Annotated in this window: 51 protein-coding genes, 2 tRNA genes and 1 pseudogene; 22 read left to right on the forward strand and 32 right to left on the reverse strand. The window is 71.8% G+C overall.

Going from position 1 to position 56,623, the window contains the following annotated elements; all coding sequences use genetic code 11:
* Window positions 1–139: 139 nt before the first annotated feature.
* From AB0924_RS10800 to AB0924_RS10830, 7 genes are all read right to left on the reverse strand, one after another.
* Window positions 140–415 carry a DUF1876 domain-containing protein gene (locus AB0924_RS10800; protein ID WP_358928702.1) on the reverse strand — a complete coding sequence of 92 codons (276 nt, stop codon included), beginning with the start codon at window positions 413–415 and terminating at the stop codon, window positions 140–142.
* A gap of 63 nt (window positions 416–478) precedes the next feature.
* Window positions 479–904, reverse strand: coding sequence for a PPOX class F420-dependent oxidoreductase (locus AB0924_RS10805; RefSeq protein WP_358928700.1), 426 nt, complete (start codon window positions 902–904; stop codon window positions 479–481).
* A gap of 55 nt (window positions 905–959) precedes the next feature.
* Complete coding sequence (locus AB0924_RS10810) at window positions 960–1,862, reverse strand: NAD(P)-dependent oxidoreductase (protein WP_366911177.1); 903 nt, start codon at window positions 1,860–1,862, stop codon at window positions 960–962.
* A 109-nt stretch (window positions 1,863–1,971) separates the two neighbouring features.
* Window positions 1,972–2,817: a DMT family transporter gene (locus tag AB0924_RS10815; protein ID WP_358928696.1), complete on the reverse strand. Its 846-nt coding sequence runs from the start codon at window positions 2,815–2,817 to the stop codon at window positions 1,972–1,974.
* Window positions 2,814–3,326, reverse strand: a complete 513-nt coding sequence (locus tag AB0924_RS10820) for a YbaK/EbsC family protein (protein ID WP_366911178.1) — start codon at window positions 3,324–3,326, stop codon at window positions 2,814–2,816. The genes AB0924_RS10815 and AB0924_RS10820 overlap by 4 nt, the downstream gene beginning before the upstream one ends.
* Before the next feature lie 149 nt (window positions 3,327–3,475).
* Window positions 3,476–5,689, reverse strand: a complete 2,214-nt coding sequence (locus tag AB0924_RS10825; RefSeq protein ID WP_366911179.1) for an MMPL family transporter — start codon at window positions 5,687–5,689, stop codon at window positions 3,476–3,478.
* A 123-nt stretch (window positions 5,690–5,812) separates the two neighbouring features.
* Window positions 5,813–6,412, reverse strand: coding sequence for a TetR/AcrR family transcriptional regulator (locus AB0924_RS10830; protein WP_358928690.1), 600 nt, complete (start codon window positions 6,410–6,412; stop codon window positions 5,813–5,815).
* Window positions 6,413–6,632: 220 nt separating this feature from the next.
* On the opposite strand from AB0924_RS10830, the gene AB0924_RS10835 reads away from it, so the two are divergent.
* Entirely contained in the window at window positions 6,633–9,974 is a 3,342-nt protein-coding gene (locus AB0924_RS10835; RefSeq protein ID WP_366911180.1) for a S41 family peptidase, read from the forward strand.
* A gap of 231 nt (window positions 9,975–10,205) precedes the next feature.
* Here AB0924_RS10835 and AB0924_RS10840 read toward each other — a convergent pair whose 3' ends face one another.
* The 4 genes from AB0924_RS10840 to AB0924_RS10855 form a co-directional block, all read right to left on the reverse strand.
* Complete coding sequence (locus AB0924_RS10840; protein ID WP_358928686.1) at window positions 10,206–10,460, reverse strand: hypothetical protein; 255 nt, start codon at window positions 10,458–10,460, stop codon at window positions 10,206–10,208.
* Window positions 10,461–10,547: 87 nt separating this feature from the next.
* Window positions 10,548–11,432, reverse strand: coding sequence for an SDR family oxidoreductase (locus AB0924_RS10845; RefSeq protein WP_358928684.1), 885 nt, complete (start codon window positions 11,430–11,432; stop codon window positions 10,548–10,550).
* Complete coding sequence (locus AB0924_RS10850) at window positions 11,429–12,385, reverse strand: alpha/beta hydrolase (protein ID WP_366911181.1); 957 nt, start codon at window positions 12,383–12,385, stop codon at window positions 11,429–11,431. The genes AB0924_RS10845 and AB0924_RS10850 overlap by 4 nt, the downstream gene beginning before the upstream one ends.
* Complete coding sequence (locus tag AB0924_RS10855) at window positions 12,382–13,911, reverse strand: NAD(P)/FAD-dependent oxidoreductase (RefSeq protein ID WP_358928680.1); 1,530 nt, start codon at window positions 13,909–13,911, stop codon at window positions 12,382–12,384. The genes AB0924_RS10850 and AB0924_RS10855 overlap by 4 nt, the downstream gene beginning before the upstream one ends.
* Window positions 13,912–14,100: 189 nt before the next feature.
* On the opposite strand from AB0924_RS10855, the gene AB0924_RS10860 reads away from it, so the two are divergent.
* Window positions 14,101–14,721: a MerR family transcriptional regulator gene (locus tag AB0924_RS10860; RefSeq protein WP_358929012.1), complete on the forward strand. Its 621-nt coding sequence runs from the start codon at window positions 14,101–14,103 to the stop codon at window positions 14,719–14,721.
* An 18-nt stretch (window positions 14,722–14,739) separates the two neighbouring features.
* Here AB0924_RS10860 and AB0924_RS10865 read toward each other — a convergent pair whose 3' ends face one another.
* Window positions 14,740–15,543, reverse strand: a complete 804-nt coding sequence (locus tag AB0924_RS10865) for an exodeoxyribonuclease III (protein WP_358928678.1) — start codon at window positions 15,541–15,543, stop codon at window positions 14,740–14,742.
* Between the two features lie 67 nt (window positions 15,544–15,610).
* Between AB0924_RS10865 and AB0924_RS10870 the strand changes: the two genes are divergently transcribed.
* Complete coding sequence (locus tag AB0924_RS10870; protein ID WP_366911182.1) at window positions 15,611–16,087, forward strand: GNAT family N-acetyltransferase; 477 nt, start codon at window positions 15,611–15,613, stop codon at window positions 16,085–16,087.
* 49 nt (window positions 16,088–16,136) lie between these two features.
* Here AB0924_RS10870 and AB0924_RS10875 read toward each other — a convergent pair.
* The 7 genes from AB0924_RS10875 to galU all read right to left on the reverse strand — a co-directional run bounded on the left by AB0924_RS10875 (window position 16,137) and on the right by galU (window position 21,773).
* Window positions 16,137–16,210 (reverse strand) — tRNA-Ala (locus AB0924_RS10875).
* A gap of 93 nt (window positions 16,211–16,303) precedes the next feature.
* Entirely contained in the window at window positions 16,304–17,572 is a 1,269-nt protein-coding gene (glpR, locus tag AB0924_RS10880; RefSeq protein WP_358928674.1) for a gephyrin-like molybdotransferase receptor GlpR, read from the reverse strand.
* Between the two features lie 185 nt (window positions 17,573–17,757).
* Complete coding sequence (locus AB0924_RS10885) at window positions 17,758–18,384, reverse strand: GNAT family protein (RefSeq protein WP_358928672.1); 627 nt, start codon at window positions 18,382–18,384, stop codon at window positions 17,758–17,760.
* Window positions 18,385–18,404: 20 nt separating this feature from the next.
* On the reverse strand, window positions 18,405–18,920 hold the full coding sequence (locus AB0924_RS10890; protein ID WP_358928670.1) for a MogA/MoaB family molybdenum cofactor biosynthesis protein: 516 nt from the start codon (window positions 18,918–18,920) through the stop codon (window positions 18,405–18,407).
* Window positions 18,917–19,429: a cyclic pyranopterin monophosphate synthase MoaC gene (gene moaC, locus AB0924_RS10895; protein ID WP_250399457.1), complete on the reverse strand. Its 513-nt coding sequence runs from the start codon at window positions 19,427–19,429 to the stop codon at window positions 18,917–18,919. Before moaC ends, AB0924_RS10890 begins: the two co-directional genes overlap by 4 nt.
* A gap of 113 nt (window positions 19,430–19,542) precedes the next feature.
* Window positions 19,543–20,865, reverse strand: coding sequence for a gephyrin-like molybdotransferase Glp (gene glp / locus AB0924_RS10900; RefSeq protein ID WP_358928667.1), 1,323 nt, complete (start codon window positions 20,863–20,865; stop codon window positions 19,543–19,545).
* Window positions 20,862–21,773 (reverse strand): UTP--glucose-1-phosphate uridylyltransferase GalU, encoded by a 912-nt coding sequence (gene galU / locus AB0924_RS10905; protein WP_358928665.1) that lies wholly within the window; start codon window positions 21,771–21,773, stop codon window positions 20,862–20,864. Before galU ends, glp begins: the two co-directional genes overlap by 4 nt.
* Window positions 21,774–21,868: 95 nt before the next feature.
* On the opposite strand from galU, the gene AB0924_RS10910 reads away from it, so the two are divergent.
* Entirely contained in the window at window positions 21,869–22,489 is a 621-nt protein-coding gene (locus AB0924_RS10910) for a 5-formyltetrahydrofolate cyclo-ligase (RefSeq protein ID WP_366911183.1), read from the forward strand.
* Between the two features lie 71 nt (window positions 22,490–22,560).
* Here the strand turns inward: AB0924_RS10910 and AB0924_RS10915 are convergent, their stop codons facing one another.
* Window positions 22,561–25,380 (reverse strand): penicillin acylase family protein, encoded by a 2,820-nt coding sequence (locus AB0924_RS10915; protein WP_366911184.1) that lies wholly within the window; start codon window positions 25,378–25,380, stop codon window positions 22,561–22,563.
* Window positions 25,381–25,582: 202 nt separating this feature from the next.
* Here AB0924_RS10915 and AB0924_RS10920 point away from each other — a divergent pair, with 202 nt between their 5' ends.
* The 6 genes from AB0924_RS10920 (at window position 25,583) to mscL (ending at window position 31,378) form a co-directional block, all read left to right on the forward strand.
* The gene (locus tag AB0924_RS10920) at window positions 25,583–27,094 is read left to right on the forward strand and encodes a potassium/proton antiporter (RefSeq protein ID WP_366911225.1); all 1,512 of its coding nucleotides are present in this window, start codon (window positions 25,583–25,585) and stop codon (window positions 27,092–27,094) included.
* A 280-nt stretch (window positions 27,095–27,374) separates the two neighbouring features.
* The gene (locus AB0924_RS10925; protein ID WP_366911185.1) at window positions 27,375–28,673 is read left to right on the forward strand and encodes an MFS transporter; all 1,299 of its coding nucleotides are present in this window, start codon (window positions 27,375–27,377) and stop codon (window positions 28,671–28,673) included.
* A 67-nt stretch (window positions 28,674–28,740) separates the two neighbouring features.
* The gene (locus tag AB0924_RS10930) at window positions 28,741–29,058 is read left to right on the forward strand and encodes an FmdB family zinc ribbon protein (RefSeq protein WP_358928657.1); all 318 of its coding nucleotides are present in this window, start codon (window positions 28,741–28,743) and stop codon (window positions 29,056–29,058) included.
* Window positions 29,059–29,157: 99 nt separating this feature from the next.
* The gene (locus AB0924_RS10935) at window positions 29,158–29,991 is read left to right on the forward strand and encodes an S-methyl-5'-thioadenosine phosphorylase (RefSeq protein ID WP_358928655.1); all 834 of its coding nucleotides are present in this window, start codon (window positions 29,158–29,160) and stop codon (window positions 29,989–29,991) included.
* Window positions 29,992–30,157: 166 nt separating this feature from the next.
* A complete protein-coding gene (locus tag AB0924_RS10940; RefSeq protein WP_358928653.1) occupies window positions 30,158–30,763 on the forward strand; it encodes a hypothetical protein in 606 nt (201 codons plus the stop codon).
* 138 nt (window positions 30,764–30,901) lie between these two features.
* Window positions 30,902–31,378 (forward strand): large conductance mechanosensitive channel protein MscL, encoded by a 477-nt coding sequence (mscL, locus tag AB0924_RS10945; protein ID WP_358928651.1) that lies wholly within the window; start codon window positions 30,902–30,904, stop codon window positions 31,376–31,378.
* A 79-nt stretch (window positions 31,379–31,457) separates the two neighbouring features.
* Here the strand turns inward: mscL and AB0924_RS10950 are convergent, their stop codons facing one another.
* Window positions 31,458–31,655, reverse strand: a complete 198-nt coding sequence (locus tag AB0924_RS10950; RefSeq protein WP_358928649.1) for a hypothetical protein — start codon at window positions 31,653–31,655, stop codon at window positions 31,458–31,460.
* Window positions 31,656–31,746: 91 nt separating this feature from the next.
* Here AB0924_RS10950 and AB0924_RS10955 point away from each other — a divergent pair, with 91 nt between their 5' ends.
* From AB0924_RS10955 to AB0924_RS10970, 4 genes are all read left to right on the forward strand, one after another.
* On the forward strand, window positions 31,747–32,985 hold the full coding sequence (locus AB0924_RS10955) for a low temperature requirement protein A (RefSeq protein WP_366911186.1): 1,239 nt from the start codon (window positions 31,747–31,749) through the stop codon (window positions 32,983–32,985).
* A gap of 64 nt (window positions 32,986–33,049) precedes the next feature.
* The gene (locus AB0924_RS10960; RefSeq protein ID WP_366911187.1) at window positions 33,050–34,093 is read left to right on the forward strand and encodes a P1 family peptidase; all 1,044 of its coding nucleotides are present in this window, start codon (window positions 33,050–33,052) and stop codon (window positions 34,091–34,093) included.
* Between the two features lie 177 nt (window positions 34,094–34,270).
* Window positions 34,271–35,491 carry an Ig-like domain-containing protein gene (locus AB0924_RS10965; protein WP_366911188.1) on the forward strand — a complete coding sequence of 407 codons (1,221 nt, stop codon included), beginning with the start codon at window positions 34,271–34,273 and terminating at the stop codon, window positions 35,489–35,491.
* A gap of 157 nt (window positions 35,492–35,648) precedes the next feature.
* Window positions 35,649–36,395, forward strand: coding sequence for a DUF6227 family protein (locus AB0924_RS10970; RefSeq protein WP_358928641.1), 747 nt, complete (start codon window positions 35,649–35,651; stop codon window positions 36,393–36,395).
* Between the two features lie 83 nt (window positions 36,396–36,478).
* Here AB0924_RS10970 and AB0924_RS10975 read toward each other — a convergent pair whose 3' ends face one another.
* From AB0924_RS10975 to AB0924_RS10995, 5 genes are all read right to left on the reverse strand, one after another.
* Window positions 36,479–36,760, reverse strand: coding sequence for a hypothetical protein (locus AB0924_RS10975; protein WP_358928639.1), 282 nt, complete (start codon window positions 36,758–36,760; stop codon window positions 36,479–36,481).
* A gap of 111 nt (window positions 36,761–36,871) precedes the next feature.
* Entirely contained in the window at window positions 36,872–38,986 is a 2,115-nt protein-coding gene (locus AB0924_RS10980) for a fructose-specific PTS transporter subunit EIIC (protein ID WP_366911189.1), read from the reverse strand.
* Between the two features lie 241 nt (window positions 38,987–39,227).
* A complete protein-coding gene (pfkB, locus tag AB0924_RS10985; protein WP_358928635.1) occupies window positions 39,228–40,175 on the reverse strand; it encodes a 1-phosphofructokinase in 948 nt (315 codons plus the stop codon).
* A complete protein-coding gene (locus tag AB0924_RS10990) occupies window positions 40,172–40,933 on the reverse strand; it encodes a DeoR/GlpR family DNA-binding transcription regulator (protein WP_358928633.1) in 762 nt (253 codons plus the stop codon). The genes pfkB and AB0924_RS10990 overlap by 4 nt, the downstream gene beginning before the upstream one ends.
* Window positions 40,934–41,144: 211 nt before the next feature.
* The gene (locus AB0924_RS10995) at window positions 41,145–42,668 is read right to left on the reverse strand and encodes an MFS transporter (RefSeq protein ID WP_358928631.1); all 1,524 of its coding nucleotides are present in this window, start codon (window positions 42,666–42,668) and stop codon (window positions 41,145–41,147) included.
* Between the two features lie 62 nt (window positions 42,669–42,730).
* On the opposite strand from AB0924_RS10995, the gene AB0924_RS11000 reads away from it, so the two are divergent.
* Window positions 42,731–43,705 (forward strand): YafY family protein, encoded by a 975-nt coding sequence (locus tag AB0924_RS11000; RefSeq protein ID WP_366911190.1) that lies wholly within the window; start codon window positions 42,731–42,733, stop codon window positions 43,703–43,705.
* A 102-nt stretch (window positions 43,706–43,807) separates the two neighbouring features.
* Here AB0924_RS11000 and AB0924_RS11005 read toward each other — a convergent pair whose 3' ends face one another.
* Window positions 43,808–44,515, reverse strand: a complete 708-nt coding sequence (locus AB0924_RS11005; protein ID WP_366911226.1) for a TetR family transcriptional regulator — start codon at window positions 44,513–44,515, stop codon at window positions 43,808–43,810.
* A 473-nt stretch (window positions 44,516–44,988) separates the two neighbouring features.
* Window positions 44,989–45,987 carry a sigma-70 family RNA polymerase sigma factor gene (locus tag AB0924_RS11010; protein WP_358928627.1) on the reverse strand — a complete coding sequence of 333 codons (999 nt, stop codon included), beginning with the start codon at window positions 45,985–45,987 and terminating at the stop codon, window positions 44,989–44,991.
* Between the two features lie 206 nt (window positions 45,988–46,193).
* Here AB0924_RS11010 and AB0924_RS11015 point away from each other — a divergent pair, with 206 nt between their 5' ends.
* Complete coding sequence (locus AB0924_RS11015; RefSeq protein WP_358928625.1) at window positions 46,194–46,730, forward strand: N-acetyltransferase family protein; 537 nt, start codon at window positions 46,194–46,196, stop codon at window positions 46,728–46,730.
* A gap of 19 nt (window positions 46,731–46,749) precedes the next feature.
* Here the strand turns inward: AB0924_RS11015 and AB0924_RS11020 are convergent, their stop codons facing one another.
* Window positions 46,750–47,562 (reverse strand): class III extradiol ring-cleavage dioxygenase, encoded by an 813-nt coding sequence (locus tag AB0924_RS11020; RefSeq protein ID WP_366911191.1) that lies wholly within the window; start codon window positions 47,560–47,562, stop codon window positions 46,750–46,752.
* Window positions 47,563–47,697: 135 nt separating this feature from the next.
* On the opposite strand from AB0924_RS11020, the gene AB0924_RS11025 reads away from it, so the two are divergent.
* Window positions 47,698–48,207: a MarR family transcriptional regulator gene (locus tag AB0924_RS11025; RefSeq protein ID WP_359548420.1), complete on the forward strand. Its 510-nt coding sequence runs from the start codon at window positions 47,698–47,700 to the stop codon at window positions 48,205–48,207.
* 40 nt (window positions 48,208–48,247) lie between these two features.
* Here AB0924_RS11025 and AB0924_RS11030 read toward each other — a convergent pair whose 3' ends face one another.
* Complete coding sequence (locus AB0924_RS11030) at window positions 48,248–49,786, reverse strand: MFS transporter (RefSeq protein ID WP_358928618.1); 1,539 nt, start codon at window positions 49,784–49,786, stop codon at window positions 48,248–48,250.
* Window positions 49,787–50,015: 229 nt separating this feature from the next.
* Window positions 50,016–50,660: a TetR/AcrR family transcriptional regulator gene (locus tag AB0924_RS11035; RefSeq protein WP_358928616.1), complete on the reverse strand. Its 645-nt coding sequence runs from the start codon at window positions 50,658–50,660 to the stop codon at window positions 50,016–50,018.
* 259 nt (window positions 50,661–50,919) lie between these two features.
* On the opposite strand from AB0924_RS11035, the gene AB0924_RS11040 reads away from it, so the two are divergent.
* From AB0924_RS11040 to AB0924_RS11060, 5 genes are all read left to right on the forward strand, one after another.
* On the forward strand, window positions 50,920–52,197 hold the full coding sequence (locus AB0924_RS11040; protein WP_358928614.1) for a M6 family metalloprotease domain-containing protein: 1,278 nt from the start codon (window positions 50,920–50,922) through the stop codon (window positions 52,195–52,197).
* Between the two features lie 79 nt (window positions 52,198–52,276).
* Entirely contained in the window at window positions 52,277–53,908 is a 1,632-nt protein-coding gene (locus AB0924_RS11045) for an IclR family transcriptional regulator C-terminal domain-containing protein (RefSeq protein ID WP_358928612.1), read from the forward strand.
* A 45-nt stretch (window positions 53,909–53,953) separates the two neighbouring features.
* Window positions 53,954–54,026: transfer RNA gene (locus tag AB0924_RS11050), tRNA-Arg, on the forward strand.
* 545 nt (window positions 54,027–54,571) lie between these two features.
* The gene (locus AB0924_RS11055; RefSeq protein WP_358928610.1) at window positions 54,572–55,069 is read left to right on the forward strand and encodes a hypothetical protein; all 498 of its coding nucleotides are present in this window, start codon (window positions 54,572–54,574) and stop codon (window positions 55,067–55,069) included.
* Between the two features lie 395 nt (window positions 55,070–55,464).
* Complete coding sequence (locus AB0924_RS11060; RefSeq protein WP_358928608.1) at window positions 55,465–56,007, forward strand: DUF6882 domain-containing protein; 543 nt, start codon at window positions 55,465–55,467, stop codon at window positions 56,005–56,007.
* Between the two features lie 332 nt (window positions 56,008–56,339).
* On the opposite strand, the pseudogene AB0924_RS11065 reads toward AB0924_RS11060, so the two are convergent.
* Window positions 56,340–56,433 (reverse strand): annotated as a pseudogene (locus AB0924_RS11065) (oxidoreductase); the annotation flags it as partial.
* Window positions 56,434–56,623 lie beyond the last annotated feature (190 nt).

The raw sequence follows: 56,623 nt of genomic DNA on the forward strand, positions 1-56,623 counted from the left end.
ACCGACCCGGAGACCGGCGTCGCCTTCGGCTACGTCACCAACGGCTTCCGCAAGAGCGTGACGGCGGACCCGAGGGCGCAGGCACTGGTCCGGGCGGTGCGCGCGGGGCTGGCGGCGCTCGGGTAAGCGGCCGCCCGCGTCACACGTGGATCGGGTGCGAGGTCCGCCCGGACTCCGCGTCGATCTCGCCGTGCGCCTTGGTCAGCAACTGCATCGCCAGTTCGTTCAAAGCGCGGGCGCCCGCGATCTCCTCGCCCACCCGGGGCTGGTTGGAGTCGACGTTGTGCCGGCTGGCGTGGCCGTGCGCCCGTACCTCGCTGCCGTCGGGCAGGCGTACCAGAGCGGCCGCCCGGGTGTGCGTGTCGTCCTCCTGGAACTCCAGCTCGATGTGCCATCCCACCGTGGTCTTCGTCATGTCGGCCACCTCCGGAACCAGTGATTCCCGCTGGTTCCAGGGTGCTCCCACACGGGCGGAACGTCACGTGGAGGCCTGGTCGCTGTCCCTGAACTCGCCCCAGCCGTGCCAGCGCTCGACCTCGACGTACGCGCTGACCCGGGGCCGGGACCGCTCCGGGTAGGGCTTGCCGGTGTAGTGCTCGGACAGCCGGTCGATGTCGGCCAGGTCCTCGTCGTCCCGCAGTTCGGCGACCCGCCCGATCAGCGTGACGTGGGTGTACCAGTCGCCGTCGGCGAGGACGGTGAGGCTGATGCGCGGATCGCGGCGCAGGTGGCGCAGCCTGACCCGGCCCTCGTCCAGGTTGATCAGCACCCGGCCGTCCTCCTGCCACAGGTACCAGGTGGCCGTGGTGACGGGCGCCCCGTCGGAACGCAGGGTGGCCATGACGCAGGGGTTGGGGCGGCGCAGCAGTTCCTGGGCCTCGGGCGGCAGCGGGGGTTTCGACACGGTGCTCTCCTCGGTCTCGCTCGGTCTCGCTCTGTCCCGGTGCTGAATCCGGTTCTCAGCCCGCGGGCTTGTCGCCGGAGCTCTCGTCGAAGCTGGCGAAGTAGGCGGCGGCCATGTCCTCGTCGGCGTGGCCCTGGGCGGCGGCGCGGGCGAACCGCTCGGCGGTCGCGGCGGCGACGTCGAGCCGTACTCCGCCCTGCTCGCCGGCCTCGACGATGAGCCGGGCGTCCTTCTCCGCCGTGCCCACGGCGAAGGAGGCGGGCGTCAGCTTGCCGTCCAGCACCAGGCCGGCCTTGGCACGCAGGTACCCCATGTCGAGCGGCCCGCCCTCGATCAGGGCGAAGAAGTCCTGCGGGTCCACGTCGAGCGCCTTGGCGAGGGCCAGCGCCTCGCCGGCCGCCGCGGTGACCGCGAGGACCCAGCTGTTGGTGACCAGCTTCAGCCGGCTGGCGCTGCCCGCGGCCCCGTCGTCTCCGGTCCACACGGTCCGGACGCCGACCGCGCCGAAGACGGGCGCGAGCGTCTCCCGGCCCTCCTCCGGCCCGGCGGCCAGCACGGTGAGCTGACCGGCCTCGGCGGGCTGGCGGGTGCCGAGGACGGGGGCGTCGTAGAACACCAGCCCGTGCTCTGCGGCGAATCCGGCCAGATCGGCGACGAGTCCGGTGCCGACGGTGGTGCACTGCGCCCAGACGGCGCCGGAGCGCAGCGCCGGTGCCGCCTCGCGCATGACGTCCAGGGCGGTGTTGCCGTCGTAGAGCATGGTCAGGACGACGTCGGCGCCCTCGACGGCCTCGGCGGGCGTGCCGGTGACCCGGATCCCGTCGGAGGCCAGCGGCTCGGCCTTCTCCCTGGTGCGGTTCCAGGCCCGGACGCCGAGTCCGGCGCGGGCGATGTTGCGGGCCATCGCGGCACCCATGATGCCGGTGCCCAGAACGGCGACGGTCGGCTTGTCGGTCATGGACGGCTCCCTGTCGTGCGGTTCGTGACCCCGGGGTTCTTGTCCTCGTGGTCCCACGTCATCTTCCCCGGGTCACCGCTTCGTGCCGTTCCTTTCCGCCCGGGCCGCCCTACCCGGCGTGCAGCATCAGTCCGATGCCGACGACCAGCAGGCCCGCCGCCGCGATCCGGGGCGCGCCGAACCGTTCCTTGAAGAACACCGCGCCGATGGCCGCGCCGACGATGATCGAGGACTCGCGCAGCGCCGCGATGGGCGCCAGCTCCGCCCGGGTCTGCGCCCACAGCACGAGGGCGTACGCGGACACGGACAGCGCGGCGCCGAACAGGCCGAGGGCCGCGTACGGGCGGAGCTGCCGGACGATGTCGCCCCGTACGCGCGCGTACATGTACGCCGGGATGGCGAGCCCCTGGACGGCCATGAGCCAGGCGATGTAGCCGAGGGGCGTCCCGGAGGCGCGTACGCCCAGGCCGTCGATCACCGTGTACGCGGCGATCGTCAGGCCGGTCGCCAGGGCGGCGCCGATCGCGGCCCAGTCGGGCCGGTGCCCGCGCAGCCCCCACAGGCTGACGCCCGTGAGCCCGACGCAGGACACGGCGATCCCGGCCGCCGCCCACGGTCCGGGGACCTCGTGCGCGAACACCGCCGCCAGCACGGTCACCACGAGCGGTGCGGTGCCGCGGGCGATCGGGTAGGCCTGGCCGAAGTCGCCGAGCCGGAAAGAGGTCATCAGCAGGGCGTAGTAGGCGATGTGCACGGCCGCCGAGAAGAGCAGGTACGGCCAGGCGGCCCCGGCCGGGAACGGCGCGAACAGCGCCATGACGAGCCCGATCAGCAGGCCGCCGCCGGAGATCAGGGTGAACCCGACCAGCTTGTCGGTGATCCGGTGGGCGATGGCGTTCCAGCTCGCGTGCGTGACCGCGGCACACAGCACCGCCGCGGTGACCAGGGGCGTCACGCGGTCCGCTCGCGCACGTCCACCAGGTCGGCGCCCGCGTGGGCGACGAGCGCCTTCGGCTCGATCGGGAAGACGGTGTGCGGATTCCCGGCCGCCGCCCACACCACGTCGTGCGCGAGCAGCGAGCGGTCGGCGAGGACCCGGGTCCGGGTGCGGTGCCCGAAGGGCGGTACGCCGCCGATGGCGTATCCGGTGGTCTCACGGACCAGGCCGGCGCCGGCCCGGGTGACCTGCCGGGCCCCCAGTTCCTCGCGCACCCGTTCCAGGTCCACGCGTGAGGCCCCGTCCATCAGCACCAGGACCGGCACCCCGTCCGCGGCGAAGATCAGTGACTTGCAGATCTGGCTCAGCTCGCACCCGACCGCCGCGGCGGCCTCCGCGGCGGTACGGGTGCCCTCGGGGAAGCGGCGGGCACGGGCGAGTACCTCGTCGAGGCCGAGGGCGCGCAGGGCCTCGGCGAAACGCGGGTGAGCCCCGGATTCTCCGGCGTCAGTGGCGGCTGTCGTCATGACCGGCACGCTAGCGGTGCCTGTACGGGGCACGCGAACGGGTTACCGCCGGGCCGGTCGCCCGGCCCGGCGGCGGACAGGAAGAAGCCGGTGAGGGCAGCCCCGTCCCCACGGATCCCTCACCGGCTGGTCTTCACACAAGCGGTACGTCAGGCGCGTACCAGCTCCTTCTCCTCGTCGGGGTCCCGGCGGTCCGCGTCGGTGCGCAGTCCGTCGCCCTCGACGTCCACGTTGGGCAGCGCCCGGTCCAGCCACCTCGGCAGCCACCAGGCCCGCTTGCCGAGCAGCGCGAGCACCGCCGGAACGATGGCCATGCGGACGATGAACGCGTCGAAGAAGACGGCGACGGCGAGACCGAAGCCGATCATCTTCACCATCGACTCGCTGGAGCCGATGAAGCCGGAGAAGACGGCGATCATGATGACGGCGGCGGCCGTGACCACGCGCGCCCCGTGCTTGAACCCGGTGACGACGGCCTGCTGGGGCTTCTCCCCGTGGACGTACGCCTCGCGCATCCGGGTCACGAGGAACACCTCGTAGTCCATGGCCAGTCCGAAGACCACGCCGACCATGAAGATCGGCATCATCGACATGACCGGGCCGGTCTCCTCCACGTTCATCAGGCCCGACAGCCAGCCCCACTGGAAGACCGCGACCACGGCGCCGAGGGCGGCCATCACGCTGAGCAGGAAGCCGAGGGCCGCCTTCAGCGGGACCAGGATCGAGCGGAAGACCACGATCAGCAGCAGGAACGCGAGGCCGACCACAAGGGCGAGGTACGGCAGCAGGGCGTCGTTCAGCTTCTGCGAGACGTCGATGTTCATCGCCGTGGAGCCGGTGACCAGCACCTTCGCGTCGGTCGCGGAGGTGATGTCCGCGCCCTTGTCACGGATGGCGTGCACCAGATCCTCGGTGGTCGCCGACGACGGCTTGGAGTCCGGGACGACGGTGATCGTCGCGGTGTCGCCCGCCTTGTTGGGGGTGGCCGGGGTGACCGTGACGACGTCCTTCAGGCCCTTGATCTCGTCGCCGACCTTGGTGAAGGCCGCCTTGGGGTGGTCGCTGTCCTTGGCGTCGACCACGACCATCAAGGGGCCGTTGAAGCCGGGGCCGAAGCCCTCGGAGAGGAGGTCGTAGGCGCGGCGCTGGGTGGTGGAGACCGGCTGGGAGCCGTCGTCGGGCAGGCCCAGTTCCAGCGAGGCGGCCGGGATGGCCGCCGCGCCGAGGCCGATCACACCGAGCAGCAGCACGGCGACCGGGCGCCGTACGACGAAGCTCGCCCAGCGGGTGCCCATGTTCGGGCGGCCCGGCTTCTTCGGAGTGCGGCCCCCGCCGAGCAGCTTGCTCTTCTCGCCGGCCGGCTTGATCCTGCGGCCCGCGTAGCCGAGCAGTGCCGGGATCAGGGTGAGCGCGATCAGGACCGCGACGGCGACCGTGCCGGCGGCGGCGACGCCCATCTTGGTCAGCATCGGGATGTTGACCACGGAGAGGCCGACGAGGGCGATGACGACGGTCAGTCCGGCGAAGACCACCGCCGAGCCCGCCGTGCCGACGGCCCGGCCGGCCGCCTCCTCGCGCCCGCGGCCCTCGGCCAGTTCGGCGCGGTAGCGGGAGACGATGAACAGGGCGTAGTCGATGCCGACGGCGAGGCCGATCATCGAGGCCAGGGTGGAGGTGGTCGAGCCCAGGTCCAGGGCATTGGCCAGCGCGGCGATCGTGGAGACGCCGATGCCGACGCCGATGATCGCGGTCAGCAGCGGGAATCCGGCCGCGAGCAGCGAGCCGAAGGTGATGACGAGGACGACCGCGGCGATCGCGATGCCGATGACCTCGCTGGAGCCGGTCTCGGGAGTCGCGGTCAGCGCGTCACCGCCGATCTCGACCGTCAGCCCGGCGTCCCGCGCGTCCTGCCCGGCGTCCTTGAGGGCGTCCTTGGCGGAGTCCTCCAGCTCCATGCCGGAGACCTTGTACTTCACCGAGGCGTAGGCGATGGTGCCGTCCTTGCTGACGGCGTGCCCGGCGTACGGGTCGGCGACGGAGGCCACCTCGGAGCCGCTCTGCAGCTCCTTCACCGTCTTGCGGACGGTGGCCTTGTTCGCCTTGTCCGTCATCTTCTCACCGTCCGGCGCCTTGAAGACGACCCGCGCGGTGGCGCCGTCGGCGCTCATCCCGGGGTAGCGCTGTTCCAGCAGGTCGAAGGCCTTCTGGGCCTCCGTACCGGGGATGGAGAAGGAGGTGCTGCCGGCGGGCGGCGCGGAGGCGGCGCCCACCCCGGCGAGGGTGAGCAGCGCGACCCATATGAGGGCGACGAAGTGCCGTCGCCGGAAGGCGAGCCGGCCGAGTTTGTAGAGGAACGTGGCCACGAGGGCGTACTCCCGGTCAGGTCGTTGGGTTCAGCTGGGCAGGGGCGATCAGCCCGACGACGTGAGCGGTGACGTCAGAAGATGGGCTTGCTGGGGAGAGCGATCAGGGGATGATCAGCGTGATCAGGAGGTGGTGACGCCGAGGGCGGGGAGGACCACGGCGTCGATGTACGAGGTGAGGAAGGCCCGGGTGGGCGGCTGGTCGTCGAGCAGCGCCCGGGTGGCGAAGCCGCCGACCATCATGTGCAGCAGGAAGTCGAGCGCGGGACAGTCGGGGCGGATCTCGCCCCGGTCGATCGCACGCTGGATCACCTGGTGGAAGCCGGAGATCTCCGGCTCCACGAGCTGGGCCCGGAAGGCCTCGCGCAGATCCGGGTTGTTGTGCATCGCCATGGCGACGCCCCGCATGAGCGCCGAGTTCTGCTCGATGGTGCAGTCGTCCTCGAGCAGCACCAGCGCGTGCAGGTCGCCCCGGAGCGTGCCCGTGTCGGTCTCACCGATCCGGTCGGGCTTGCCGTGCCGGATGGCCTTGACGACCAGTTCGGCCTTGCCGCCCCACTGGCGGTAGAGCGTGGCCTTGCTGGACCGGGTGCGGGCGGCGACGGCGTCCATGGTGAGGGCGTCGTAACCGACTTCGCGGAGCAGGTCGAGCACGGCCTCGTACAACTCGGCCTCGCGTTCGGGCGTGATCCGACTGCGACGCACGGCGACGGTCTCAGTCATGTCTCTCACCTTCCCGATGCGGCTGCCCGCTTGGAACGACACGGTTTCGTACACGACGAATGTACCCCGCCCGCAAGCGAAACGAAACGGTTTCGTTCGTGTCCTGGGTCACGCCTGTCGGATTTCCATAAGGGGCCGCCCGGGCCGGCTCCGGCTCCACTCCGGCCCGCTCCGGCCCGCTCCGGTTGCTGGGCCCCCTCGCCCGGAAAAGCATGGGGAGGTGAGCTATCTGCGCCTGCCCCACCTCAACGGCGACCTGCTGTGCTTCGTGGCCGAGGACGACCTCTGGCTGGCCCCCCTGGACTCCCCGGGCCGGGCCTGGCGGCTGACCGTGGACCGAGCCAAGACCGGGCACCCCCGCTTCTCGCCCGACGGCCGCCACATCGCCTACGCCACCTGGCGCAACCTCGCACCCGAGATCCACCTCGTCGGCGTCGACGGCGGACCGGCGCGGCAGCTCACGTACTGGGGCAGCGCCGACACCCGGGTGTGCGGCTGGACCCCCGACGGCTACATCCTCGCCGTCACCTCCCACGGCGAGCCCTTCTCCTACTTCACCTGGGCCTACAAGCTGACCACGGACGGCGCGCCCGGCCGCAAACTGCCCTGGGGACCGGTCTCCGACATCCAGGCCGCCGACATCGACGGCGAGCGCAGAAGCCTGCTGCTCACCGGCACCCCGCCGCACGAACCCGCTTCCTGGAAGCGGTACCGGGGCGGCGCCATGGGCCGGCTCTGGCTGCACGGACAGCGGCTGCTGCCGGACATCGGCGGGCATCTGCACTCGCCCATGTTCGTCGGCGGCCGGATCGCCTTCCTCTCCGACCACGAGGGCGTCGGCAACCTCTACTCCTGCGCGTACGACGGTTCCGACCTGCGCCGCCACTCCGACCACGACGCCTTCTACGCCCGGCACGCCTCGAGCGACGGCACCCGGGTGGTCTACCAGTGCGCGGGCGAGCTGTGGCTCGTGGAGGACTTCGCCCCGGACGCCGTACCGCGCAGGCTGGACGTCCGGCTCGGCGGCCCGCGCGCGGGGCGCCGCCGACACCAGGTGCCGGCCGCCCAGCACGTGGACGGCATCTCCGTGGACGAGACCGGGCGGGCCAGCGCGGTCGTCGTCCGGGGCAGCCTGTACTGGCTCACCCACCGGGACGGCCCGTCCCGCACGATCACGGACACGCCCGGGGTCCGGGTCCGGCTGCCGGAGATGCTCGGCTCCACCGGGCAGGTGGCGTACGTGACGGACGCCGAGGGCGAGGACGCCGTCGAGATCGCCCGGCTCCCCCGTGCCTCCGGCGACCGCGCCACACGCCGGCTGGGCCAGGGCGAACTGGGGCGGGTCCTGGAGATGGTGTCCGACCCGCTGGGCGAACGGCTGGCCATCGCCTCCCACGACGGACGGCTGCTGCTGATCGACGTCACGGACGAAGAGGCGCCCGAGGGAGCGGCAGGGACCGCCGAAGAGGGCCCGGCGGGGGCCGGGGACGACTCCGGGGACTCCGGCGACTCCGGCGGCGGGGCCGCCGCGGTCCCGGACGGCCGGGTCACCGAGCTGATCCGGTCCGCCAACGGGCCCGTACGCGACCTCGCCTTCTCCCCCGACGGCTCCTGGATCACCTGGTCCCACCCGGGGATCGGCCGCTCGCTGCGGCAGATCAAGCTGGCCCGCATCAAGGACCGGCACATCGTGGACGTCACCAACGGCCGCTTCGAGGACGAGAACCCCGTCTTCACCCGCGACGGCCGCTACCTCGCCTTCCTGTCCTGGCGCGGCTTCGACCCGGTGTACGACGTCCACACCGGCGACCTGTCCTTCCCGCTGGGCTGCCGCCCGTACCTGGTCCCGCTCTCCTCGGCGACCCCCTCACCGTTCGCCCTGAACCCCGAGGGCCGACCGGCCGCCGGGGGGCTCGACCCGCTCGAGGACGAGGGCGGCGGCGAGGGCGGCGCGGTGACCGTGGAGGTGGAGGGCCTGGAGAACCGTGTGACCCCGTTCCCGGTCGTCGCCTCCAAGTACTCCGCGCTGTACCCGGTGGCCGGCGGGGGCCTGGTGTGGCTGCGCTGGCCCATCTCCGGGGCGCTCGGCGAGACCTTCGCCAACCCGGCGGACATCAGCGGCCGGCCGACGCTCGAGTACTTCAACATCGCCAAGGCCAAGAAGTCCGAACTGGTCGACCACCTGGACTGGTTCGCGGTGAGCGGGGACGCGACCCGGCTGGTGGTGGTCGACGAGGGCGACCTGCGGGCGGTGCCGTCGACCGAGCCCGGCGACGTCGACACGACCGTCTGGATCGACCTGCGCCGCATCGTGCATCACGCCGATCCACCCGCCGAATGGCGCCAGGCCTACGACGAGGCCGGCCGTCTCATCCGCGCCTACTTCTGGGATCCCGGGATGTGCGGCATCGACTGGGACGGGGTGCTCGACCAGTACCGGCCGCTGGTCGAACAGGTCGCCTCCCCCGACGACTTCGCCGACCTGCTGCGGGAGGTCCTCGGCGAGCTGGGCACCTCGCACGCCTACGTCACCGCCGCCCGCCGCAACGAGGGCCCGCCCCACTACCAGCGCTGGCAGGGCCTGCTCGGCGCCAACCTGGTCGAACGGGACGGCGGTTGGGCGGTCAAGCGGATCCTGCCCGGCGACTCCTCCGACTCCAAGGCCCGCTCGCCGCTGGCCGGCACGGGCATCCGGGAGGGCGCCGTACTGACCCACGTGGACGGCCGCCCCGTCGATCCGGTGACCGGTCCGTACCCGCTGCTCGCGGGCTCGGGCGGGACGACGACGGAGCTGACGTTCACCTCGCCGCCGGGCGAGCCGGGGCGGTCCCGGCGGGTCGCCATCGTGCCGCTCATCGACGAGCGGCCGCTGCGCTACCAGGACTGGGTGGCCAAACGCCGCGAGGTCGTCCGGGAGTTGAGCGGCGGCCGGTGCGGGTATCTGCACATCCCCGACATGGGCGGCTCCGGCTGGGCCCAGTTCAACCGGGACCTGCGCATGGAGGTGTCCCGGCCCGCGCTGATCGTGGACGTGCGCGGCAACGCGGGCGGTCACATCAGCGAACTCGTCATCGAGACCCTGAGCCGTACGATCCTCGGCTGGGACCTGACCCGCAACGCGCAGCCGGTGTCGTACCCCTCGAACGCGCCCCGGGGCCCGATCGTGGCCCTCGCCGACGAGGCGACCTCATCCGACGGCGACATGATCACCGCCGCCTTCAAGCTGCTCAAGCTGGGTCCGGTCGTCGGCCAGCGCACCTGGGGCGGCGTGGTCGGCATGACCGGCCGGCACCGGCTCGGCGACGGCACGGTGATCACGGTCCCGATGAACGCGGCCTGGTTCTACGCCTACGGCTGGTCCGTGGAGAACCACGGCGTGACCCCGGACCTGGAGATCCTGCGCACGCCGCTCGACTGGGCCGAGGGCCGCCACGCCCAACTCGACGACGCGATTCAACTGGCCCTGGAACTCCTCCAGACCAACCCCGCAGCAGAACCCCCCGACTACTCCGCCGTCCCCAACACCCCCCGCCCCACCCTCCCCCCAAGACCCACCACCTAGGAGACCCACCACCTAGGGGCGCGGGGAACTGCGCAAGCTTTCAGGGGCGCGGGGAACTGCGCAATCTTCTAAGGGGCGCGGGGAACTGCGCGACAAGCCCCCACCCACCCGCACCGCACAACGCACCCCCGACACCCCGCCCCGACGCCCCACCCCCGAACACAGCAAGGTGCCCCCCGAAAGAATCGGGGGGCACCCCAAGCTGCCAATCCGGCCGAAGCCGGCGCAGCGTTACGCGTCGTAGTCGGCGTCGAAGCGGTCATCCATCTCCCGCTCCGACTCCTCGCTGTCGCGCATGTTCTGACGGCCCCGCTCAGGCTGCTGGTGGCCACGCTGACCCTGCTGCTGCCCGTGCTGCTGCCCGTGCTGGCCCTGCTGCGGGCCGCGCTGACCCTGGCCGGCCTTCTCCCGGGCCTGGCCGACCTTCTCGCGGGCCTGGTCCTGCCGGACGTTGGTCTTCTCGCTGAACTGGTCCTTCATACCCATGTGGGTTCACTCCCGAAGTGGGTGGGGGTTCGGCCCCCGCTGGGGCCTCGACCAGATTCACACGGCCCAACACGCTGCGCATGTCGATCAGTTACGCTGCGTAGCGCGGGCCGCCTCATCGGCCTCCCCACCTGCGCCGACGAGTCCCGAGCGCATCCCCTGGAGCCGTGGCGCGAACCGCCGCATCTCCCGCTGGCCCACCGTGCCGATGAGCGCGGGCAGATAGCCGCGCACACCCTGCATACCGCGCAGCCACCACTGCCCGTACACATGCGCCGAACGCCGCTCGATGCCGGCGACGATCCGGTCCACCGCCGGGCCCAGCGGGTACGTCTTGTTCGACGGCCACGGCAGCCGCTGCCGCAGTTCCCGCATCACGTCGTCCTGGTCGGCGCCGCGCACCATGTCGGTGTCGGTCCAGGACAGGTACCCGACGCCCACCCGGACGCCCTGGTGGCCGACCTCGGCCCGCAGACTGTGCGCGTACGCCTCCACACCCGACTTGGAGGCGCAGTACGCCGACATCATCGGCGCCGGGGTGATCGCGGCGAGTGAGGCGATCTGCAGCAGATAGCCCCGGCTCTCGACCAGCACCGGCAGGAACGCGCGGGCCGTGACCGCCGAACCGATCAGGTTCACCTCGATCACCCGCCGCCAGGCCTCCGGATCGGAGTCGATGAAGGGCCCCCCGGTCGCCACACCGGCGTTGGCGACGACGATGTCGACCTTGCCGAAGCGCGCCTTCACCTCCTGCGCCACCCGGCTCATCGCCTCGTGGTCGGTGACGTCGGCGTACCAGTGCGCGCTCTCGCTGTGCAGCCGCCCGGAGACCTCCTTGAGCGCGTCCTCCTCCAGGCCGACCAGCGCGACCCTGGCACCGCGTGCGGAGAGCTTGCGGGCGAGCAACTCGCCGACGCCGCGCGCCGCTCCGGTGACGACGGCGACCTGTCCTTCGAGGCTGACCCTGCTCATGCGCCCTCCTTGATCTGCTGCACGACGGTGGAACGGGAGACGGGGGCGTCCCCCGTGACGTAGGTGGTGACGAGCTCCCGGATTCTCCCGGTCACCCGCTCCGGGGCCTCGACGGGAGACATGTGGCCGACGCCGGGGAGCTCGGTGAGACCGAGACACCGGGGCAGCGCGGCGACCAGCGCGTGGGCGTGCGCCACGGGCGTCAGCCGGTCGGCGGCGCCGTGCAGCACCTCGGTGGGCACGCGCAACTCCCGCACCCCGTGGTCGAGGTCGAGCGCCGCGAGCATGCCCGCCCAGGCGTGACGCACGGTGCGCGGGCAGGCGTGCACGATCCGCGCGCACGCCTCCACCATGTGCGGGGCCGAACCGGCGCCCATGGTGCCGTACTTGAGGACCCGCATCGCCAGCGGCGTGACCGGCCCGAGCGGGGCGCGCGAGCTGAGCACGCGCCCGGTGAGCCAGGGGCGTGCCCGCCCGGCGCGCAGCGGCACCACACGCGCCTCGGCGACCAGCCGGGAGCTGCCGGTGCTGCACAGCAGGACGGCCGCGGCGTGTTCACGGAAGCGGGGACGCGCGGAGGCGGCCATGACCGTCATCCCGCCCATGGAGTGGCCGACGACCAGTGCCTTCTCCCCGGGCGCGAGGGTCTCGGCGAGCACCGCCTCGAGGTCGTCGGCGAGCGCCTCGGTGGTGCAGGCGCGGCTCGCCGGACTGCGCCCGTGCCCCCGCTGGTCGTAGGCGATCACCCGGTGGTCGGCCGCCAGCTCCCGGATCTGCGCCGCCCAGAACGCGGTCGAACAGGTCCAGCCGTGGGAGAGGACGACGGGGGGCGCGTCCTCGGGGCCGTGCACCTCGGCGTGCAGCCGGGCACCGTCGGCGGAGACCACGGTGAGGACGCGGTCCGGCACCGGCGGGGCGTAGGGGCCGGAGGCCATCGCGGTGATCCGGCTCATACGGCGGCCTCGCTCTGCCGTCCCGCCACCGGACCGGCCTCGGCGGCCCGGGCGCCGGGCTGCCGGACGACCTCGTACTCCGCCAGGTCCACCCGCCGGGTCGCGCGCCGGAACTCCGCCGTCGTGCCGGGCCAGATGGTGGTGTTGCGGCCGCTCGGGTCGAGGTACCAGCTCGTGCAGCCGCCGGTGTTCCACACGGTCCGCTTCATGCGCTCCTGGACCTTGTGGTTCCAGGCGTCGACGGCGGCGGGCCGTGCGTCCAGGGCGGCGCGGCCTCCGAGCACGTCGAGCTGGCGCAGGTAGTCCGCCATGTAGTTGAGCTGGGACTCGATCATGAGGATCATCGACGAGTTGCCGAGGCCGGTGTTGGGCCCGATGATCGTCATCCAGTTCGGGAACCCGGCGGCCGAGGCGCCGCGCAGCGCCTGCATCCCGCCCTTCCAGGTCTCGGCGAGCGTGACGCCCTCCGCTCCGACCACCCGCTCGGCGATGGGCATGTCCGTGACGTGGAAGCCCGTGCCGAAGATGATCGCGTCGACCTCCGCCTCGCTGCCGTCGGCCGCGACGACGGTGGAGCCGCGGATCTCGCTGAGCCCGCTCGCGACGACGTCCACATTGGGCCGGGCCAGCGCCGGGTAGTACTCGCTGGACAGCAGGATCCGCTTGCAGCCGATGCGGTAGTCGGGGGTGAGCTTGGCGCGCAGCGCCGGGTCCTTCACCGCGCGGGCCATGTTGCGCTTGGCGAGCCGCTCGATCAGCCCGAGTTCGTCGGGGTGCTTGGTGAACGCCTGCACCTGGAGTTCCCGGATGCCCCACAGCATCCCGCGCCTGAGCCTGGTGGTGAACGGCAGCGCCTGGTGCAGCCGGCGTTCGGCCGCGCTGATGGCGCGGTCCATGCGCGGCATCACCCACGGCGGGGTGCGCTGGAAGAGGGTCAGCCGTCCGACCTGGCGCTGGATGGCGGGCACGATCTGGATGGCGGAGGCGCCGGTGCCGACCATGGCGACCCGCTTGCCGCGCAGGTCGTAGTCGTGGTCCCAGCGGGCCGAGTGGAACACCTTGCCGGGGAAGGACTCGAGCCCCGGGATCTCGGGCACCTTCGGGTCGGACAGCGGCCCGGTGGCGGAGACGACCACGTCGGCGGTGAGCGTGCCCCGCGCGGTCTCGATCTCCCACCGCAGCCGCTCGCCGTCCCAGCGCATCAGCTTCACCTCGGCGCCGAAACGGATGTGCGGGCGCAGCCCGAAGACGTCGGCGACGTGCTCCAGATAGGCGCGGATGTGCTCCTGCCCGGAGAAGGTGCGCGGCCAGTCGGGGTTGGGCGCGAAGGAGAAGGAGTACAGATGGGAGGGCACGTCACAGGCGCACCCGGGGTAGCTGTTGTCCCGCCAGGTGCCGCCGACGCTGTCGGCCCGCTCCAGGACGACGAAGTCGGTGATCCCCTCGCGGCGCAGCCGCACCGCGGCCCCCAGTCCGCCGAACCCGGACCCGATCACCGCCACCCGTACATGCTCGTGCTCGGCCATCCCGAAGCCTCCACGCATCGCCTTGGACTCTGCCAGTGAACACTGGCGCAATGGGACTGTAGAGCAGCGGCGTACCGAGCGGTAGGGGGTGAGAAAGGGAAAGTTACCGGCGGTACAACATAGGCTGCGACCGTGACGGACGACGGCGGACACGAGGTCGAGCAGGGCGGCGGGGCACGCGAGTACCGCATGGAGGAACTGGCCCGTCTGGCCGGCATCACCGTGCGCACCCTGCGCTTCTACCGCGAACGCAAGCTGATCCCGCCACCCCGCCGCGAGGGCCGCATCGCCTGGTACGACGACCACCACCTGGCCCGCCTGCGCACCATCGCGGCGCTCCTGGAGCGCGGCCACACCCTCACCGGCATCGCGGAACTCGCGGAGGCCCTCGACCAGGGCCGCGACGTCGCCGACGTCCTCGGCGTGGGCACCCCCACCGAGGAGGAGCCGGTCCGCCTCACTCCCGAGGAACTCGCCGCCCGCTTCGAGGGCGAGGTCACCCCGGAGAACCTGGCCGCCGCCATGGACCTGGGCTATCTGGGCACCGACGGCGACGAGATCGTCCACATCAGCCGCCGCCTGCTGGACGTCTCCTCCGCCCTGGTCCGCGAGGGCATACCCCTGGCGGAGGTCCTGGCGGCCGGAAAACGCGTCCGCGAGCACGCCGACGCCCTCGCCACCCTCTTCACCGACATGATCCTCCGCCACGCCCCCGAGGAAGACCTCCACCGCCTGCGCCCCCTGGCCCGCAGCGTCGTGGAGGCGGAACTCTCCCTGGCCCTGGACCGGAGGATCAGCAAACGGGGCTGAGCGGGCCGCCAGAGGCCCCTAGAGGTCGTAGACGACGGTCACCGGCGCATGGTCGCTCCACCGCTCGGCGTGCGTGGCCGCGCGCTCGACGAACCCCTTGACCGCCCGGTCCGCGAGCCCCGGCGTGGCCAGGTGGTAGTCGATCCGCCATCCCGTGTCGTTCTCGAAGGCCCGCCCCCGGTACGACCACCACGAGTACGGGCCCTCCACGTCCGGGTGCAGGGCGCGTACGACGTCCACGTAGCCGCCGTCCTCGGCGGTGAGGACCCGGGTGAGCCAGTCCCGCTCCTCGGGGAGGAAGCCGGAGTTCTTGGTGTTGCCGCGCCAGTTCTTCAGGTCGGCCCGCTGGTGGGCGATGTTCCAGTCGCCGCAGACCACCACGTGGCGCCCGTCGGCGGCGGCCCGCTCCCGCAGCCCCTTGAGGTGGACCAGGAACTCGTCCATGAAGCGGAACTTCTCGTCCTGGCGCTCGGTGCCGACCTCGCCGGAGGGGAGGTAGAGGGAGGCGACGGTGACGCCGGGCAGGTCGGCCTCCACGTACCGTCCGCTGCCGTCGAACTCGGCCGAGCCGAAGCCGATGCGGACGCGGTCGGGTTCGCGGCGCGTGTACAGCGAGACGCCCGCGCGCCCCTTCGCGGCGGCCGGGGCGTGCACGACGTGCCAGCCGTCGGGCTGCCGGACCTCCTCGGGCAGCTGGTGCGGCTCGGCGCGCACCTCCTGCAGACAGACGACGTCCGCGGAGGTCAGGGCGAGCCACTCCACGAAGCCCTTCTTGGCGGCGGCCCGCAGTCCGTTCACGTTCACCGAGGTCACAGTCAGCACCAGGGCACGATACCGGCACACTGGTCGAGGTCAGTTTTTCCCTATGCATAGAAGTACGATGCCCAGCATGAATATACGCCGCGTTCGTTTCGACCACCCCGACGCCGTCAAGCTCAACGACGTCGTCCAGGAGGAGTACCACCTGCGCTATGGCGACGGCGGCGACGCCACGGTGCTCGACGCCACCGACTTCGACCCGCCCCGGGGCGCGTACCTGATCGTGTACGACGAGCGCGACCGGCCGGTCGCCACCGGCGGCTGGCGCAGCCAGGACAGCAACGGCGAGGGCAACGAGGACGGCGACGCCGAGCTCAAGCGCATGTTCGTCGTCGATGAGATGCGCGGTCTCGGCCTCGCCCGCCGCATTCTCGCGGCCCTGGAGGAGGACGCCCGCATGGCCGGCCGCGTCCGCATGGTCCTGGAGACCGGCACCAAGCAGCCGGAGGCCATCGCCCTGTACGCGTCGAGCGGTTACGAGCCCTGCGCCAAGTTCGGCTACTACCGCCACCACGAGGAGAGCCTCTGCTACGCGAAGCGGCTGTGAACACGATGAAGCCCCAGTCGGCTTTCGCCGACTGGGGCTTCATGATGCGTGGACCTGAGGGGATTTGAACCCCTGGCCCCCTCGATGCGAACGAGGTGCGCTACCGGACTGCGCCACAGGCCCTTGCAACGAGTGAAACTCTAGCATCCCCGTCGGGGTGCTTGGAAATCCGTTCCCTGACTGGTCAGGGGCGGACTTCCGGGGCCGTGACCACTGTCACTCGTTGGCCGCGCGCGGACGGTCGCCGTCCTCGTACTGGTCGAAGAGCGGGGTGCGTCCGCGTTCGCGCGTCCGGCGTGCGGAAGCCGTGCCGGAGGCCGCCCCGCGCGAGCGGGACCGGGCGGGCGGGACGGAGTCACCACGGCCGTCGGCCGGCTCGCGCTCGGCGGCCGCCCGGTCCGCCTCGGCGTCCGGTGCGTGGCCGTCCTGCTCCGGCACCAGGGGGCCCGAGCGCGCCGAGCTCCAGGTGTCGGGCGCGCCGAGGTCGACGTCGGCGGCTGCCCGGGGCGCCACCGGTGCGGTCACGTAGGTGGGCAGCGGCACCGGTACCGGGTCCCAGCTGTCCCCGTGGCCGGGCCGGCGCTGCCGCTCGCGCTGCTGGTCGACCCATTCGGCGTGGTCGGTCTGCTCGACGAGGGCCCGGCGGTCGGCGGCGAGCACGGACATGCCGGTGTCGGTTCCGGTCACCGGCTCCTCCTCCGGTTCGCCGGCGGCCGGGTCCGCGTCCAGGGGCGCGCGCCGGCGCGGCTGGCGCTCACGCAGGCTGCGGGCGGCGTCCTCGGCGCGGCGGCGGTCCATCTGGTACGCGAAGCGGCTGTGCTCCTGCGTACGCAGGTACGCGATGTAGCCGCTGAGCATGAGGGCGGGCACGCCGGGCGCCCAGAGGAAGGCGAGGCCGCCGACGGCGGCGACGATGGCACCGGCGGTGAAGGCGATGAAGAGCATCACGGTGGTGCGCCGACGGCGCGCGAGCACCTTCGAGCGCCGGGCACGCGCCGCGGCCGCCTGTGCCGCGGCCGTGTTCCGCGGGGCGGGCACCCGTGCCTGTGCGGGCACGGGGACGGAGCCGGTCGCAGACGCGGACTTCGGCGCGGGCGACGATTTGGGCGTGGCGGAGGGCGACTTGGGCGCCGGGGTGCCGGGCCGGTCGCGCTCGGGTTCCTCCCGGTCCGTCTGCTCCGGTTCGACGTCGGCGCGTACCTGACGGCGGGTCGGAGGCATGGCGAAGGACCGGACGTCCACCGAGTCGGTGACGGCGTCCGGGTCACCGGCGTCCGGCTCCCCCTCCTCGGCGGAGCGCGCCCGCAGGTCCTTGGCGTACCGGCGCTCCATACCCGCCCGTCCGGACAGCAGCCGGATGGCGGTGCTGAAGCGTTCCGTCGGACGGGCCTCGTTCAGCTCGTCCTGCCTACGGAGCCACATCGGCACCAAGTAGGCGGCCCAGGCCCCGACGATGACTGCGTAGATGAGGCCGCTGCTGCTCACGTCTCACACGGTAGAGGGGTTTGCGTGGGGCCATCCGCCAATTGGGCCGGTGTGTCGCACGATCTGGCTGATATTTCGAGCTTTTTTTGCGACCGGTGCGACCAGTGGACCGTGGGAAGTCGCGAATTGAATGTCTTGAGGCGACCTCCGGGCGATCAATTTCGAACATATATTCAATTTCAGGGTCAGGCGGGATTCCTCGGGGTGTTCTCCTGCCGTCCCCGCTCGGATCGTGCCCGCTGCCAGCGCGCGAGCAGGCCGTCGGGCACCTCCTCCACCGTGAGCGCGTAGACGAGGTGGTCGCGCCAGGCCCCGTCGATGTGCAGATAACGCGGCCGCAGCCCCTCCTCGCGGAATCCGAGTTTCTCCACGACCCGGCGGCTGGGCCGGTTCTCGGGGCGAATGCAGACCTCGACGCGGTGCAGACCGACGGTGCGGAAACAGTGGTCGACCGCGAGCGCGACCGCCGTAGGCATCACCCCGCGTCCGGCCACCCCCTCGTCCACCCAGTAGCCGACGTGACCCGAGCACATCGACCCCCAGGTGATCCCGGCGACCGTCAGCTGCCCGACGAGCTGCCCCTGGTACTCGATGACGAACGGCAGCATCCGGCCCGCGTTGGCCTCGGACCTGAGGTGCCGGACCATCTGCCGGTAGGTCGGCCGGTGGGTGATCGGACCGCTGGGGGTGGGCGGCGGGATGGTCGCCTCCCAGGGGCGCAGCCAGTCGCGGTTGCGCCGGTTGACCTCGCGCCAGACCCGCTGGTCGCGCAGCTTTATCGGCCGGAGGACGACATCGCCGTCCGCCAGCACGACGGGCCAGGACGGGCTGTTCAGCTCGCACCCCCACTGCCGGCACCGGGTCTGGGGTGGTCACCGCCGCGGATCTGGTCGACGGCGTGGACCAGCAGCGGCTCCAGGACGGCGAGCCCGTCCCGCACCCCGCCGCTGGAACCCGGCAGATTGACGATCAGCGTCCCCAGCGCCACCCCGGCCAGTCCGCGGGAGAGCGCGGCGGTGGGCACCTTCTCCCGTCCGAACGCCCGAATGGCCTCGGCGATGCCCGGCACCTCGCGGTCGATCACCTGCCGGGTCGCCTCGGGCGTGCGGTCGGTGGGCGAGATACCGGTGCCGCCGGTGGTGACGACCACGTCGTAACCGGCCGCCACGGCCTCCCGCAGCGCCGCCGCCACCGGGTCCCCGTCGGGCACGACCCGCGGCCCGTCGACGGCGAAGCCGAGGCCCGCAAGGCCTTCGGTGATCAGGGGGCCGCCCTTGTCCTCGTAGACCCCGGCGGCGGCGCGGTTGGAGGCGGTGACGACCAGCGCGCGGTACGGCCCGGCGCTCATGCCCGGCTCCAGTCGCCCGACTTGCCGCCCGTCTTCTCCTCGACCCGTACGTCCGTGATGACCGCTCCCTTGTCGACCGCCTTGACCATGTCGATCACGGTGAGCGCGGCGACCGTCACCGCGGTGAGGGCCTCCATCTCGACGCCCGTGCGGTCCGTCGTCCTGACGGTGGCCTCGATCCGCACGGCGTCGTCCGCGACCGACAGGTCCAGTTTCACACCGGACACCGACAACGGGTGGCACAGCGGGATCAGGTCCGGGGTGCGCTTGGCGCCCATGATGCCCGCGATGCGCGCGGTGGCCAGGGCGTCGCCCTTGGGGACGCCCTCGCCGCGCAGCAGCTCGACCACCCGGGGTGACACCAGGACCCGGCCGCTCGCGCGCGCGGTGCGGGCGGTCACGTCCTTGCCGGACACGTCGACCATGCGGGCCGCGCCCGCCGCGTCGATGTGCGTCAGTCGGTCCTGTGCGGCGGCTCCGGGGGTGTCCCCCCGGGAAGGCTCAGTCATGCTGTGTGGCGCTCCCGGTCCGGGCCCGTCGCGGTGCGGTGCACGGGCCTGCTGTGCGCGACACGGTACCGCCAAGCCGGGCCGGGCACCGGGCCAGGACCCCCGGGGGGCGCTCAGCCGAGCAGCACGACCTCCACCTCGGTGCCCGGCTCGACGGACTCCACGTCCTCGGGGACGACGATCAGCGCGTCGGCATGCGCCAGCGCCGCGACCAGATGGGAGCCGGCGCCGCCCACCGGGCGCACCGTGCCGTCGGCGTAGCTGCCGCGCAGGAACTGCCGTCGCCCCTTGGGCGAGCGCAGCGGCCCGTCCGCGGTCAGGGTGGCCCTGACACGGGGCCGGTGGACGTCCTTGAGACCCATCAGGGTGCGGATGGCGGGCCGGACGAACAGCTCGAAGGAGACGTACGAGGACACCGGGTTGCCGGGCAGGGCCAGCAGGGGGGTGTGGTCGGGGCCGATGGAGCCGAAGCCCTGGGGCTTGCCGGGCTGCATGGCGAGCTTGCGGAACTCCACCCCGCTGCCCGGCTCGTCCGCATCCCCCGCGTAGGACAGCGCCTCCTTGACCACGTCGTACGCGCCGACGCTCACCCCGCCCGTGGTGACCATCAGGTCGGCGCGGACGAGCTGGTCCTCGATGGTGGACCGGAGGGTGTCGGCGTCGTCGGCGACAGCGCCGACCCGGTAGGCGATGGCGCCCGCGTCCCGGGCGGCCGCGGTGAGGGCGAAGCTGTTGGAGTCGTAGATCTGGCCGTTCTTCAGCGCCTCACCGGGCTGGACGAGTTCGCTGCCCGTGGACAGCACGACCACGCGCGGGCGCGGGCGCACCCGTACCGTGCCCCGGCCGACCGCGGCGAGCAGCGCGAGCTGCGGCGGGCCGAGGACCGTCCCTGCCTCCAGGGCCAGGTCGCCGGCCTTCACGTCGCTGCCCTTGGCCCGCACGTGCGCGCGTGCCTCGGCGGGGCGGTGCACGCGCACCTGCCCCTCGCCGCCCTCCGGTGCCAGACTGCGCGCCCGCATCCCGGTGACGGGCCCCTCGCCGAGCCCGCCGTCGGTCCACTCGACGGGCACGACGGCCTCGGCGCCGGGCGGCAGCGGCGCCCCGGTCATGATGCGGACGGCCTGGCCGGGCCCGACCCGCACCGGCTCGCCCGGACCCGCGGCGACGTCCCCGACGACCTCGAGGACGGCCGGGAACTCCTCGGTGGCGCCCGCGACATCCGCGACCCGTACCGCGTACCCGTCCATGGAGCTGTTGTCGAACGGCGGCAGGGAGACCGGCACCGTGATGTCCTCGACCAGGACGCAACCCTGGGCGTCGAGCAGTTGCAGCTCGATGGGTTCGAGGGGGCGGACGCTGCCGAGGACGTCCTCCAGGTGGTCGTCCACCGACCACAGGTCGTCCGGGCCGGCGGGGCGGGTCGCGGCGCTGCTCAACGTTCCTGCATCTCCTCGGCTACGTAACTGCGGAGCCAGGTCCGGAAGTCCGGGCCCAGATCCTCACGTTCGCACGCCAGTCTGACAATGGCACGCAGGTAGTCTCCACGGTCGCCGGTGTCGTAGCGGCGGCCCTTGAAGACGACGCCGTGCACCGGGCCGCCGACCTTCTCGTCCTCGGTGAGCTGCTGGAGGGCGTCGGTGAGCTGGATCTCGCCGCCGCGGCCGGGCTCGGTCTTGCGGAGTATGTCGAAGACGTGCGGGTCGAGGACGTAACGGCCGATGACCGCGTAGTGGGAGGGGGCGTCGGCCGGGTCCGGCTTCTCGACCAGCCCGGTCACCTTGACCACGTCGCTGTCGGGGGTGCCCTCCACGGCCGCGCAGCCGTAGAGGTGGATCTGCTCGGGCGCGACCTCCATGAGCGCGATCACGCTGCCGCCGTGCTGCTCCTGGATCTCGATCATGCGCTGGAGCAGCGGGTCGCGGGGGTCGATCAGGTCGTCGCCGAGGAGCACGGCGAAGGGCTCCTGGCCGACGTGCGGGGCCGCGCAGAGCACGGCGTGGCCGAGGCCCCTGGGGTCACCCTGGCGCACGTAGTGCATGGTGGCCAGGTCGCTGGACTCCTGCACCTTCGCGAGCCGCTCGGCGTCGCCCTTCTTCCCGAGCGCCGATTCGAGCTCGTAGTTGCGGTCGAAGTGGTCCTCGAGGGGACGCTTGTTGCGTCCGGTGATCATGAGGACGTCGTCGAGCCCCGCCGACACGGCCTCCTCGACCACGTACTGGATCGCCGGCTTGTCCACGACCGGCAGCATCTCCTTGGGAGTGGCCTTGGTGGCCGGCAGGAACCGGGTGCCGAGGCCTGCTGCGGGAATGACAGCCTTGCTGATCCTGGGGTGCGACTGAGTCATGTCCGCAACCTTATCCGGTGCCTTTGTAAGGAATCCGCGGCTCCGGTTAATTGGCCCTCATATGAGCACATTGAGAAAGGGGTGCGGAACGACCAGTGGAACACGACGGACGCACGGCCGAGCCTGACAAGCGGACATTGCGGCGGGAGTTCCTCGCGGTGAGGAACAGGTTGACGGAGGATGTCGTCCGGGCGGCGGGCGAAGCGCTGGCCGGGCGCGCTCTGGAGCTGCCCGAACTGGCGGGTGCGCGCACGGTGGCGGCCTACGTCTCCGTCGGCACGGAGCCCGGCACGCTCGCCCTGCTGGACGCCCTGCGCGCGCGAGGCGTGCGCGTCCTGCTCCCCGCCCTCCTGCCCGACAACGATCTGGACTGGGGGGAGTACACCGGTCCGGACTCCCTCGCGCGAATTCAACATGGCGGAAAAATGGCCCTGTTCGAGCCCTCCGGCGAGCGTCTCGGCCCGGCCGCCGTGACCGGCGCGGACGCCGTGCTGCTGCCCGGGCTCGCGGTGGACGCGCGCGGGATGCGCCTGGGGCGCGGCGGCGGGTCGTACGACCGGGTGCTCGCGCGTCTGGAGCGCGCGGGTGCGGAGCCCGCGCTGGTGGTGCTGCTGTACGACACGGAGGTCGTCGACCGGGTCCCGGCGCAGGCCCACGACCGTCCGGTGCACGCGGTGGTGACGCCGTCGGGCGTGCGCCGCTTCACGGGCGCCTGAGCGGGTTCGCATACGTCGGACGGCCCTCCACGCGCGCGTGGAGGGCCGTCCGGCGTTCGTGCGTCAGCGGCTCACGGCCTGAGCACGAGGGTGTCGCTCGTGCTCTTGCCGACCGCTCCCTCGGAGAAGGCCCAGGGCAGCAGTTCACCCTTGGCCCACTTGCCCGTCTGGTCCGTGTAGTGGGCGCTGAAGGCGTGCCCGGAGGCACCGGTCAGATTGATCCACTTGGACTTGTCGAGGTCGGCGAGGTTGACCACCATCCGCATGGACGGCACCCACACGACGTTGTAGCCGCCGGCGGCGTTCCAGCCGGAGGCGTTGACGGTGGCCTCGCCGCCGCTGAGCTTCCAGGGGCCGCGGTTGAGGACGTACTGCAGGGCCTTGGGGCCCCCGGTGCCGAGCGTCTGGTTCTTCAGGAACAGGCGGTGCAGCCGGCCCCAGCTCCAGGTGTCGATGTCCTTGCCGAGCTTGGAGGTCAGCTCCCAGCGGGCGTCGATCATGGCGCGGGCGAACAGCGAGTCGCGGTCGGTCGCCGCGGGGCGCGTGCCCCGCTCGGGCGTCTTCCACCAGTCGCTGTCCGGCTTGTCCATCAGCTTGCGCACGACCTCGAACCAGCGGTCGCCGCCGTCCGGCTGCGCCTGGTCGGCGTCGCGCTCACCGCACTCGCGCACCTTGCCGTCGTCGTCGAGCGGCCCGGTGCTGTCGGTCTTGTCGACCCACAGGCACTGGCCCTTGACGCGCAGCTCCCTGGGGAGTTTGTTGCCGAAGGCGAGCTTGAGGACGTTGCGCCAGACCGCGTTGAAGTAGGCGGCGGCCGCGGAGTCGGCGTCCTGGGTGTAGTCCCAGCCCTCCAGCAGCTTCTGGGCGTCGCGGACGGACTTGTCGTCCAAGTTGATCTTCAGCAGCTTGGGCACCAGCAGCTTGGCGATCTCGCTGCTGTTGTCCATCTGCATCTGCCGCATGTCGTCGGTGGAGATCTTGCCGCCGTCCTTGATCTTGGACTCGATCAGGTCGGTGATGCGCTGGCTGCGGGTGCCGTAACCCCAGTCGCCGGTCAGCGTGTAGGGGTACTTGTCCTTGTCGACCACGGCCTGGTTGGCGGTGACGATGTAGCCGCGCTCGGGGTCGTACTCGTAGGGCAGCTCGTCGTCCTTGACGAACCCGGTCCAGCGGTACTTGGCGTCCCAGCCGGGCACCGGGACGGAGCCGTCGGCGGCCGAGGAGCGGGTGGGGATCTTCCCGGGCAGCGTGTAGCCGATGTGGTTCTTGGTGTCCGCGTAGATCAGGTTCTGCGAGGGCACGTCGAACAGGGCGGCCGCCGACCGGAAGTCGCTCCAGCCGGCCGCCCTGTCGAGGGCGAACACGGCGTCCATCGAGGTGCCCGGGTCGAGCGCGGTCCACCGCAGGGCGATGCCGTAGCCGTCGCCGCGGTCGGGGGCGGCGGTGTTGACGGTGGCCCGCCGGCCGACCTGGACGAGTTCGTCGTCGCGGTCGGACAGCAGGGGCATGCCGTCGGCGGTCTGGCGGACGACGATCTTCTTGGCGTCCCCGCCGGCGACCTCGATGGTCTCCTCGCGGGTCTTGAAGGGCCGCACCTTGCCGTCGTACAGGTAGCCCTCGCCGGAGAGCTTCTCCAAGTACAGGTCGCTGACGTCGACACCGGAGTTGGTCATGCCCCAGGCGATGTCCGCGTTGTGGCCGATGATCACACCGGGCATCCCGGCGAACGTGTAGCCGCTGACGTCGTACTGGCACTTGGCGGAGACGCTCCGGCAGTGCAGGCCCATCTGGTACCAGACGGACGGCAGCGACGCCGACAGGTGCGGGTCGTTGGCGAGCAGCGGCTTCTTGGTGATCGTGTACTTCCCGGAGACCACCCAGGAGTTGGAGCCGATGCCCTGGCCGTTCACGCCGACGGCGGCGGGGACGTCGTCGAGGACCTTGTAGAGGCCCGCGAGCTGGCTGGTGAGGGCCGAACCGGTGGCGCTCTGGGTGCCGGTGCCCGTGCCGGTGCCGGTGCCGGTGCCCGTCGTGCCCTGTGAACCGGTCGTGCCCGCCGTGCCCTGCGAGCCGCTCGCGGCGCCGCTCTGCTGGAAGGTCCCGGACAGCTCGCTGTACTGCCCCTCCTGCACGATCGGCTTGTTGCGGCTGTAGGGGTATTCCGGGTAGAGGTCCGCGATCTGCTGCGGGTCGAGGCGGCTGGTCATCAGGGCGCGGTCGATCTCGTCCTGCATGTTGCCGCGCAGGTCCCAGGCCATGGCCTTCAGCCAGGAGACGGAGTCGACCGGGGTCCACTCGACGGGCTTGTAGTCGTTGGTGAAGCCCAGGGCGGCGTACTCGAGGGAGATCTCCGCGCCGTCCTTGCCCTTCAGGTAGGCGTTGACGCCCTTGGCGTAGGCCTGGAGGTACTTCTTCGTGGAGGCCGACAGCTTGGTGTCGTACTCCTGCTTCGCGACCCGGTCCCAGCCGAGCGTGCGCAGGAACTCGTCGTTCTTGACCTGGCTCTTGCCGAACATCTCCGACAGGCGCCCGGAGGTCAGGTGGCGGCGCACGTCCATCTCGTAGAACCGGTCCTGCGCCTGGACGTAGCCCTGCGCCATGAACAGGTCCTCGTCGGAGGAGGCGTAGACCTGCGGGATGCCGTTGCCGTCGCGTTTGACGTCGACGGGACCCGACAGGCCGTCGAGCGTGATCGAGCCCTTGGTCTGCGGGAAGGAGGCCCGGACCGTGCTGATCGACCAGTACGACCCGTAGGCGATGCCGCCGATGATGGCCAGGACGAGCACCAGCACGAGGAGCCGGGCTTTGCGCCCCTTCTTCCTCCCGGTCGTGCTGGACGCGACACCCGTCGTGGCGGTGTCACCCGTTGTGGCGGTGGTGTTGGGGGGCATCGCTGTCCTTGCTGTCCTAACGCGAGCGGCAGGCGGTCCTGGAGTGCTGGAGCAACCATAGGCGCAGGGCCCTGTCGCGCTTGACGCGGAGTCGGGAACCGGCACGCACGGGCGTTCGATCTTGCCTCGGCAAGCGTCAAGAAAGCGTCAAGAGTTAGGTAAGGTAACGAAGTAACCGGAGAAGCAAGGGGAGGAACCGCCGCTGAACGTTCACCACCTCAACCAGCTCCTGCTCGTCTGCTCCGTCGTCCTCCTCGTCGCCGTCGCGGCCGTCCGGATCTCCTCCCGCAGCGGGCTCCCCAGCCTGCTCGTCTACCTGGGCATCGGCGTCGTCATGGGCCAGGACGGCCTCGGCCACGTGAGCTTCAACAGCGCCGCGCTGACCCAGGTCATCGGGTACGCGGCCCTGGTCGTGATCCTCGCCGAGGGCGGTCTGAGCACGAAGTGGAAGGAGATCCGGCCGGTTCTGGCGCCGGCCTCCGTGCTGGCCCTGGCGGGGGTCGGGATCAGCGTCGGGGTCACGGCGGCGGGCGCGCACTATCTGGTGGGGCTGGACTGGCGGACGGCGCTGATCATCGGCGCGGTGGTGTCGTCGACGGACGCGGCGGCGGTCTTCTCGGTGCTGCGGCGCATCCCGCTGCCCGCGCGCGTGACGGGCATGCTGGAGGCGGAGTCCGGCTTCAACGACGCCCCGGTGGTCATCCTGGTCGTCGCCTTCGCCGCGAAAGGTCCGGTCGAGCACTGGTACGCCCTGGTGGGCGAGATCGCGCTGGAACTGGCCATCGGCGCCGCCCTGGGCCTCGCGGTGGGCTGGTTCGGCTCCTGGGGCCTGCGGCACGTCGCGCTGCCCGCCTCCGGTCTCTACCCGATCGCCGTCATGGCCATCGCCGTCACGGCGTACGCGGCCGGGGCGCTCGCCCACGGCAGTGGCTTCCTCGCCGTCTACCTGGCCTCGATGATGCTGGGCAACGCGCGGCTCCCGCACTGGCCCGCCACCCGCGGCTTCGCCGAGGGACTCGGCTGGATCGCCCAGATCGGCATGTTCGTCCTGCTCGGCCTGCTCGTCACCCCGCACGAGCTGGGCGACGACGTCTGGCCGGCGCTGATCATCGGGCTGGTACTGACCATGGTGGCCCGGCCGCTGAGCGTGGTGCTCAGCCTGGCCCCGTTCCGGGTGCCTTGGTCGGAGCAGGTGCTGATGTCGTGGGCGGGGCTGCGCGGCGCCGTGCCCATCATCCTGGCCACCATTCCGATGGTGACGGGTGTCGGGGGCAGCCGCCGCATCTTCAACATCGTCTTCGTACTGGTCGTCGTCTACACCCTCCTCCAGGGCCCGACCCTGCCCTGGCTGGCGCGCAAGCTGCGGCTGGGCGAGCAGGGCGAGGCCTCCGACCTCGGCATCGAGTCGGCGCCCCTGGAGCGGCTGCGCGGCCATCTGCTGTCCCTCGCGATCACCGAGGGCTCCCGGATGCACGGCGTCGAGGTCAACGAGCTGCGGATGCCGCCGGGCGCCGCCGTCACGCTCGTCGTCCGCGAGGGAAAATCGTTCGTCCCGCTGCCCACGACGGTGCTGCGGCACGGGGACGAGCTCCTCGTGGTCGCCACCGACCCCGTGCGCGACGCCGCGGAACGGCGCCTGCGCGCGGTCACGCAGGGCGGCAAACTGGCGGACTGGCTGGGCACGGACGGGACCGGGGCGGGCGGCTCCCGTTAAGTGCAGGTTTCGCCCCGTTCACACCGCCCGTAATCCCAGGTGGCACCCCCTGGTGGTGCTCGTTTTCACAGGTCCGCGATGCGGTGATCCCTGTACGATGAAGGCGCACCCTGATCGAACCAACTCTGCCTGACGCAGAGCTGGCGCGACCGTATGGCGGCCGGGTCGTCCCCACTCACCGTGGGCACCGGTATCTACCGCAGTTCCGCGCAAGAGGACAGCTCTCGGCGCCCGGACCCGTACGGGGCCCGCGCTACCAGGCGGCAGAAAGGCACGGGCCGTGGGATCCACGGTCACCACCTCCGACCCGGAGAAGACCTCGCCGGCGCCGCCCCGCCCCGGATACGGCCAGCTGCTGCGCACCCGCGGCGCCTGGACGTTCCTGCTCCCCGGCTTCGCGGCGCGCCAGCCGTTCGCGATGCTCACCATCTCCATCGTGCTGCTGGTGCAGCACACCACCGGCTCGTACGGTGCCGCCGGCGCCGCCGCGGCCGCCACCGGCGTCTCCATGGCGCTGTTCGCCCCCTACAGCGGCCGCCTCGCCGACCGCTACGGGCAGCGCGCCGTCCTCGTACCCGGTGTCCTGGTTCACGCACTGTCGGGTCTGACCCTGACGGCGCTCGCGCTGGCGCACGCGCCCCTGTGGGCGCTGTTCGTGGCGGCCGTGCCGACCGGCGCCTCGGTGCCGCAGGTCGGCCCCATGGTGCGGGCGCGCTGGGGCGTAAAGCTCCAGGGCTCGCCCCTGATGACGACCGCGGCGGCGTTCGAGTCCGTCACGGACGAGCTGACCTTCGTGTTCGGGCCGCTGCTCGCGACCGCGCTGTGCACCGCCGTCACCCCGTCCGCGGGTCTGGTCACCGAGGCCGCGCTGACCCTCGTCGGCGGCCTGCTGTTCGCCGCGAGCAGGAGCACGCAGCCGCCGGTGAGCGCGGAGACCGGGCACGCGCGCGTGCGGCACGACTCCGCCCTGCGCGTCCCCGGAGTGCGCGTGCTGATCGTGACGTTCCTGAGCATCGGGGCGGTCTTCGGCGGTATGCAGGTGTCGCTGGCCGCGTTCACCGAGTCGATCGGCGAGCCCGGCCTGAACGGCGTCCTGTACGGCGTCTTCGCCGCGGGCAACATGCTCTCCGGCATCGTCTGCGGCGCGATCGCCTGGAAGGCCGCGCCGCAGCGCCGTCTGATCGTCGGCTACACCGGGCTCGCGCTGACCGCTTCGGCGCTGTGGACGGCGCACTCGGTACCGCTGCTGGCCGGGCTCGGACTGCTGGTCGGCATGTGCATCGCACCGGCCCTGATCACCGGCTACACGCTGGTCGAGGGCCTGGTCCCGGCCGAGGCCCGGACCGAGGCGTTCACCTGGCTGACCGGCGCCGTCGCGCTCGGCCAGGCGGCGGCGGTCACGGTCGCCGGGCAACTGGAGGACCGGCTGTGGGACGGTGCCGGATTCCTGGTGCCGATGGCCGGTACGGTGCTCGCGCTGGTCACCCTGGCGGCCCTGCGTTCACGGCTCACCGTCCGGCCGCAGAGCCGCACGGTCGCACGTGGCGTCGGTCACCGCGTCCCCGTCACGGTGGACTGAACCCCGGGAATACGTCACTATGGATCGTCGTTAGCACTCATCGAGTGAGAGTGCCAGGAGGAAGACAGTGCCGACGTACCAGTACCAGTGCACCGAGTGCGGCGAGGGCCTCGAGGCGGTGCAGAAGTTCACCGACGACGCCCTGACCGAGTGCCCCGCCTGCAGTGGCCGCCTGAAGAAGGTGTTCTCCGCCGTCGGCATCGTCTTCAAGGGCTCCGGCTTCTACCGCAACGATTCCCGCGGCTCCTCGTCGAGCAGCAGCCCGGCGTCGAAGTCGTCCTCGTCGTCGGCCGGCTCCACGTCCGACGCGAAGTCGTCCTCGACCGCGTCCACGTCGTCCTCGACGACGTCGTCGTCCGGCTCCACCAGCACCTCCGCGGCCTGAGCCGCCGCTCCCCGGGCCCTGCCGTCCTGCGACGACGGGGCCTTCGGCGTACCCGGCACCGGCTCCACCGCCGCGTTCCGGGCAGCTAATCTGCACGTCATGGCGAACGCAGAGATCGGCGTAATCGGCGGCTCGGGCTTCTACTCGTTCCTCGAGGACGTGACCGAGGTCCGGGTGGACACCCCCTACGGGCAGCCCAGCGACTCCCTCTTCCTCGGTGAGCTGGCCGGCCGGCGGGTCGCCTTCCTGCCCCGGCACGGCCGCGGCCACCATCTGCCGCCGCACCGCATCAACTACCGCGCCAACCTCTGGGCGCTGCGCTCGGTCGGCGTCCGCCAGGCGCTCGGCCCCTGCGCGGTGGGCGGGCTGCGCCCCGAGTACGGACCGGGCACCCTGCTCGTGCCGGACCAGTTCGTCGACCGTACGAAGTCCAGGACGCAGACCTTCTTCGACGGGCTGCCGCTGCCCGACGGCACGGTGCCCAACGTGGTGCACGTGTCCATGGCCGACCCGTACTGCCCCACGGGGCGGGCCGCCGCGCTCAAGGCGGCGCGCGGCCGGGAGTGGGAGCCGGTCGACGGCGGCACGCTGGTCGTGGTCGAGGGGCCGCGCTTCTCGACCCGCGCCGAGTCGCTGTGGCACCAGGCGCAGGGCTGGTCGGTGGTGGGCATGACCGGCCACCCCGAGGCGGCCCTCGCCCGTGAACTGGAGCTCTGCTACACGTCGCTGACGCTGGTCACCGACCTGGACGCGGGCGCCGAGAGCGGTGAGGGCGTCTCGCACGAGGAGGTGCTCGAGGTGTTCGCGGCCAACGTGGACCGACTGCGGGACGTGCTGTTCGACGCGGTGGCGGCGCTGCCGGAGACCGGGGCGCGGGACTGCCTGTGCGTGAACGCGCTGGGCGGGATGGACCCGGGGTTCGACCTGCCGTGAGCTGAGGGGCGGGGCCCGGCGGGCCGGGGCGCGCACGGGCACTCATCCCTTCGGGTGGGCGAGTTGTCCACAATCCGCCGGCCGTCCACCGGCGCCGGCGGGGTCCGGCCCGAGGCGCCATCGTGGCACCGCAAGCCGATCCCCCTCGTCGCCGGCGGTGATTCCCATGGCTCTGGCCTCGTCGTACCCCGCTCCTTCCACGCCCTCTTCCCCGCATCCGCGCTCTCCCGCCCCGCCGGCCGTCCGGCTGCCCCGCCCGCTGGGCACCGACGCCCCGGCGACCTGTGAGGTGCCGCCCTTCGCCCCGGTACGGGTGCGCGGCGGGCGGTACGGGCTGGAGCGGCTGCTGAGGCGTCGTGGACGCGCCCTCGCGGCCGGTCTCGTCGTGACCGCGGCCGCGCTGGTGGCGGCGGGGCCCCGGACCACGGGCGAGCCGCACCGGGGCGACCGCGCCCGCGGGCATCCGGTCACCCTTCCCGTGCGGGCCCCTCGGGCGGCGGACCTGGTGACGGCGCCGGTGCGGATCGCCGACGCCGCCACGGTGCGGCTGCTGCGGCCCGGCGACCGGGTCGACGTCATCGCCGCCGAGGACGCGTCGGCCGGCGGCGCCGCCCGGGTGCTCGTGCGCGGTGCGCGGGTGACGAGCGTGCCCGAGCCCCTGGCGGGCGCGGCGGACAGCGGGGCCCTGGTCGTGCTGTCCGTGCCGCGGGCCGCCGCGGCGGGGCTCGTCGGCGCCGGCGCCACGGCACGGCTGGCGGTGACGCTGTGCTGAACCGCGCGGGCCATTACGCCTTCAGTCGGTTCTTCCGACGTAGGGACAAGCTGCGGAATTGGACATGGGGGCCCCACCGTGCCGTAGGTTGCGGAGCGTTTTGTTCCGCGTCCCGTGCACGTGAGGAGTGCCCCCGAGGTGATCGAGAAGAAGGAACCCACCCTCTGGCAGGGCTTCAAGGCCTTCCTGATGCGCGGGAACGTCGTCGACCTGGCGGTCGCGGTGGTGATCGGCGCCGCCTTCACGAACATCGTCAACTCGGTGGTGAAGGGGCTCATCAACCCGCTGGTCGGAGCGATCGGCACGAAGAACCTGGATCACTACACCTACTGCCTCAAGGACCCGTGCCAGGTCAACGCGGACGGTTCGGTGAAGACCGGTGTGCCGATCATGTGGGGCTCGGTCGCCGGGGCCACGCTCAGCTTCGTGATCACGGCCGCGGTGGTCTACTTCCTGATGGTGCTGCCGATGGCGAAGTACCTGGCGCGGCAGGAGGCCCGGAAGAAGGCGCGCGAGGGCACGCACGAGGTCATCGAGGTGACCGAGCTGGCGGTCCTCAAGGAGATCCGCGACACGCTGGTCGCGCAGCGCACGGCGGGCCACGACAAGCGTTAGCGGCACCGAACCGGGCCGCTCACCCGCCTGTGGGGCTCCGTCCGGCACCCCGGGCGGTGGCGCCGCTCCGCTCCGCGGATCAGATGTGGTGGGGCGGCTTCTCGTCGAGGAAGCGCCTCAGGTCGGCGGCGCTGTCGCCGTCCGGGCGCTCGCCCCACCCGCGGTCGGTGTCGTCCGAACTCTGCCGGTTCAGCGGATCGTCGAAGATCAGCGCGGCCTTGGGGTCGCGCTGCTCGGGCCGGGGATCGCGCTGCTCGGGTTCGGGGGCGGTGCTCATGCCTCAAGGGTACGGCCCCGGCCCACCGCCCTTCTGGGCTCGTGAATCCGTTCACAAGATTTCGTCCCTGTTTTCTGCTGTCCTGGAAGACATGACGCCGAGTTCCGCTCCGCCGCCCGCCTCGCCGGGCGCACAGCAGTCCCCGGGGCTCCTGCGGCGGCTCACCGCGCGCGGGCGCGGCGAGGCCCACCGGGTCTCCTCGCCGCTGGAGCTCTTCTTCGATCTGTGTTTCGTCGTGGCCATCGCCCAGGCGGGCGCCCAGCTCGTGCACACGGGGGCCGCGGGGCACGTGGCCGACGGGATCCTGAACTACGCGATGGTCTTCTTCGCCATCTGGTGGGCCTGGATGAACTTCTCGTGGTTCGCCTCGGCGTACGACAACGACGACGCGCTCTACCGGGTCGTCACCCTGGTGCAGATCGCCGGTGTGCTGGTCCTGGCCGCGGGCGTCGCCCCGGCGTTCGAGCGCCACGACTACCTGGTGGTCTGGCTCGGCTACGCGATCATGCGGCTGGCGATGGCCACGCAGTGGCTCAGAGCGGCCGGATCGGCCGACGGAGCGGAGCGGACCACGGCGCTCAGATACGCCGGCGGTGTGTCCCTGTGCCTGGTCGGCTGGCTCGGTCTCGTGCTGCTGCCCGAACCGGCCCGGCCCTGGGTGTTCCTGGTGATGGCCGTCGCGGAGCTGTGCGTGCCCGTCTACGCGGAGAAGGACCACGGTACGTCCTGGCACGCGCATCACATCGCCGAGCGGTACGGCCTGTTCACCATCATCGTGCTCGGCGAGACGGTCGCGGCGGCCACGGTCGCCGTGAAGTCGGCGGTGGACGAGCACGACGCGCTGGGCGAGCTGCTGCCCATCGCGGCCGGCGGCCTGCTGATCGTCTTCTCCGCCTGGTGGATCTACTTCGTGGTGCCCATCCACGGCCATCTGCGGTCCAACACCCAGGCGTTCCTGTGGGGCTACGGCCACTACCTGATCTTCGCCTCGGCCGCCGCGATCGGCGCCGGTCTGGAGGTGTCGGTGGAGCAGACGGTCGGCAAGACGCGCATCTCCACGCTGTCCGCCTCGGCGGCCGTGACCCTGCCGACCGCGCTGTACCTGCTGACCGTCTGGGCGCTGCACTCGCGGCACTTCAAGTCCGGCATCCGCCAGCAACTGGTGCTTCCGGTCACGGCGCTGCTGGTGATCTGCTGCACCTTCCTGGGCGAGTGGGCGGTGCTCGCGACGGGGCTGGTGTCGGCGGCCTCGGTGGCGACCGGGGCGACCCTGACGGCGCGCCGGACCTCCCGCGCGCGACGCTCGGGCGCCGGCGTCCCGGCCGCCTGACCTCCCCTCACCCGGGCCCCGCCGCCGCCCTCCCGTCCGGGCCGGTTGGGCCACACTGGCCCGCATGACAGTCGACGCTCTGACGGATGTCGCCGGGCTGCGGGTGGGGCACGCCTCCCGCACCGGGGACGGCTGGCTCACCGGCACCACGGTCGTGCTCGCGCCCGAGGGGGGTGCCGTCGCCGCCGTGGACGTGCGCGGCGGCGGCCCCGGCACCAAGGAGACCGACGCCCTCGATCCGCGCAACGTGGTGCAGCGGGTGGACGCCGTGGTGCTGACCGGCGGCAGCGCGTACGGGCTCGACGCGGCGTCCGGGGTGATGGCCTGGCTGGAGGAGCGGGGGCGCGGGGTTCCGGTGGGGGCGGATCCGGCGCACGTGGTGCCGGTGGTCCCCGCCGCGTGCGTCTTCGACCTGGGCCGGGGCGGGAACTTCCGCGCCCGCCCGGACGCGGTGACGGGGCGGGCGGCGGTGGAGGCCGCGGCGGCGAGCGCCCCGGGCGCCTGGGTGCCGGAGGGGTCCGTCGGGGCCGGTACGGGTGCCGTGGCGGGCGGCCTGAGGGGCGGGGTGGGCACCGCGAGCACGGTCCTGGACTCCGGGGTGACGGTGGCCGCGCTGGTGGTCGTGAACTCCGTGGGGTCCGTCGCGGACCCCGGAACGGGGGCGCTCTACGGGGAGTTGTTCGAGGGGCGGGTGGAGTACCCGGAGGCACGGGTGCACGAGGCCGCGCGCCGGCGTCTGGAGGAGGTGGCGGCGCGGAATGCTCCCCCGCCGCTCAACACGACACTCGCGGTGGTCGCGACCGACGCGGACCTCGGCAAGGCGCAGGCGCAGAAGCTGGCGGGTACGGCGCACGACGGCATCGCGCGCGCCGTGCGGCCGGTGCACCTTCTGCACGACGGCGACACGGTGTTCGCGCTGGCGACCGGCGCCCGCCCGCTCGGCGGCGGGCATCCGCTGGAGCTGAACGACGTCCTCGCGGCCGGTGCGGATCTGGTGACGCGCGCGATCGTCCGGGCCGTGCGCGCCGCCGAGCCGTTCTCGGGGCCGGGTGGAGTGTGGCCGTCGTACGGGGAGTTGTACGGCGAGCGACGGGCTCCGGGCGCGTAACGGGCGCGGCCGTACCGGCCGCGGGGCCCCGGGAGCGTGGCTCCCGGATGCGGATTGTCGCGGTTCTGTCACCAGACGACGTCAACGGCCACCGGCGGGGAACCTCCCCGGCGCCGGGGACCTCTTTTCCCACGCACTGGAGCGGATCAAGCACATCACATGAACTGGGAGCAGCCCGTGACAACGCCGGACATCGCAACGCGGCGCGTACTGGGGGCCTGTGCCGCCCTGGTGGTCGGCGCCCTCACCCTGACGGCCTGCGGCGGCGACGCCAGCGCCACCGGCGAGGACGGCAAGAGCGGCAAGGGCTCGGCCACCACGTCCACGGCCGACATCGTCATCTCGGCCAAGGACGGCTCGACCGGCGCGTCCATCAACTCCACCGGCGTCAAGGTCAGCGACGGCCGGCTGACCGACGTGAAGATGACCGTGTCGGGGTCCGGCGAGGCGGTGCCGGGGGCGATCTCGGCGGACGGCCACATCTGGAAGCCGAAGCAGCAGCTCGAGCGCGGCACGAAGTACCGGATAGCGGCCACCGCGAAGGACGGGAACGGGCGCACCGCGGCGGCCAACTCCATCTTCACCACCGTCTCCTCGGCGAACAGCTTCATCGGCACCTACACGCCGGACAACGGCACCACGGTCGGTGCGGGCATGCCGGTGTCCTTCACCTTCGACAAGTCGATCAGCGATCGGAAGGCCGTGCAGTCGCACATCACGGTCGCCTCCAGCAGCGGCCAGCAGGTCGTCGGGCACTGGTTCGGGGACCGCAGGCTGGACTTCCGGCCGCAGGAGTACTGGAAGGCCGGCTCCAAGGTCACGATGAAGATCGACCTGGACGGGGTGCGGGGCGCCGACGGCGTCTACGGCGTGCAGAAGAAGACGGTGACCTTCACCGTCGGGCGCTCGCAGGTGTCCACGGTGGACGTCGGCACCCAGACCATGACGGTGGTGCGGGACGGCCGGACCATCAAGACGCTGCCGATCTCGGCGGGCAGCCCGCAGCACACCACGTACAACGGCCAGATGGTGATCTCCGAGAAGTTCGTGCAGACCCGGATGAACGGCTCCACGGTCGGCTTCGGCGGGGAGTACGACATCTCGGACGTCCCGCACGCGATGCGGCTGACCTCGTCGGGCACGTTCATCCACGGCAACTACTGGTACAACAAGGGCAACCCGCCGTTCGGCCGGGAGGGCACCAGCCACGGCTGCGTGGGCCTCGCGGACGTGCAGGGCGCGCAGGGCGACACCACGGCCAAGTGGTTCTACGACAACTCGCTCGTCGGGGACGTCGTGATCGTGAAGAACTCCCCCGACAAGACGGTGGCGCCGGACAACGGCCTCAACGGCTGGAACCTGTCGTGGAGCGACTGGACCGCGGGAAGTGCCGGATGACCGGCGGGTTTTGACGATACGTGGGGCCGCGCGGGAACTTTTCGCGCGGCCCTCGCGTTTTCCCCATATACGTTTTCTCGGATCGGGGACATGATGTCCGACCGAGGGGCTACGGTATGCACCCACTAGGTGACATGCAGCAACGCCGGGAGAAACCTTGAGCGTTCCGTACGAGACGGCAGCGTACGAACCAGCCGAGTCGCCCGAGTCTCCGGAGGAGCACCTCGCGCGGCTCCTCGGCCGTGCCCTGAACTCCTTCGAGCTGCCCGACGAGGTGCTCCGGCTGCTCGAGTGCGCCCTGGCGCACGACAGCTCCCTGCACTCCGCCCACCACAGCGCGGGCCTGCACCGGGAGACCTACCGGCACACCTGGCTGCTCGGCGACGGCTCGGCGGTGACCCTGTGGGAGCTGGTGCACAACACGACGCCGGGCGGTGAGGCGCAGCACGAGGTGTACGTCGACGAGGAGGAGCTGCACACCGCCACCGGCCGGCTCGCGCTGCCGCCGGACGCGCCGGACTTCGAACTCCCCGTGGTGACACAGCTCTCCGCGATACCCGAGCCCCGGCACGTGTACGCCCCGGACGACACGGCGGATCACGCGCGCCGGCTGCTGCGCCGCGCGGAGAACGCCGACCGGCCGGGAGTGGAGGTGGCGGCCCTGCTGGCGACGGCGTCCGCGCACCAGATCACCCAGGCGTTCGGACGGCCCGGGCGGGCCGGACGGGCGGGGCTGAGCTTCGCGCTGTACGAGCACGCGTTCCTGCTGCCGGACGGCGGCGAGGTCTCCCTGTGGGAGGTGGAGCACACGGCGACCCCCGACGGGCGGCACATGTGCGAGGTCTATACGTCCCAGGACGCGGCCCGGGACGCCATGGAGCGGCGGGCGGCACGACAGGTCTGAGGCCGCCGCCACCGACAGGGCCCGAGTTCTGCCGGCCCGACAGGACCGGCGGTCCGCGCCTCGCCTCGCCTCGCCTGCGACCGTCAGCGGCCGCCGAGTTGCCGTACCAGGCCGGCGAAGGCGTCCTGTTCCTCCGGGGTCAGTTCGACGGTCTCCCGCGAGGGTCCGGCCTGCGGCTGTTCCGGAAGGGCGGAGAGAGCGGGGAGGACCGGGAGCACGGGGAGAGCGGCCGCCCGACGCCGTTCGGCGGCGGCCTCGACACGGAAGCGGCGCAGCAGGCGCATCACGATGACGGCCCAGACGACGCCCGCGGCGGTGAGGACGGCCGCGCCGGTCAGCTGGAGTGTCGAGACGTGCTCAGGCATGCCCCCCAGTAGACACCACGGTCCGGGACTTTGGCCCCGGACCGTGACGTATCTCGCAGGTGCCGTGAACAACTCACAGCGCATCAAAGGGACAAGAGGTGCGGCTCCCCGTCAGGCGGCGACCGCCTGCTTCGTCCCACGCCCCGCCGTGGCGGGACCGGTGGCGGGATCGTCGGACGTGGCCACGGGTGCCGGGCGGCGCATGCCCTTGAGGACGACGACCAGGGCCGCGGTGACCAGGACGCCGGCCGCGATGGCGATCAGGTAGAGGAACGGGTTGCCGATCAGCGGGACCACGAAGATGCCGCCGTGCGGGGCGCGCAGGGTGGCGCCGAAGGTCATCGACAGGGCGCCGGTGAGGGCGCCGCCCACCATGGCGGACGGGATGACCCGCAGCGGGTCCGCCGCGGCGAACGGGATCGCGCCCTCGGAGATGAAGGAGGCGCCCAGCACCCAGGCCGCCTTGCCGTTCTCGCGCTCGGTCTGAGTGAAGAGCCTGCCGCGCACGGTCGTGGCCAGGGCCATCGCCAGCGGCGGGACCATACCGGCGGCCATCACCGCGGCCATGATCTTCATGGCGGAGTCGCTCGGGTCGGCGACCGCGATGCCGGCGGTGGCGAAGGTGTAGGCCACCTTGTTCACCGGACCGCCCAGGTCGAAGCACATCATCAGGCCGAGCAGACCGCCCAGCAGGACGGCGTTGGTGCCGGTGAGGCCGTTCAGCCAGTCGGTCATGCCCTTCTGCGCGGAGGCGATGGGCTTGCCGATCACGACGAACATCAGGAACCCGACGATCGCCGAGGAGATCAGCGGGATCACCACCACCGGCATGATGCCGCGCAGCGCCGCCGGAATGCCGATCCGCTGGATCGCCATCACCACACCACCGGCGATCAGGCCGGCCGCGAGTCCGCCGAGGAAGCCGGCGTTGATCGTCAGCGCGATGGAGCCGCCCACGAAGCCGGGGACGAGACCTGGGCGGTCCGCCATGCCGTAGGCGATGTAGCCGGCCAGGACCGGGACGAGGAAGGCGAAGGCCACGCCGCCGATCTGGAACAGCAGGGCGCCCCAGCTGTCGGCCTGGGTCCACACGAAGTGGTCCATCACCGAGGGCGCCTTGTTGATCTTGTAGCCGCCGATCGCGAAGCCGAGGGCGATCAGCAGACCGCCCGCGGCGACGAACGGGACCATGTAGCTGACGCCGCTCATCAGCCACTTGCGGAGCTTGGTGCCGTAGCCCTCGCGCGAGTCGCCGGTCCGCTCGACCGGTGTGCTCGCGGAGGCGGCCGCGGTGACCTCGCCGCGGGCGGCCTTCTCCCGTACCTCGGTGATGAGTTCGCCGGGCCGGTTGATGCCCGCCTTCACACCGACGTCGACGGTCGGCTTGCCCGCGAAGCGGCCCTTGTCCCGTACGGGGACGTCGTGCGCGAAGATCACGCCGTCCGCCGCCGCGATCACCTCCGGGTCCAGCCGGGTGAAGCCGGCCGAGCCCTGCGTCTCGACGGACACCTCGGCGCCGGCCTCGCGGCCCGCGTTCTCCAGCGACTCGGCCGCCATGTAGGTGTGGGCGATGCCGGTCGGGCAGGAGGTGACGACGACGATGCGGAAGGGCCGCTCGTCCGGGACGGAACCGGCGTCGGCGGCAGGGCCGGAGCCGGGTTCGACGGAGGCCGCCGGGGCCGGTGCGCCCGTGTCCGACGGCTCCGTCGTACTGCCCGCCGCGGCGTCGGCGGAGGCCGCCCCCGACGCCGCGGCGGTGTTCTCGGGGGCGCCGTCGGCCGGCGGCTCCTCCCCGCGGATGAGCGCCGCCGCCGTGCCCGCGGCGCCCGCGGATCGCAGCGCGTCGGTGAACTCGGCGTTCATCAGCTGCCGGGCCAGCGACGACAGGATCGTCAGATGGGCGTCGTCGGCGCCGGCCGGGGCGGCGATCAGGAAGATCAGGTCGGCGGGGCCGTCCGCCGCGCCGAAGTCGATGCCGTCGGCGCTGCGGCCGAAGGCGAGGGTCGGCTCGGTGACGTGGGTGCTGCGGCAGTGCGGGATGCCGATGCCACCGTCGAGGCCGGTGGGCATCTGCGCCTCACGGGCGGCCACGTCGGCGAGGAAGCCGTCGAGGTCGGTCACCCGGCCGAGGGCCACCATGCGCTCGGCGAGTGCGCGCGCCGCCGCTTCCTTGGTGTCGGCGGACAGGTCGAGATCGACCAGGTCCGCGGTGATCATGTCGCTCATCGCGGGCTCCAATGCACGCGTATCGCCCGGGGGACGTAGTGGGCGGGGGTGGGGACGGGGGTGCGGTCGGGGCGGGCTCCGGAGTGGGGGGAACCGGGGCCGGGTGGTTCCTGCCTCCCAGGGCCGGTCGCGACGGGCGCCGGGGCGCCGCGCCGTTCGGGCTCGGGCGGGGCGGGGGTGTCCGGGCGGGTGGGCCGTGGGCTGCCGCCCAGGTGCCGCCCGCCGGGGCGGATACCGGACGTCATGACACCGGCTCCCTGAGTTCGCGGTCGACGGGGATGTCGGCCGTGACGGTGACCGCCGCGGGGTCCAGATCGGCGGGTCCGGGCATCACGCTGCCCGGGAGCTGCACGGCGGCGGCGCCGTGGGCGACGGCGGAGGCGAGGGCCCGGGGGCCGCTGCCGCCGGCGATCAGGAAACCGGCGAGAGAGGAGTCACCGGCTCCCACGTTGCTGCGGACGGTGCCCACCGGCGCGCTGCCGAACCAGGCGCCCGTGCCGTCCACCAGTAGCTGCCCGTCGGCGCCCAGGCTCGCGAGCACGGCACCCGCGCCCATTCCGCGCAGTTCCTCGGCGGCCTTCAGGGCGTCGCCGACGGTCGCCAGGGGGCGTGCGACGGCTTCCGCGAGCTCCTCGGCGTTGGGCTTCACCACGTCGGGCCGGGCGCGCAGCGCCTCCTGCAGCGCACGCCCCGAGGTGTCCAGTGCGATGCGGGCGCCCCCGGCGTGCGCCCGGCTGACGACATCCGCGTACCAGGAGGGCGCGAGGCCCCGGGGCAGGCTGCCGCAGCACGCGATCCAGTCGGCGTCGCGCGACTGCTCGCGGACGGTGTCCAGGAGCAGTTCCTGCTCGGCGGGCGACAGGTCCGGGCCCGGTGCGTTGATCTTCGTCAGCACCCCGTCCGCCTCCGCCAGCGCGATGTTGGAACGGGTGGCCCCGGCGACCGGGACCGGCGCGACCTCGATGCCCTGGGCGTCGAGCAGCTCGGCGACCAGTGCGCCCGGCGCACCGCCCAGGGGCAGGACGGCGACCGTGCGCCGTCCGGCGGCCGCCACGGCGCGCGAGACGTTCACACCCTTGCCGCCGGGGTCCATGCGCTCACCGGTGGCTCGGATGACCTCGCCGCGCTCCAGGGAGGGGACCTCGTAGGTGCGGTCGAGGGACGGGTTGGGGGTGACGGTGAGGATCATGCGCGCACCACTTCCGTGCCGCCGCGCTCGATGACGGCGGCGTCTTCTTGGCTCAGCCCGCTGTCGGTGATCAGCAGGTCCACGTCGCTCAGGCCGCCGAAGCGGGCGAAGTGCTCCTGGCCGTGCTTGGCGGAGTCGGCGAGGAGGACCACGCGGCGCGCGGCGGCGACGGCCGCGCGCTTGACGGCGGCCTCGGCGAGGTCGGGGGTGGTCAGGCCGTGCTCGGCGGAGAAGCCGTTGGCGGCGACGAACAGGACGTCCGCGCGGATCTCGCCGTACGCGCGCAGCGCCCAGGCGTCCACGGCGGCCCGCGTACGGTGTCGTACCCGCCCGCCGATCAGGTGGAGCTGGATGCCGGGGTGGTCGGCGAGGCGGGCGGCGATGGGGAGGCTGTGCGTGACGACGGTGAGGGCGGACTCCAGCGGGATCGCCGCGGCCAGCCGTGCCACCGTCGTGCCGGCGTCGAGGATCAGCGTGCCCCCGGCGGGCAGCTCGGCGAGGGCCGCCTTGGCGATGCGGTCCTTCTCGTCGGCGGCGGTCGACTCGCGCTCGGTCAGGTCCGGCTCGAAGTCGAGGCGGCCGACGGGGATGGCTCCGCCGTGCACCCGGCGGACCAGGCCGGCCCGGTCGAGGGCCTTCAGGTCGCGGCGGATCGTCTCCGCCGTCACCTGGAACTCCTCGGCCAGCGACAGCACGTCCACCCGGCCGCCGTCGCGGGCGAGGCGGAGGATCTCCTGCTGTCGCTCCGGTGCGTACATGCCCGTTTGCCTCCACTTCGTGCCCGAATGTGTGGTTTCACTGCGAGGCTACGCCCAGGATTCCGGAAAGTAAACAAGTTCGGGCGTCAAATGGGCACGAACGGACTTCCGGATCTGTCCGTGCGGAGACGGGGAAGGCCGGCCGAGGGGCCGGGCACGGCAACGGGCCCGGCACCTGCTCGGTGCCGGGCCCGTCCCTCGTCGCCCCCGCTCAGGCCACCAGCTCGGGCTCCTTCTCCGCCGCCGGGGCGTCGGCGGTGGCCCCCTCCACATGCTGCGCCGGACGCTTCGGCAGGGCGGACATCAGCAGGAAGATCGCACCCAGGATCCCGGCGACCCACCACAGGGCGTGCTCGAAGCCGTTCACGAAGGCGGGGCCCACCTGGGCGGGGGTGAGCCGGTCGCCGATCACCCCGAAGAAGACGACCGAGACCAGGCCGAGGCCGAGCGCGTTGCCCATCTGCTGCACGGTGTTGATCAGACCGGAGGCCGACCCGGCGTGCTCGCGCGGCACCTCCGAGAGCACCGCGTCGGTCAGCGGGGCGACGATCAGGCCCATGCCCGCGCCCATCACGACCAGCGGCAGCGCCATCTGCCAGGAGGCGATGGAGAGGCCGAAGCGGTGCGACTCCCAGATGTAGAGGAGCACGCCCGCCGCCATGACCAGCGCACCCGCCCGCAGCACCTTCCGGCCGAACCGCGGGACCAGCTTCTGCACCGACATCCCCGCCGCCGTGGACACCGCGAGCGAGAACGGCACCCCGGTCAGGCCCGCCCGCAGCGGGCTCCAGCCCAGGCCCCTCTGCATGTACAGCGTCCAGACCAGGAAGAAGATGCCGAGCGCGACACCGAAGACCGTCTGTACGGCGATGCCGGCGGCGAAGCTCTTCACCCGGAACAAGGACAGCTCGATCAGCGGCGAGCCGTCGCGGGCCGCCTTGCGCCGCTCGTGGGCCACCAGCGCCGCGAAGACACCGAGCGCGCCAGCCATGCACACGTAGCCCCACAGCGGCCAGCCCAGCTCACGGCCACGGGTCAGCGGGTAGAGCAGCATCAGCAGGCCGAGCGTCACCAGGGAGACACCGACGAGGTCCAGCTTCAACGCCTTCGGCGCCCGGGACTCGGTGATGAAGCGGCGGCCCAGGAACAGGGCGACGACGCCGACCGGCAGGTTGATCAGGAAGATCGGCCGCCACTGGAGTCCGAACAGGTTCCACTCGGTCAGCAGGGCGCCGAGCAGCGGGCCGGAGACCGCGCCGAGGCCGACGATCGCGCCGAACAGGCCGAAGACCTTTCCGCGCTCATGGGCGGGGAAGGTGGCGTGCACGATCGACAGGACCTGCGGCACCATCAGGGCCGCCATACCGCCCTGGAGGATGCGCGAGGCGACCAGCATCTCCGGGCCGGCGGCGAAGCCGCACAGGGCGGAGGCCAGGGTGAAGCCGCCGATGCCGAGGAGGAACAGCCGCCGGCGGCCGTGGATGTCACCGAGCCGGCCGCCGGTGATCAGGCCCGCCGCGAAGGCCAGCGCGTAACCCGCCGTTATCCACTGGATCTGGCCGAGCGAGGCGCCCGCGTCCTCCTGGATCGAGGGGATCGCGATGTTGACGATCGTGACGTCGACGAGGTCCATGAAGGCCGCCGTCATCACGATCGCGAGCGCGAACCAGCGGCGGCGGTCGGCCGGCGGGGCCGGGTCCTGCCGGGCACTGAGGGTGTGTTCCGTGGAGGTCATGCGCCCAGGCTAGAACCGCAATAGGTCAGATCGTGTCCTAGATCTGCGGCATCCTGATCAGCATGACGACGGACACCCCGGCCCGGCTCCTCCAGCTCCTGTCCCTCCTGCAGACACCGCGCGAGTGGCCGGGCGGCGAACTGTCCGAACGGCTCGGCGTCTCCCGCCGCACCGTGCGGCGCGACATCGACCGGCTGCGGGAGCTGGGCTATCCGGTCCAGGCCACCAAGGGCTCCGACGGCGGGTACCGGCTGGTCGCGGGGAAGGCCATGCCGCCGCTGGTGCTGGACGACGAGGAGGCGGTGGCGATCGCGGTCGGGCTGCGGGCCGGGGCCGGGCACGCGGTGGAGGGGGTGGACGAGGCTTCGGTGCGGGCGCTGGCGAAGCTGGAGCAGGTGCTGCCGGCCCGGCTGCGCCACCGGGTGTCCACGCTGCAGGCCGCGACGACGCCGCTGACCAGTGGAGACGGGGCGAGCATCGCACCGGAGACGCTGACCGTGATGGCGTCGACGGTGGCGGGGCGGGAGCGGCTGCGGTTCGCCTACCGGGACAAGGAGGGCGGTGAGTCGCGGCGGCTGACGGAGCCGCACCGGCTGGTCTCGACGGGCCGGCGGTGGTACCTCGTCGCGTACGACCTGGGGCGCGAGGACTGGCGGACGTTCCGGGTGGACCGGGTGCGGGAGCCCTTCGCGACCGGAGTGCGGTTCGCTCCGCGGGAGTTGCCGGAGGGGGATGCGGCGGAGTATCTGCGGCGGTCGATCCGGCGGCGGGGGCAGGACACGTACGCGTTCGAGGTGCGGTTCGCCGGGGCGGTGGAGGAGGTGGCCCCGCGGGTGCCGGAGTGGATCGGGGTGCCGGAGGCGGATGGCGGCGGGGGGTGCGTGCTGCGGGGGACGAGTGGGGAGCCGGTGGAGTGGCTGGCTGTGCGGCTGGCGATGGTGGGGTGCGAGTTCGCGGTTCAGGGACCGGATGAACTCGTCTCGTGCGTACGGGAGTTGGGCGGACGGTTGAGCCGGGCGGGGGCGGGGGGAGGGTAGGGGGGTCCTGGGGGCGGGGGGCGTTGCGCTGCCCGCGGTTGCGGGATACCTGCGGTTGCGGGGTGCCCCGCTTACGGGCGGGATCGTTGGCCGCGGAACCGGTCAGGAATCGGACGGCGAATGGGGCGCCGGCCAGGCGTAGTTCTCCAGGGCCGTCAGGTTCTGCAGGGCCAGGGTCGCGGGGCCGTCCGGGCCGGTGGGCGGGGAGGTGGTGGTGGCCCAGGACTCGACGGCCACGCGGATCGCCGCTCCGGCCACCGCCGCCGTGAGACGGAGGTGCGGCGGGATCGCCGGCGGCCGGGCGACGTCGCCCTCGGCGGAATCCGCGCGATCCGAGCGATCCGAGCGATCCGAGCGATCCGCGGAATCGTCCGCATCGGCGGGACCGTACGGATCCGGGGCGTCCACGGGCGACAGCCGTTCCGCCAGGGTTGCCGCGAGCGCGCCCTCGGACGTCCGGCAGACCTCCGCCCACACCTTCCCGAGGGCGGGGCTCGCGTCGGCCAGGCGGATCAGGGTGCGCACCCATTCCCAGGAGGCCGCCGAGACGCCCACGCCTGGGCTGAGAGTGTGCTCGACCGCATGCCGGAGGGCCTCCGGTACGGAGAGTCCGGGCGGGGCTTCGCGGACCGCCTGGATGCAGAGTTCCGCGCCCGCCGCGTACAGCGGCGCCACCGCCTCTTCCTTGGAGGCGAAGTAGCGGTAGAAGGTGCGCGGGGCGATCCCCGCGGCCTGGGCGATGTCCTCCGCGCGTGTGGCGCGCAGGCCCCGGCGCACGAAGAGCGCGGCCGCCGCGCGGGCGATCTCCATGCGGGTCTCGGCCTTGCGGCGTTCGGTCAGGGACATCGGGGCGGTGGCGGAAACAGGCTGGTGGGCGGTGTTGCCGGTGGTGCTGGGGGTGCTCACCTCGGCAGGCTATGCCGGTGTGGCAGAATCTGCCATTCGAGCGGGCCACCCCGGGGTTCAGGTACGGGGTGGCCCGCCGTGCCGGCATGAGGCCGGGCCCCGGCGCCTGGGGGGGTAGGCGCCGGGGCCCGGCTCTGGAACGTTCCGACGCGGGGGGGGTGGCGTCGGAACGTGGCTCACTCAGCGAGTACGTGGTCAGTGCTCGCCGTGCGACCTGTGGGGGTGGGTGCTACGGCTGGGAGTGCGGCCCCGTGGTGCAAGTCCAACTCCTGGGCCCGCAATGGTTTTTCCCTCGGGCCCCGGAGTTGAAGCGACGGTACCGCGCCATGTTTGCGCCGTCTTTCGCCACCGGATGTGCGCGGTCGCACGCCGGCCGGTCAGGCCGCCGCGTCGAACCCTGTGCCACGGGCGAGCTTCTTCAGTTCGAGCAGCGCGTGCTTCTCGATCTGCCGGATGCGTTCGCGGGTCAGGCCGTGCTCCTTGCCGACCTCGGTCAGCGTGCGCTCGCGGCCGTCCTCGATGCCGTACCGCATCTTGATGATGGAGGCCGTGCGCTGGTCCAGACGGCCGATCAGGTCGTCCAGTTCCTCGCTGCGCAGGAGCGTGAGGACCGACTGCTCCGGGGAGACCGCCGAGGTGTCCTCCAGCAGGTCGCCGAACTGGGTCTCGCCCTCGTCGTCCACCGGCATGTTCAGGGAGACCGGGTCACGGGACCAGTCGAGCACGTCGGTCACACGCTCCGGCGTCGAGCCCAGCTCGGCGGCGATCTCCGCGGGCTCCGGCTCGCGCCCGTGCTCGCGGTTGAACTCGCGCTGGACACGGCGGATACGGCCCAGCTCCTCCACCAGGTGGACGGGGAGCCGGATCGTGCGGGACTGGTCGGCTATCGAGCGGGTGATGGCCTGGCGGATCCACCAGGTGGCGTACGTCGAGAACTTGAAGCCCTTGCGGTAGTCGAACTTCTCGACGGCGCGCACCAGACCGGCGTTGCCCTCCTGGATCAGGTCCAGCAGCGGCAGGCCGCTGCGCGGGTAGCGCCGGGCCACCGCCACGACCAGGCGGAGGTTGGAGCGGATGAAGACGTCCTTGGCCCGCTCACCGGCGTCGACCAGGGCCTGCAGCTCCTCGGAGGTGGCGTCCGACTTCGACTCCTCCTCGCCGTCGAGGACCTGCCGCGCGAACACACCCGCCTCGATGGTCTGGGACAGCTCGACCTCCTTGGCGGCGTCGAGCAGCGGTGTACGCGCGATCTCGTCGAGGTACATGCCGACCAGGTCGCGATCGGCAATCTCGCCGGCGTGGGCGCGAACACTGCCTGCCGAGTCGGCCGTCTCGCCAGTGGCGGACTTACGACGGGCGACGGCACGGGTTGCCATGCGTGCTCCCTTGCGATGGTGGGCTGGCGGGTGGTCCTTCGAACGCTCGGCATCGAACGGATTCGTCTCGCGGATCTGACTCCTTGGGACTCTCCTCGAGTGCCCGCATCCGTGGGAAACAACGACTGGAATCCGGACAGAATTCCCAACCCGACCCTCGATTTTTCTGATCATGCAGTACCCTGTCGGCCACACGGGGAGGCGCAATGTCGTCGACACACACAGAGGTGCAGGTCAGGCCGGGGATCGAGGGGGATCTCGATGCCCTCACGGAGATCTACAACCACTATGTGCGTGAGACGGCGATCACATTCGACACGGCCATCTTCAGCGCGGAAGAACGCCGCCCTTGGCTGCTCTCCCACCCGGAAGACGGCCCGTACCGCCTGATGGTTGCCACGGCGGCGGACTCACAGCGGATTCTGGGGTACGCCACATCCAGCCCTTACCGCGCGAAGCCCGCGTACTCCACCTCCGTGGAGACCACCGTGTACGTCGCCCCGGGGGCCGGCCGCCGCGGCGTCGGCAGCCTGCTCTACGGCGCCCTCTTCGAGGCGCTGGCCGGTGAGGACCTGCACCGCGCCTACGCGGGCATCGCGCAGCCGAACGAGGCCTCGCGGCGCCTGCACGCCCGTTTCGGCTTCCGGCACGTCGGCACCTACCGGGAGGTGGGCCGCAAGTTCGGCCGCTACTGGGACGTGGCCTGGTACGAGAAGGACCTCGGGCGGGCCCCCCTCGAATAGGCACCCCTCGCCCCCGCTCTCACCCGAACTGCAGCGACCGCTTCGCCAGTCCCATCCAGAACCCGTCGATCACCGACTTCTGCGCGTCGAGTTCGCCGCCCGCCTCGGCCGCGCCCATGGTCACGAAGAGCGGGGCGAAGTGCTCGGTGCGCGGATGGGCGTAGCGCCCGGCCGGGGCCTTCTTGAGGAAGTCCAGCAGGATGTCCCAGTCGCGGGCCTCCAGGGCCCGGCGGCCCCAGTCGTCGAACTCGGCGGACCAGGTCGGCACGCCGGCCCCGGTGTGCCGCAGGGCGGCGAGGTTGTGGGTGAAGAAGCCGGAGCCGACGATCAGCACGCCCTCGTCGCGCAGCGGGGCGAGCCTGCGGCCGATGTCCATCAGCCGGACCGGGTCGAGGGTCGGCATGGAGATCTGCAGGACGGGGATGTCGGCGCCCGGGAACATCTCGACGAGCGGCACGTAGGCACCGTGGTCGAGGCCGCGGTCGGGCATGTCCTGGACCGGGATGCCGGGGGCGCGCAGCAGTTTGCGGACGGATTCGGCCAGCTCGGGCGCGCCGGGGGCGGCGTACCGGACCCGGTAGTAGTGCTCGGGGAAACCCCAGAAGTCGTAGACGAGGGGGACGGTCTCGACGGCGCCCAGGGCGAGCGGGGCCTCCTCCCAGTGGGCGGAGACCATGAGGATCGCCCTGGGGCGCGGCAGCCCGGCCGACCAGGCGGCGAGCTGGCCCGGCCAGACGGGGTCGTCGGCGAGCGGCGGGGCGCCGTGGCTGAGGTAGAGGGCGGGCATGCGCTCCCGCCCGGCAGCGGACGTCTCCTGCGGTGCGGCGGACATGACGGCGACTCCTGGCACTCGGTCCCTGTGAGACGCACCCTTCAAGGCGAAGGTGCTTTAAGTCTCAAGCTTTCCGGCTACAGCGTACGCCCGACTTGTTCAAGTTTCAAGGAGATGCCTCGTACAGTGGGACACATGAACACGGCAACGGACTCCGCCGGCCGGCACCGCTGGCTCACCGACGAGGAGCAGCGCGTCTGGCGCGCCTATCTGCACGCCACCACCCTGCTCGAGGACCACCTCGACCGGCAGCTCCAGCGTGACGCGGGCATGCCGCACATCTACTACGGCCTCCTCGTCGGCCTCGCCGAGGCACCGCGCCGCCGGCTGCGGATGACCGAGCTGGCGATGAAGTCGAAGATCACGCGCTCCCGGCTGTCCCACGCGATAGCCCGGCTGGAGAAGAACGGCTGGGTCCGCCGCGAGGACTGCCCCTCCGACAAGCGAGGTCAGTTCGCGGTGCTCACCGACGAGGGCGCCGAGGTGCTGGGCCGCACCGCGCCGGGCCACGTGGCCGCCGTACGCCAGGCGCTGTTCGAGCGGCTGACCCCGGAGCAGCAGAAGGCCCTCGGCGAGATCATGGAGATCGTCGCCGAGGGCCTCCAGCCCAACGAAGCGGGTGCGGACCTTCCCTGGCTCCGCTAAATCACCGTGCGGGGCGCCCGGTGGGGCACCGTACGGCCGGTCAGTGGGCCACCACCGGCACCGGCACCTCGTCCTCGACGCCCTCGCCGGAGGCGACCGGGGTGGAGCCCGGGCGGCCGGCGTTGACGAAGGTGAAGGCGATCAGCGCGGCGAGGGCCAGGATGCCGACGGCGAAGCCGATCGCCGTGCTGTAGCCGTGCACCATGCCCTGCAGGCCCACGAGCTGCTGCTGCGGCTTGGTGGCCGCACCGGCGATGTGGTCCTTGATATACGAGGTCTTCGCGGACGCGGCGACGGTGTTCAGCAGGGCGGTGCCGATCGCGCCGCCCACCTGCTGCGAGGTGTTGACCATCGCGGAGGCGACACCGGCGTCCCGGGGCTCGACACCCGAGGTGGCCAGGGACATGGCCGGCATGAACGCCGTACCCATGCCGAGGCCGAGCAGCACCATCGCGGGCAGCAGCAGCGTCGCGTACGACGAGCCGATCTCCATCTGCGTCAGCAGCAGCATGCCGAACCCGGCGACCAGGAAGCCGGGGCCCATCAGCAGCCGGGCCGGGACGCGGGTCATCAGCCGGGTGCCGATCTGGGTGGACCCGGTGATCATGCCCGCCACCATCGGCAGGAACGCGAAACCGGTCTTGACCGGCGAGTAGCCCTTCACGACCTGCAGGTAGTAGGTCAGGAAGAGGAACAGGCCGAACATGCCGATGATCGCGAGGCCGAGGGAGAGGTAGATGCCACCGCGGTTGCGGTCGGTGACCACGCGCAGCGGCAGCAGCGGGGCCTTGACCCGGGACTCGACCAGCACGAAGGCGAGGAGCAGCACCGCGGACGCGACGAACATCGCGACGGTCACGGTGTCGCCCCAGCCGTCGGACTCGGCGCGGGTGAAGCCGTAGACGAGCGCGAACAGGCCGAGGCTGGACAGGATCACGCCGGGGATGTCGAGCGGGGAGCGGTTGCGGCCGCCCTCCGGCTCACGGATGACGAACCAGGCTCCGAGCGCGGCCACGACGGCGAACGGGACGTTCACGAAGAAGGTCCAGCGCCAGTCCAGGTACTCGGTGAGGAAGCCGCCGAGGATGAGGCCGACGGCGCCGCCGCCACCGGCGATCGCACCGTAGATGCCGAACGCCTTGGCGCGCTCCTTGGCGTCGGTGAACATCACGGCGAGCAGGGACAGCGCGGCCGGGGCGAGCAGCGCGCCGAAGACACCCTGCAGCGCGCGGGCGCCGAACATCATCGTTCCGGTGGTGGCGGCGCCGCCGAGCGCGGAGGCGGCGGCGAAGCCGCCCAGGCCCAGCACGAAGGCGCGCTTGCGGCCCCACAGGTCGGCGACACGGCCGCCGAAGAGCAGCAGACCGCCGAAGGCGAGGGCGTAGGCGGTGACGACCCACTGCCGGTTGCCGTCGGATATGCCGAGGTCGGTCTGGGCGGAGGGCAGCGCGATGTTCACGATGGTGGCGTCGAGGACGACCATCAGCTGGGCGAGCGCGATGAAGACGAGCGCTTTCCAGCGGTTGGCGTCACCGCTCGGTGCGGTGGCGCCGGGAGCCTTGAGGGCTGTTTCGGACATGGAGGTACCCACTTCGGGACTTCGTGACGGAAAAAGACGTAGGTATCGGACGGCGCGTCGGCGGCGACGGCCGGAAGCTGGGTTTCCGGCGCGGTGCGGCCGGCGGCGCCAGGCCCTCTGGGTGGTGTGAGTGCTAAGAGTGCTGCGAGTGCTGTGGGTCAGGACCGGCGCACGGCCCCGAACTGATCGGTCGAACTGCTCGTTCGGGCTGATCGGTCAGGCTGATCGGTCAGGCTTTGCGGAGGTCCTCCATGGTCACGGCCGTACCCGGCAGGACGGAGCGGCCCGGAGCCCGCAGACCGTCCAGGAACAGCTGAAGATGACGGTGTGCGAAGCGGTCGACGCTGCAGCAGTCCGTGCCGGCCGGCGGCCGGCTGAGCTGGGCGACGGCGACCATGAGGTCACCGACACCCACGTCGGTGCGGAGCAGCCCGGCCCCCTTGGCCCGGTCCATGAGGTCCTCGACGATGCGCTCGACGCGCTCCCGGGCGGCCTCCAGATCGGGGTGGTGCTGGTCGAACGTGCTGGTGACCATCGGGCACAGGGCGCTGATCCGCTCGTCCGCGGCGGCGTGCACGAAGCGCTCCAGCGCCTCGAACGCGTCGCCGCCCTCGGACAGCGCCTGTTCGGCCACCCGTACGGTCCGGTCGAGGACCGAGCAGACGACCTCGCGGACGAGGGCGTCGCGGTCCGGGAAGTTGCGGTACACCGTGGCATTGCCGACACCGGCCCGGCGGGCGATCTCGTCGAACGGCACGTCCGGGCCGTGCTCGACGAACATCTCCCGGGCGGCGGTGACGATCCGCTCCCGGTTGCGCAGGGCGTCGGCGCGGGGCCGGGACACCTTGCGCGGTGCGGGGAGGGAGGTCTGCACGGCGTACTCCTTGTCTGGGTGGTTCTGGCGATCCGGGGACTGGGTCCCCGTTTCGCGCGGACACAGGTCTAAACGGGGAACGCGTCCCCGGTTATTTCCCCCTCTCGAAAAACTTCCCCGTGACCTGGCTCACACCTGTGCCCACCGGGATTCCCACGATCGGCTGCCCCAGCGCGCGCCCCCCGCCCCGCCGACCCAGGGTGATCACAAGGGTGCAGTCGTCGGACCCGCCGGCTGCCGTGGAGCGGGAGGTCCATGCATGCAGCCGCCGTCGCCACGCCGCCGCATACGCCCGCGCCGTGCGGCCGCCCTGGCCTCGGTGACCGTCCTGACCTTCGCGGCCAGCACCTCGGCCGGAACCGGGCAGCTGTCGGCGTCCTCCACCGCCGGGCCGACAGGCCTGGTCCGCTCCTCCGCCCTCTCCCCCTGCATGATCCGCGGCGGCATGGACGTGCAGATGACGGAAGGCGTCCCCACCCCGGTCGGCTACTCCCGCTCCACCGGCACGGTCCGCGCCCTGACCCTGATGATCGACTTCTCCGACGCCCCCGGGCAGGGCAGCGCCCAGGACCGCTTCCACGAGTTCTTCCCGCAGACCCAGGAATGGTTCCGCACGGCGTCCTACGGCCGGCTCGACTACCGCCCGGAAACCCCGATATCCGGCTGGCTGCGCATGCCGAAACCGTTCAAGGCCTACGGCATAGAGCGCGGCGCGCCCTTCGACCCCGGCTACCGCCAGCTCGTGCAGGACATGGTGGCCGCCGCCGACCCCGACGTGGACTTCCGCTCTTACGACCTGCTGAACGTGCTGGTCACCCCCAACGCCGGCCCCTCCGCCCTGGACACGGTGCTGTCCGTGACCTTCGCCGGCAACTCCGACGCCCCGGTCGCCGACGGCGTCGTCGTCGGCAACGCGTCCTTCGTCTACTCCCGCCAGGACGACGGCTCCGGTTCCTACGGCCGCACCGGCTACCGGGTACTCCCGCACGAGAACGGCCACACCTTCGGGCTGCCCGACCTCTACACCCAGGAGGGCGGCTCGGCGGTGGGCCACTGGGACATCATGAGCGAGGACTGGGGGGTCAACAACGACCTCCTCGGCTGGCACAAGTGGAAACTGGGCTGGCTGGACGGCACCCAGGTCGGCTGCGCGGCCCGCCCCGGCCGCACCGACTACACCCTGACGCCGCTGTACCGGCCGGGCGGCGGAAAGCTGGTCCTCATACCGATAGACGGGCGCAGCGCCTACGCCCTGGAGCTGCGCGCGCCGGGGGGCAACGACGAGGCGGTGTGCGAGCCGGGCATCCTCATATACAAGGTCGACGCCACCGTGGACACCGGGCGCGGCCCGATAACGGTCTACGACGCCCACCGCCACAGCGGCGGCTGCACCCGCAGCCCCAACGTCCAGGCAGAACTCTCCGACGCCCCCTTCACCACCGGCGAGTCCTTCAAGGACCCGGGCCACGGGATCACGGTCGAGATGAGCGCGACGGGGAACGACGGGGAGTTCAAGGTACGGGTCACTCGACGGTAGCGGGGTGGGCGCCGCGCCGGGCGGTCTACCGTAGGCGTTCCCGCAGCACACCGCCGTACCGGACCGGAGAACCGACCCGATGCCCCCGAGAACCGCCCTGGACCAGGATGCCGTGCCCGGCCCGCCGGCCGAGGCGGTCGCGCCACTGATGCGCGGGATCGCCGTGCTGCGGCAACTGACCGAGGCGGGCGGGACGCTCAGCCCGAGCGCGCTGGAACGGGCCACCGGGCTCGCCCGGTCCACGGTCGACCGGATCACCGCCACCCTGGCCCGCATGGGATACGTCCGCCACGACGGCCGGGACGTCGTTCTCACCCCCCGGGTGATGGAGCTGGGCAACGCCTACCTGGCCGCGCTGCGCCTGCCCGCCCTGCTCGACGCCCGCGCGGACGCCCTCGCCGACGAACTGGACGAGTCGGTGTCGCTCGCGGTCGCCGACCTCGACGGCGTCCGCTTCATCCACCAGGCGACCCGCCGCCGCGCGATGTCGGTGAGCTTCCGCATCGGCGACCTGCTCCCGGCCGAACGCACCGCACCTGGAGCGCTGTTCGCGGCAGAGTGGGACGAAGCGGAGTGGGCGCGCTGGCAGACCCGGCTGTCCGGCGACCCGTCGAACGTGTCCTTCCCTGCGGTACCCCCTCAACCCAGCTCCCCCTCCCCCGACTTGGCGGACTTCGAGGCGAGAGCAGCACAGGCCCGCCGGAACGGCTGGGCGCTGGACGACCAGTTGATCGAGCCGGGCCTGGTGGCGGTGTCCGTGCCGGTGCGGGACCCGGCGACCGGCCGGGTGGCGTGCGTGGCGAGCGTGGTCAGCCACACCAGCCGGCACACGGCGGACGCCCTGCGCACCACCCTGCTGCCCCGCCTGCGCATGGCGGTGGCGGCCATGGAGGCCGACCTGCGCCAGGCGCCCCCGCCGGAGCCCGGCCCGCCGCCCTCGGGCCTGGCGACCTGGACCACGGCGTCCAAGCACGAACTGGGCCGCGAGTTCATCGAGTCCCTGGCCCGGGGCCTGTCCGTGCTGACCGCGTTCGGCGAGGGCCGCTCGGCGCTGCCGCTGACCGAGGTGGCCCGGGCGACCGGCCTGGCCCGGGCCACGGCCCGGCGGGCGCTGATCACCTACGAGCACCTGGGCCTGGTGACCACCGGACCCGACCCCCGTACCTTCACCCTCACCCCGCGCGTCCTGGACCTGGGCTTCCCGCCGCTGTCCCGCACCACACTCCCCCGCCTCGCCACGCCCCACCTCAGGGCCCTCGCCGACCGGCTCCACGAGCCGACCGCGCTGGCGGTCCTGGCACCCGGCACGAATACGGGTACGGAGATCCAGTACACGGCCGGCGCGGGCGCGAGCCGGGTACTGACCGTGGACATCGCGGTCGGCGCACGCCTCCCGGCCACCGGAACCTCCCTGGGCCGCGTCCTGCTCGCCGACGCCGAAGGCCCCCTGCCCCCCGCCCTCGCCGAGATCCGCGCCCAGGGCTATGCCCTGGCCGACGAGGAGCTGGAATCAGGGCTGCGCTCCATCGCCGTGCCGGTACGCGACCGGACCGGCCGGGCGGTCGCCGCGGTGAACGTGGCCACGCACGCGGCCCGCCGCACCCTCCAGGACTGCGTGACGGACCTGCTCCCCGCCCTCCGCGCCACCGCCGACCACATCCAGACAGACCTCCACACCGCCGCTCGCTTCACCCACGTCCCCCGGTCCTGATCCACCGCCCCGCCCTGATCCGGTACCCTGTGGACCGAGTACAGCGCCTTCGTAGCTCAGGGGATAGAGCACCGCTCTCCTAAAGCGGGTGTCGCAGGTTCGAATCCTGCCGGGGGCACACGATGAAGGGCCAGTTCCGAGGGGTGATCCTCTCGGAACTGGCCCTTTGCTGTGATCACGGCCGTGCCACACGCGTGCCACACGGCCAAGCAAGTGCACGCCCTATGTGGCACGGTCGGCGGATCTGGGCCTCTCAGCAGACCCGAGTTACGGGTTTCTCTACCTCATCGAGTCGATCACCACATAGAGCGGCCCGCGGTCAAGGCGATGCCTCCGGCGGGGGATCGGTCGGCACCGGGAGGGAGGGGGCGCCGCCGCCGACTGCGGGTCCGTAGTGGCTTGCGCGGGGTGCTCCCATCCCGTACGCCATCGACCCAGGCAGAGCCCGAGCAGACGCGGCCCATGGCGTCCAGGTCGTTCGTACAGTGGCGCGCTCCACCTGGACGCCATGAACCACGCCCGCTCCACGGTGTGTGGGTCGACGGCGGACGGGATAGGAGCTGGGGAGAGTGTGGGTTGAGGCGATCTGTCAGTGGCAGGGCTCGCGGGTCTCTTGGCGGCGAGAGAGAGGCGTTGTCAGCAGCGGCTCATAGCATCTGGCTCATGGGATTCTTTGGATCTTTCGTGGTGGCCCGGTGCGACGGGCCCTTGGCAGAGCTTCCTGCGATGCGGCAGGCAGGCGGTGACCTGTCCTGGTCGGCTCAAGACGGTGCCTGGCAGATCGTGCAACTCCACGGTGGTGGTAGACCCGCCGACTCGATCGTGCAGGAGACGCAGGCTCCCGTGCTCGTCGCCCATGTGTTTGACAGTGATGTGGCGGCCGTGGAGGCAGCTAGCCCGAAGGGGCCGAGGTGGGACTGCGTGCTGTCGCCGCAGATGGCGCGCGATTCTTATGGCGCTCCGGAGCAGTTGCTGAAACGGAACGAGGAGGCCGCCCCCCTCGCAGCCGACTGGGCGAGAGAGGCTGGCCGTGAACCGGATACTGATGCGGTGGCTGCGGTGCTCGCCGCCGAGGCGGACCCATTCGCGGAAGACCTGGTACGAGAGTTGATGAGCGCTTTGGGATTCCGTTTTGAGAGTGGTACAGGTTCGGCCGACTGAGTTAGCGGCCGGTAGTGCGATCCACCTGGACGTCAGGATTCACGCCTCCTGCTCCACGGTGCGTGGAGCGACGGCAGACGGGCTTGATCACTGTGCTCCTGCTCGTGCGGTCAGAGGCCTACTACACCTCGACCTCTCAACGGTCAAGCAGTCCGCTGGTGTCTGACACCAACGCCTGACACCAACAACCCCGGACGGGCGTGGATTCGGCGCGGGCCCTTACGCTCGCTAAACCGCCTCACTGTCGGCGAGCGCCTGCATCAACGGTCCGGGATGATCGACCTGATAAGGATGAAGCCAGAGTGCAAAATCGGTGGCGCCGGCCTCGGTAGACGGACGACACCGCCCAGGCTCCGCCGACCTCAGCGCCAGGGGCGTCTGGCAGACTCCGCGGCATGGGCATATTCAAGCGCGCCAATAAGGCGGAGAGTGCTGCTCGGACAGGGGAACGAGCAGACCTAAGTGTGCTCGTTCTGCAGGGCGAGGACATGATCGAACAACTCGGTCGTGCCCACATGTCCTGGGGCCTGGGCTCGGCGGATCGCTGGGACCTGGACCAGACAACCGGCGTCATCACCTGGACTTTCCCTGACAAGACCGCGACTGCGCCTGCGCAGATCCTCGGCAGCTTCAGTCCAGGGTCAGGCTCGTGGCTGTGGGCCTGGGCCAACCAGAGCATCCTCCCCGACATGAGCCGCGACTCCCGCAGCTTTTGCGACTGGGCGGAAGCCAACGGCCATCCTGCGCTGGCCCAGCCCAAGGTCAACGTCGACGAACAGGGCGCTTCGACCCTCGTGGCCCTCGCTGTCCGGATCACCAGGGCGATCGGCTATTACAAGGGTCCGGGAGGCAACTCCTCAGCGATCATCACGTTCGGGCCGGTAACCTTGACCAAGGCCGATGGCAGCGTCTCAACCTTCCATATCACCATCAACTAGCGCCGGGGTAGTGCCAACCGCGAGCGGCTCCGTGACGAGCGCACATGGCCTCAGCGACCGCCCCGCCTGTAGTTCGCATCGAGGGGGCCGCAGGGCGTGCCACTTCCGTGCCAGAACGGACGGGGACTCACGGGAATTCGAGGTTCACCGGGGCGCGTACCACCCTGCGCCGCCCAAGGCAGGGATTCCCAGGTCACGATGGTGCCCCCCAACCTCGCTCCTTCAAAGCGGGTGTCGCAGGTTCGAAACCTGCCGGGGGCACCAGTCAGAAGGCCACCTACCGATCTTGGTAGGTGGGCTTTGACATCCAGCTTTGACATCAACGGGGGCGGTCACTGACGCCCAGGGCGCCTCCGCAGCAGCCATGGCCTCGCGCTGGGTGTCCTGCACGACGTGCGTGTAGACATCCATGGTGATGCTGATCTGGACCTGATCACCGCCGTCCGGCGGGGGTGGACCCCCTCGGCCGTCTTGCTCAGGTTGGCTCAGGCGTTGGGGCGCTTGCCGTGATTGGCCTTCTTCTTCTTACGGCCGCGTCGCTTGTTACCTCGTTTAGCCACGGTGCACATCTCCCTAATTCAGGCCTTTCTATGCCTTGGCCAGTCTAGATTCGGCC

The sequence above is a fragment of the Streptomyces sp. NPDC047869 genome (genome assembly GCF_040704065.1).
Classification (GTDB): Bacteria; Actinomycetota; Actinomycetes; order Streptomycetales; family Streptomycetaceae; genus Streptomyces.

Coding starts and splice junctions, on each gene's coding strand:
- AB0924_RS10800 (WP_358928702.1), bottom strand. CDS start 415: ATGACGAAGACCACGGTGGGATGGCACATCGAGCTGGAGTTCCAGGAG.
- AB0924_RS10810 (WP_366911177.1), bottom strand. CDS start 1,862: ATGACCGACAAGCCGACCGTCGCCGTTCTGGGCACCGGCATCATGGGT.
- AB0924_RS10820 (WP_366911178.1), bottom strand. CDS start 3,326: ATGACGACAGCCGCCACTGACGCCGGAGAATCCGGGGCTCACCCGCGT.
- AB0924_RS10830 (WP_358928690.1), bottom strand. CDS start 6,412: ATGACTGAGACCGTCGCCGTGCGTCGCAGTCGGATCACGCCCGAACGC.
- AB0924_RS10840 (WP_358928686.1), bottom strand. CDS start 10,460: ATGGGTATGAAGGACCAGTTCAGCGAGAAGACCAACGTCCGGCAGGAC.
- AB0924_RS10845 (WP_358928684.1), bottom strand. CDS start 11,432: ATGAGCAGGGTCAGCCTCGAAGGACAGGTCGCCGTCGTCACCGGAGCG.
- AB0924_RS10850 (WP_366911181.1), bottom strand. CDS start 12,385: ATGAGCCGGATCACCGCGATGGCCTCCGGCCCCTACGCCCCGCCGGTG.
- AB0924_RS10855 (WP_358928680.1), bottom strand. CDS start 13,911: ATGGCCGAGCACGAGCATGTACGGGTGGCGGTGATCGGGTCCGGGTTC.
- AB0924_RS10860 (WP_358929012.1), top strand. CDS start 14,101: ATGGAGGAACTGGCCCGTCTGGCCGGCATCACCGTGCGCACCCTGCGC.
- AB0924_RS10870 (WP_366911182.1), top strand. CDS start 15,611: ATGAATATACGCCGCGTTCGTTTCGACCACCCCGACGCCGTCAAGCTC.
- AB0924_RS10890 (WP_358928670.1), bottom strand. CDS start 18,920: ATGAGCGCCGGGCCGTACCGCGCGCTGGTCGTCACCGCCTCCAACCGC.
- moaC (WP_250399457.1), bottom strand. CDS start 19,429: ATGACTGAGCCTTCCCGGGGGGACACCCCCGGAGCCGCCGCACAGGAC.
- galU (WP_358928665.1), bottom strand. CDS start 21,773: ATGACTCAGTCGCACCCCAGGATCAGCAAGGCTGTCATTCCCGCAGCA.
- AB0924_RS10915 (WP_366911184.1), bottom strand. CDS start 25,380: ATGCCCCCCAACACCACCGCCACAACGGGTGACACCGCCACGACGGGT.
- AB0924_RS10935 (WP_358928655.1), top strand. CDS start 29,158: ATGGCGAACGCAGAGATCGGCGTAATCGGCGGCTCGGGCTTCTACTCG.
- AB0924_RS10940 (WP_358928653.1), top strand. CDS start 30,158: ATGGCTCTGGCCTCGTCGTACCCCGCTCCTTCCACGCCCTCTTCCCCG.
- AB0924_RS10950 (WP_358928649.1), bottom strand. CDS start 31,655: ATGAGCACCGCCCCCGAACCCGAGCAGCGCGATCCCCGGCCCGAGCAG.
- AB0924_RS10955 (WP_366911186.1), top strand. CDS start 31,747: ATGACGCCGAGTTCCGCTCCGCCGCCCGCCTCGCCGGGCGCACAGCAG.
- AB0924_RS10960 (WP_366911187.1), top strand. CDS start 33,050: ATGACAGTCGACGCTCTGACGGATGTCGCCGGGCTGCGGGTGGGGCAC.
- AB0924_RS10975 (WP_358928639.1), bottom strand. CDS start 36,760: ATGCCTGAGCACGTCTCGACACTCCAGCTGACCGGCGCGGCCGTCCTC.
- AB0924_RS10980 (WP_366911189.1), bottom strand. CDS start 38,986: ATGAGCGACATGATCACCGCGGACCTGGTCGATCTCGACCTGTCCGCC.
- pfkB (WP_358928635.1), bottom strand. CDS start 40,175: ATGATCCTCACCGTCACCCCCAACCCGTCCCTCGACCGCACCTACGAG.
- AB0924_RS10990 (WP_358928633.1), bottom strand. CDS start 40,933: ATGTACGCACCGGAGCGACAGCAGGAGATCCTCCGCCTCGCCCGCGAC.
- AB0924_RS10995 (WP_358928631.1), bottom strand. CDS start 42,668: ATGACCTCCACGGAACACACCCTCAGTGCCCGGCAGGACCCGGCCCCG.
- AB0924_RS11000 (WP_366911190.1), top strand. CDS start 42,731: ATGACGACGGACACCCCGGCCCGGCTCCTCCAGCTCCTGTCCCTCCTG.
- AB0924_RS11005 (WP_366911226.1), bottom strand. CDS start 44,515: ATGGAGATCGCCCGCGCGGCGGCCGCGCTCTTCGTGCGCCGGGGCCTG.
- AB0924_RS11010 (WP_358928627.1), bottom strand. CDS start 45,987: ATGGCAACCCGTGCCGTCGCCCGTCGTAAGTCCGCCACTGGCGAGACG.
- AB0924_RS11015 (WP_358928625.1), top strand. CDS start 46,194: ATGTCGTCGACACACACAGAGGTGCAGGTCAGGCCGGGGATCGAGGGG.
- AB0924_RS11020 (WP_366911191.1), bottom strand. CDS start 47,562: ATGTCCGCCGCACCGCAGGAGACGTCCGCTGCCGGGCGGGAGCGCATG.
- AB0924_RS11025 (WP_359548420.1), top strand. CDS start 47,698: ATGAACACGGCAACGGACTCCGCCGGCCGGCACCGCTGGCTCACCGAC.
- AB0924_RS11030 (WP_358928618.1), bottom strand. CDS start 49,786: ATGTCCGAAACAGCCCTCAAGGCTCCCGGCGCCACCGCACCGAGCGGT.
- AB0924_RS11040 (WP_358928614.1), top strand. CDS start 50,920: ATGCAGCCGCCGTCGCCACGCCGCCGCATACGCCCGCGCCGTGCGGCC.
- AB0924_RS11045 (WP_358928612.1), top strand. CDS start 52,277: ATGCCCCCGAGAACCGCCCTGGACCAGGATGCCGTGCCCGGCCCGCCG.
- AB0924_RS11055 (WP_358928610.1), top strand. CDS start 54,572: ATGGGATTCTTTGGATCTTTCGTGGTGGCCCGGTGCGACGGGCCCTTG.
- AB0924_RS11060 (WP_358928608.1), top strand. CDS start 55,465: ATGGGCATATTCAAGCGCGCCAATAAGGCGGAGAGTGCTGCTCGGACA.